At 69.0% G+C, this 56,711-nt stretch carries 47 protein-coding genes; 28 read left to right on the plus strand and 19 right to left on the minus strand.

Translation table 11 applies throughout. The annotated features are described in order from the left end of the window. Positions 1-159: 159 nt before the first annotated feature. A complete protein-coding gene (locus ACLJQ7_RS35235) occupies positions 160-1,029 on the minus strand; it encodes an alpha/beta fold hydrolase (protein WP_410652492.1) in 870 nt (289 codons plus the stop codon). Positions 1,030-1,150: 121 nt separating this feature from the next. Between ACLJQ7_RS35235 and ACLJQ7_RS35240 the strand changes: the two genes are divergently transcribed. Next, positions 1,151-4,234, plus strand: coding sequence for a BTAD domain-containing putative transcriptional regulator (locus ACLJQ7_RS35240; protein ID WP_410652493.1), 3,084 nt, complete (start codon positions 1,151-1,153; stop codon positions 4,232-4,234). A gap of 1 nt (position 4,235) precedes the next feature. Here the strand turns inward: ACLJQ7_RS35240 and ACLJQ7_RS35245 are convergent, their stop codons facing one another. From ACLJQ7_RS35245 to ACLJQ7_RS35255, 3 genes are read right to left on the minus strand one after another with little or no spacing between them, the layout of a single operon-like run. After that, positions 4,236-4,526: a hypothetical protein gene (locus tag ACLJQ7_RS35245; protein WP_410652494.1), complete on the minus strand. Its 291-nt coding sequence runs from the start codon at positions 4,524-4,526 to the stop codon at positions 4,236-4,238. Continuing rightward, positions 4,523-7,918 carry a TM0106 family RecB-like putative nuclease gene (locus ACLJQ7_RS35250; protein WP_410652495.1) on the minus strand — a complete coding sequence of 1,132 codons (3,396 nt, stop codon included), beginning with the start codon at positions 7,916-7,918 and terminating at the stop codon, positions 4,523-4,525. Before ACLJQ7_RS35250 ends, ACLJQ7_RS35245 begins: the two co-directional genes overlap by 4 nt. Positions 7,919-7,970: 52 nt before the next feature. Then, positions 7,971-8,681 carry a GntR family transcriptional regulator gene (locus ACLJQ7_RS35255; protein ID WP_410652496.1) on the minus strand — a complete coding sequence of 237 codons (711 nt, stop codon included), beginning with the start codon at positions 8,679-8,681 and terminating at the stop codon, positions 7,971-7,973. Between the two features lie 121 nt (positions 8,682-8,802). On the opposite strand from ACLJQ7_RS35255, the gene ACLJQ7_RS35260 reads away from it, so the two are divergent. The 3 genes from ACLJQ7_RS35260 (at position 8,803) to ACLJQ7_RS35270 (ending at position 12,065) form a co-directional block, all read left to right on the plus strand. After that, positions 8,803-9,717, plus strand: a complete 915-nt coding sequence (locus ACLJQ7_RS35260) for a glycoside hydrolase family 16 protein (RefSeq protein WP_410652497.1) — start codon at positions 8,803-8,805, stop codon at positions 9,715-9,717. A 9-nt stretch (positions 9,718-9,726) separates the two neighbouring features. Next, positions 9,727-10,602, plus strand: coding sequence for a sigma-70 family RNA polymerase sigma factor (locus ACLJQ7_RS35265; protein WP_410652498.1), 876 nt, complete (start codon positions 9,727-9,729; stop codon positions 10,600-10,602). 125 nt (positions 10,603-10,727) lie between these two features. Next, the gene (locus tag ACLJQ7_RS35270; RefSeq protein ID WP_410652499.1) at positions 10,728-12,065 is read left to right on the plus strand and encodes a deoxyguanosinetriphosphate triphosphohydrolase family protein; all 1,338 of its coding nucleotides are present in this window, start codon (positions 10,728-10,730) and stop codon (positions 12,063-12,065) included. Positions 12,066-12,121: 56 nt separating this feature from the next. On the opposite strand, the gene ACLJQ7_RS35275 is transcribed toward ACLJQ7_RS35270, so the two are convergent. Continuing rightward, on the minus strand, positions 12,122-13,366 hold the full coding sequence (locus ACLJQ7_RS35275; RefSeq protein ID WP_410652500.1) for a DUF222 domain-containing protein: 1,245 nt from the start codon (positions 13,364-13,366) through the stop codon (positions 12,122-12,124). A gap of 208 nt (positions 13,367-13,574) precedes the next feature. Next, positions 13,575-14,051 (minus strand): GNAT family N-acetyltransferase, encoded by a 477-nt coding sequence (locus ACLJQ7_RS35280; RefSeq protein WP_410652501.1) that lies wholly within the window; start codon positions 14,049-14,051, stop codon positions 13,575-13,577. A 127-nt stretch (positions 14,052-14,178) separates the two neighbouring features. On the opposite strand from ACLJQ7_RS35280, the gene ACLJQ7_RS35285 reads away from it, so the two are divergent. Together ACLJQ7_RS35285 and ACLJQ7_RS35290 are read left to right on the plus strand one after the other, a co-directional pair. Beyond that, positions 14,179-14,955, plus strand: a complete 777-nt coding sequence (locus ACLJQ7_RS35285; protein ID WP_410652502.1) for a cyclase family protein — start codon at positions 14,179-14,181, stop codon at positions 14,953-14,955. Continuing rightward, positions 14,952-16,562, plus strand: a complete 1,611-nt coding sequence (locus ACLJQ7_RS35290; protein WP_410652503.1) for a thiamine pyrophosphate-binding protein — start codon at positions 14,952-14,954, stop codon at positions 16,560-16,562. The genes ACLJQ7_RS35285 and ACLJQ7_RS35290 overlap by 4 nt, the downstream gene beginning before the upstream one ends. A gap of 5 nt (positions 16,563-16,567) precedes the next feature. Here the strand turns inward: ACLJQ7_RS35290 and ACLJQ7_RS35295 are convergent, their stop codons facing one another. From ACLJQ7_RS35295 to ACLJQ7_RS35305, 3 genes are read right to left on the minus strand one after another with little or no spacing between them, the layout of a single operon-like run. Beyond that, positions 16,568-17,830, minus strand: coding sequence for a class I SAM-dependent methyltransferase (locus tag ACLJQ7_RS35295; protein WP_410652504.1), 1,263 nt, complete (start codon positions 17,828-17,830; stop codon positions 16,568-16,570). 26 nt (positions 17,831-17,856) lie between these two features. Then, complete coding sequence (locus ACLJQ7_RS35300; protein WP_410652505.1) at positions 17,857-19,242, minus strand: FAD-binding oxidoreductase; 1,386 nt, start codon at positions 19,240-19,242, stop codon at positions 17,857-17,859. Positions 19,243-19,293: 51 nt separating this feature from the next. Next, positions 19,294-20,502 carry an SGNH/GDSL hydrolase family protein gene (locus tag ACLJQ7_RS35305; protein ID WP_410652506.1) on the minus strand — a complete coding sequence of 403 codons (1,209 nt, stop codon included), beginning with the start codon at positions 20,500-20,502 and terminating at the stop codon, positions 19,294-19,296. A gap of 272 nt (positions 20,503-20,774) precedes the next feature. On the opposite strand from ACLJQ7_RS35305, the gene ACLJQ7_RS35310 reads away from it, so the two are divergent. From ACLJQ7_RS35310 to ACLJQ7_RS35325, 4 genes are all read left to right on the plus strand, one after another. After that, complete coding sequence (locus ACLJQ7_RS35310; RefSeq protein WP_410652507.1) at positions 20,775-21,146, plus strand: MmcQ/YjbR family DNA-binding protein; 372 nt, start codon at positions 20,775-20,777, stop codon at positions 21,144-21,146. A 120-nt stretch (positions 21,147-21,266) separates the two neighbouring features. Then, positions 21,267-22,433: a sensor histidine kinase gene (locus ACLJQ7_RS35315; protein ID WP_410652508.1), complete on the plus strand. Its 1,167-nt coding sequence runs from the start codon at positions 21,267-21,269 to the stop codon at positions 22,431-22,433. Continuing rightward, the gene (locus tag ACLJQ7_RS35320; protein WP_410652509.1) at positions 22,430-23,092 is read left to right on the plus strand and encodes a response regulator; all 663 of its coding nucleotides are present in this window, start codon (positions 22,430-22,432) and stop codon (positions 23,090-23,092) included. Before ACLJQ7_RS35315 ends, ACLJQ7_RS35320 begins: the two co-directional genes overlap by 4 nt. A 20-nt stretch (positions 23,093-23,112) precedes the next feature. Then, complete coding sequence (locus ACLJQ7_RS35325; RefSeq protein WP_410652510.1) at positions 23,113-25,995, plus strand: BTAD domain-containing putative transcriptional regulator; 2,883 nt, start codon at positions 23,113-23,115, stop codon at positions 25,993-25,995. Here the strand turns inward: ACLJQ7_RS35325 and ACLJQ7_RS35330 are convergent. Together ACLJQ7_RS35330 and ACLJQ7_RS35335 are read right to left on the minus strand one after the other, a co-directional pair. After that, a complete protein-coding gene (locus ACLJQ7_RS35330) occupies positions 25,967-26,407 on the minus strand; it encodes a hypothetical protein (RefSeq protein ID WP_410652511.1) in 441 nt (146 codons plus the stop codon). The genes ACLJQ7_RS35325 and ACLJQ7_RS35330 overlap by 29 nt on opposite strands. Before the next feature lie 200 nt (positions 26,408-26,607). Then, positions 26,608-27,261: a TetR/AcrR family transcriptional regulator gene (locus ACLJQ7_RS35335; protein ID WP_410652512.1), complete on the minus strand. Its 654-nt coding sequence runs from the start codon at positions 27,259-27,261 to the stop codon at positions 26,608-26,610. A 116-nt stretch (positions 27,262-27,377) separates the two neighbouring features. Here ACLJQ7_RS35335 and ACLJQ7_RS35340 point away from each other — a divergent pair, with 116 nt between their 5' ends. The 8 genes from ACLJQ7_RS35340 to ACLJQ7_RS35375 all read left to right on the plus strand — a co-directional run bounded on the left by ACLJQ7_RS35340 (position 27,378) and on the right by ACLJQ7_RS35375 (position 37,905). Beyond that, positions 27,378-30,071 carry an MMPL family transporter gene (locus tag ACLJQ7_RS35340; RefSeq protein WP_410652513.1) on the plus strand — a complete coding sequence of 898 codons (2,694 nt, stop codon included), beginning with the start codon at positions 27,378-27,380 and terminating at the stop codon, positions 30,069-30,071. Then, positions 30,071-32,131 carry a YhgE/Pip family protein gene (locus tag ACLJQ7_RS35345; protein WP_410652514.1) on the plus strand — a complete coding sequence of 687 codons (2,061 nt, stop codon included), beginning with the start codon at positions 30,071-30,073 and terminating at the stop codon, positions 32,129-32,131. Before ACLJQ7_RS35340 ends, ACLJQ7_RS35345 begins: the two co-directional genes overlap by 1 nt. 295 nt (positions 32,132-32,426) lie before the next feature. After that, positions 32,427-32,633 (plus strand): heavy-metal-associated domain-containing protein, encoded by a 207-nt coding sequence (locus ACLJQ7_RS35350; protein ID WP_410652515.1) that lies wholly within the window; start codon positions 32,427-32,429, stop codon positions 32,631-32,633. 45 nt (positions 32,634-32,678) lie between these two features. After that, positions 32,679-33,587: a hypothetical protein gene (locus tag ACLJQ7_RS35355; RefSeq protein WP_410652516.1), complete on the plus strand. Its 909-nt coding sequence runs from the start codon at positions 32,679-32,681 to the stop codon at positions 33,585-33,587. After that, the gene (locus tag ACLJQ7_RS35360; RefSeq protein ID WP_410652517.1) at positions 33,587-35,842 is read left to right on the plus strand and encodes a heavy metal translocating P-type ATPase; all 2,256 of its coding nucleotides are present in this window, start codon (positions 33,587-33,589) and stop codon (positions 35,840-35,842) included. Before ACLJQ7_RS35355 ends, ACLJQ7_RS35360 begins: the two co-directional genes overlap by 1 nt. Positions 35,843-35,914: 72 nt before the next feature. Further along, on the plus strand, positions 35,915-36,748 hold the full coding sequence (locus ACLJQ7_RS35365; protein ID WP_410652518.1) for a class I SAM-dependent methyltransferase: 834 nt from the start codon (positions 35,915-35,917) through the stop codon (positions 36,746-36,748). After that, the gene (locus ACLJQ7_RS35370; RefSeq protein WP_410652519.1) at positions 36,748-37,359 is read left to right on the plus strand and encodes a TetR/AcrR family transcriptional regulator; all 612 of its coding nucleotides are present in this window, start codon (positions 36,748-36,750) and stop codon (positions 37,357-37,359) included. Before ACLJQ7_RS35365 ends, ACLJQ7_RS35370 begins: the two co-directional genes overlap by 1 nt. A 90-nt stretch (positions 37,360-37,449) precedes the next feature. Continuing rightward, a complete protein-coding gene (locus ACLJQ7_RS35375; RefSeq protein WP_410652520.1) occupies positions 37,450-37,905 on the plus strand; it encodes an ATP-binding protein in 456 nt (151 codons plus the stop codon). A gap of 6 nt (positions 37,906-37,911) precedes the next feature. Here the strand turns inward: ACLJQ7_RS35375 and ACLJQ7_RS35380 are convergent, their stop codons facing one another. Continuing rightward, positions 37,912-39,264: an MFS transporter gene (locus ACLJQ7_RS35380; protein WP_410652521.1), complete on the minus strand. Its 1,353-nt coding sequence runs from the start codon at positions 39,262-39,264 to the stop codon at positions 37,912-37,914. Between the two features lie 88 nt (positions 39,265-39,352). Then, on the minus strand, positions 39,353-39,955 hold the full coding sequence (locus ACLJQ7_RS35385) for a TetR/AcrR family transcriptional regulator (protein WP_410652522.1): 603 nt from the start codon (positions 39,953-39,955) through the stop codon (positions 39,353-39,355). An 88-nt stretch (positions 39,956-40,043) separates the two neighbouring features. Between ACLJQ7_RS35385 and ACLJQ7_RS35390 the strand changes: the two genes are divergently transcribed. Continuing rightward, complete coding sequence (locus ACLJQ7_RS35390; RefSeq protein WP_410652523.1) at positions 40,044-41,093, plus strand: NAD(P)-dependent alcohol dehydrogenase; 1,050 nt, start codon at positions 40,044-40,046, stop codon at positions 41,091-41,093. Between the two features lie 135 nt (positions 41,094-41,228). On the opposite strand, the gene ACLJQ7_RS35395 is transcribed toward ACLJQ7_RS35390, so the two are convergent. Together ACLJQ7_RS35395 and ACLJQ7_RS35400 are read right to left on the minus strand one after the other, a co-directional pair. Further along, on the minus strand, positions 41,229-42,098 hold the full coding sequence (locus ACLJQ7_RS35395) for a CPBP family intramembrane glutamic endopeptidase (RefSeq protein WP_410652524.1): 870 nt from the start codon (positions 42,096-42,098) through the stop codon (positions 41,229-41,231). 52 nt (positions 42,099-42,150) lie between these two features. Then, the gene (locus tag ACLJQ7_RS35400; protein WP_410652525.1) at positions 42,151-42,720 is read right to left on the minus strand and encodes a TetR/AcrR family transcriptional regulator; all 570 of its coding nucleotides are present in this window, start codon (positions 42,718-42,720) and stop codon (positions 42,151-42,153) included. 75 nt (positions 42,721-42,795) lie between these two features. Here ACLJQ7_RS35400 and ACLJQ7_RS35405 point away from each other — a divergent pair, with 75 nt between their 5' ends. Further along, positions 42,796-44,535, plus strand: coding sequence for an ABC transporter ATP-binding protein (locus ACLJQ7_RS35405; protein WP_410652526.1), 1,740 nt, complete (start codon positions 42,796-42,798; stop codon positions 44,533-44,535). A gap of 6 nt (positions 44,536-44,541) precedes the next feature. Here ACLJQ7_RS35405 and ACLJQ7_RS35410 read toward each other — a convergent pair whose 3' ends face one another. Continuing rightward, positions 44,542-45,297 (minus strand): sigma-70 family RNA polymerase sigma factor, encoded by a 756-nt coding sequence (locus ACLJQ7_RS35410; protein WP_410652527.1) that lies wholly within the window; start codon positions 45,295-45,297, stop codon positions 44,542-44,544. Positions 45,298-45,385: 88 nt separating this feature from the next. Here ACLJQ7_RS35410 and ACLJQ7_RS35415 point away from each other — a divergent pair, with 88 nt between their 5' ends. From ACLJQ7_RS35415 to ACLJQ7_RS35440, 6 genes are all read left to right on the plus strand, one after another. After that, a complete protein-coding gene (locus ACLJQ7_RS35415; RefSeq protein WP_410652528.1) occupies positions 45,386-46,069 on the plus strand; it encodes a TetR/AcrR family transcriptional regulator in 684 nt (227 codons plus the stop codon). Positions 46,070-46,124: 55 nt separating this feature from the next. Then, positions 46,125-46,805, plus strand: coding sequence for a GNAT family N-acetyltransferase (locus ACLJQ7_RS35420; RefSeq protein ID WP_410652529.1), 681 nt, complete (start codon positions 46,125-46,127; stop codon positions 46,803-46,805). A gap of 70 nt (positions 46,806-46,875) precedes the next feature. Further along, positions 46,876-47,907: an L-threonine 3-dehydrogenase gene (gene tdh, locus ACLJQ7_RS35425; protein ID WP_125682566.1), complete on the plus strand. Its 1,032-nt coding sequence runs from the start codon at positions 46,876-46,878 to the stop codon at positions 47,905-47,907. After that, positions 47,907-49,088 carry a glycine C-acetyltransferase gene (locus ACLJQ7_RS35430; RefSeq protein ID WP_410652530.1) on the plus strand — a complete coding sequence of 394 codons (1,182 nt, stop codon included), beginning with the start codon at positions 47,907-47,909 and terminating at the stop codon, positions 49,086-49,088. Before tdh ends, ACLJQ7_RS35430 begins: the two co-directional genes overlap by 1 nt. Then, positions 49,085-49,999: a LysR family transcriptional regulator gene (locus ACLJQ7_RS35435; protein ID WP_410652531.1), complete on the plus strand. Its 915-nt coding sequence runs from the start codon at positions 49,085-49,087 to the stop codon at positions 49,997-49,999. Before ACLJQ7_RS35430 ends, ACLJQ7_RS35435 begins: the two co-directional genes overlap by 4 nt. Before the next feature lie 39 nt (positions 50,000-50,038). Next, entirely contained in the window at positions 50,039-51,034 is a 996-nt protein-coding gene (locus ACLJQ7_RS35440; RefSeq protein ID WP_410652532.1) for a TerC/Alx family metal homeostasis membrane protein, read from the plus strand. On the opposite strand, the gene ACLJQ7_RS35445 is transcribed toward ACLJQ7_RS35440, so the two are convergent. Then, positions 51,031-51,594 carry a TetR/AcrR family transcriptional regulator gene (locus tag ACLJQ7_RS35445; protein WP_410652533.1) on the minus strand — a complete coding sequence of 188 codons (564 nt, stop codon included), beginning with the start codon at positions 51,592-51,594 and terminating at the stop codon, positions 51,031-51,033. The genes ACLJQ7_RS35440 and ACLJQ7_RS35445 overlap by 4 nt on opposite strands. Positions 51,595-51,675: 81 nt before the next feature. Here ACLJQ7_RS35445 and ACLJQ7_RS35450 point away from each other — a divergent pair, with 81 nt between their 5' ends. Both ACLJQ7_RS35450 and ACLJQ7_RS35455 read left to right on the plus strand, forming a co-directional pair. Continuing rightward, positions 51,676-52,728 carry an FAD-dependent oxidoreductase gene (locus tag ACLJQ7_RS35450; RefSeq protein ID WP_410652534.1) on the plus strand — a complete coding sequence of 351 codons (1,053 nt, stop codon included), beginning with the start codon at positions 51,676-51,678 and terminating at the stop codon, positions 52,726-52,728. 160 nt (positions 52,729-52,888) lie between these two features. Then, positions 52,889-54,070, plus strand: a complete 1,182-nt coding sequence (locus ACLJQ7_RS35455) for a DUF222 domain-containing protein (RefSeq protein WP_410652685.1) — start codon at positions 52,889-52,891, stop codon at positions 54,068-54,070. A 2,131-nt stretch (positions 54,071-56,201) separates the two neighbouring features. Here the strand turns inward: ACLJQ7_RS35455 and ACLJQ7_RS35460 are convergent. Continuing rightward, complete coding sequence (locus tag ACLJQ7_RS35460; protein ID WP_410652535.1) at positions 56,202-56,378, minus strand: hypothetical protein; 177 nt, start codon at positions 56,376-56,378, stop codon at positions 56,202-56,204. An 81-nt stretch (positions 56,379-56,459) separates the two neighbouring features. Then, entirely contained in the window at positions 56,460-56,621 is a 162-nt protein-coding gene (locus ACLJQ7_RS35465) for a hypothetical protein (RefSeq protein WP_410652536.1), read from the minus strand. Positions 56,622-56,711: the final 90 nt, after the last annotated feature.

The raw sequence follows: 56,711 nt of genomic DNA on the forward strand, positions 1-56,711 counted from the left end.
CGGTCACCCACCAGCTCACACTCGACCGCTCAGTACGCTACCAACGTCTCACCAACCAGAAACCGTTCACGAAGTCCTGAAACACATCTGTTCACGAAGTCCTGAAACAGGACAGGTCGTTCTAACCCTCTTTACCACTCACGACCCGGCGGGGCCGTTCTAGCGCGTGAGCAGGTCCCGCAGTGCCTTCACCACCTCCGCCGGTGACTCCTCGGCCATGAAGTGCCCCGACGTGACCGTCCGGTGGTCCAGGTCCGTCGCCCACGCCTGCCAGAGCGCGACGGCGTCGTAGCCCAGCGCGGCGCCCCAGTCCTGCTGGAGCACGGTGAGCGGCATCGTGAGCCGGTTGCCCGCCGCGCGGTCCGCCTGGTCGTGCTCGACGTCGATACCCGCCGACGCGCGGTAGTCGGCGACGATCGAGGTCACCGCGTTCCGCGACGCCTCCAGGTACGCGGCCCGGACGTCGTCGGGGATCGCGTCGCCGCGCCGCGTCCACGCGTCGAGGAAGTGACCGAAGAACGCGTCGGGCGCGGCGCCGATCAGTTGTTCGGGCAGTCCGGGCGGCTGGGCCATCAGGTAGAGGTGGAAGCCGACCGCGGCGGTGGTGCCGTGCAGGACGTCCCACATGTCCAGCGTCGGCAGCACGTCGAGGATCGCGAGATGACTCACCTTGTCCGGGTGGTCGAGGCCGGCGCGCAGCGCCACCAGTGCGCCCCGGTCGTGCCCGGCGAGGGCGAACCGGTCGTGACCGAAGGCCTTCGCGACGGCGACGACGTCGGCCGCCATCGACCGCTTCGAGTAGGTCTCGCCGGTGTCGGCGGGCTTGTCGCTCTCGCCGTATCCTCGCAGGTCAGGGCAGAGGACGGTGTGATCGGCCGCCAGATCCGCCGCGACGTGCCGCCACATGAGATGGGTCTCGGGGAAACCGTGCAGCAGCACGATCGGGCTGCCCGTCCCGGCGACGGCGACGTTGAGGGCCACGTCCTCCGCGACGGGCACACGCTGGTAGTCGAATCCGGTGATGCGCATGGGTACCTTCCTGGTCGTTCCGTGATGACCGCCAGCGTCCCCGGCCCGAATCAGCACCCGGTCAGCGGCGACCGAGCGGCCGGGGCACGATGATCACCGTCCGTGAAGCGAGGAGGTGACGATGCGGTTCGGGGTGCTCGGCCCGCTCGTGGCCGAGGACGCGCGGGGCGAAGTCGGGCTCAAGGGCCCGCGGCACCGCGCGGTGCTGGCCAGGCTGCTGATCGCCCGCGGCCGGGTCGTGCCGGTGGAACGCCTGGTCGACGACCTGTGGGAACGCCCGCCCGAGGGTGCGGTCGGCGCCGTCCAGACGTTCGTCGGTGCCTTGCGCCGGGCGCTGGAGCCGGATCGCGCGCCCCGTGAGCCCGCGCGGCTGCTCGTCACGGTCGCCCGCGGCTATGCCCTGCGCGCCGATTCCGTCGACGCGTGGGACTTCGAGGCCGCCGTCGCCGCGGCTCGTGAACTGCTCGACGCCCGGCGGCCGGACGCGGCACTGTCGCAAGTGGACACCGCGCTCGGGCTCTGGCGTGGTCCCGCGTACGCCGAATTCGCCGACGAGGGCTGGGCCGTCGGCGAAGTCTCGCGGTTGATCGAACTCCGTTCGCTGGCGGGTGAACTCCGTGCCGAAGCGCTTCTCGCGCTCGGGCGTGCCGCCGAGGTGATCCCGGAGCTTGAACCGCTGGTCCGCGAACATCCGTTGCGGGAGAACGGTTCCCGGCTGCTGGCGCTCGCGCTTTATCGCTCCGGGAGGCAGGGGGACGCGCTGGCGGTGTTGCGCACGACGCGCGAACACCTCGCCGACGAGCTAGGCATCGATCCGAGCGCCGGCCTGCGGGACCTGGAGGCCGACATCCTGGCGCAAGCGCCCCGCTTGGCGCCGTCCGAGCCCAAGATCGCCGAAAGGCCACTGATCGGGCGCGACGCGGAGTTGGCCGAGCTCGAAGAAGCCGTGACGCGGTCGCGGCTGGTGCTCGTCTCCGGCGACGCCGGGGTAGGGAAGACCGCGCTCGCCGAAGCGTTCTCCGCTCGTCTCGCCGCGCGTGGCTGGACGACGGCGTGGGGAAGCGATCCCGACGACGAGGGCGCGCCGCCCGCCTACGCCTGGACCCGGATCCTGGCCGCGCTCGCCGACGCCGGCTACGGCCCGGCGCCGACGGCGGAGCCGGGGACCGAAGATCCGCTGGCCGCGCGCTGGCGGTGGCATCGCGCCGTCGCGGCTCAGCTGGCCGGTGCCGCGCCGCTGCTGCTCGTCCTCGACGACCTGCACTGGGCGGGCGAAGAGACCTTGGCGTTGCTGAACTCGGTGCTGGCCGAGCCGGTCTCGATCATCGCGACCTATCGCGGCACCGACCCGCCCGCCCGGCTGACGGACTTCCTCGCCAGGGTCGCTCGCCACGAGCCGTCGCGGATCTATCTCGGCGGCCTGGCCCAGACCGAAGTCGCCGGCCTGGTCCAGGCCACGACCGGAGAACAGATCGATCCGGAAACCGCCGCGGTGATCCATCGGCGCAGCGGCGGGAACGCGTTCTTCGTCCGTGAACTCGCCCGCCTCCTGGCGGCCGAAGGCGTGGCCGCCTTGGACGCGGTGCCGCCGGGCGTCCGCGACGTCGTCCGGCACCGGGTGGACGCGCTGCCGGACGACGTCCACGGTGTGGTGCGGCGTGCGGCGGTGATCGGGACGGACGTCGATCTGGACCTTCTCGGAGCCCTGGCGGGGAAGACCGCGCTCGACGCCGCCGAAGTCGCGGTCCGGCGCGGGTTCCTGACCGAGCGGGCGCCGCGCCGGTTCCGGTTCGCGCATGCGCTCGTGCGGGACACGCTCTACCACGATCTTTCCCGTTCACGGCGGGCACGCGAGCACGGCGAGATCGCCGAGGCTCTGGAACAACTCCGCCCGGACGACGTCGACGCCCTGGCGCACCATTTCCTGCTGTCGGAGGAGCACGACGACCGTGCCGCGCGGTACGCGCAGGCCGCCGCCGAACGGGCCGAAAGTCGTTTCGCCTCAACGGAAGCGGCGCGCCTCTGGGACGCCGCGCTCGCCGCGTACGACCGATCCGGCGCCTCCGACACGGCGAAGCGGCTGGAGCTGATCATGGGCAAGGCTCGCGCTTCGGCGGTCGCCGGTGGGCTCGGCCAGTCGCGGCGGCATCGGGCCGAAGCGTTGGAACTGGCGGAAAAGCTGGGCGACCCGCTGCTGACCGCACGGGTGATCGGTGCCTTCGACGTCCCCGCCAGCTGGACCGAAAGCGACGACCGGGTGCTCGCTTCCCGGATCGCGGAAGCCGTCGAGCGCACCCTCGCCACCTTGCCCGCCGGACGCCTGGCCGAGCGGTGCCGCCTGCTGGCCACCCTTGCCGTCGAAACGCGGAACGCGGGCGGGCAGCGGGCACGCGACGCGGCCAGGGAAGCCGAGGCGCTCGCTCGTCGGCTGGACGATCCGGCTCTGCTGGCGTTCGCGCTCAACGCGCGGTTCCTGCAGTCCTTCGACCGCGCCGGGCTGGCACCCGAGCGGGCCGCGATCGGTGCCGAACTGGTCGGCCTCGCCGCGCGGCACGGGCTCGTGACGTTCGAGGTGCTCGGGCACCTCGTGCTCTTGCAGGCGAAGAGCGCGCTCGCGGATTTCGCCGCCGCGGACCGGCATGCCGCGTCGGCGGACGAACTCGGCGAGCGCTACGGCCTTCCGCTCGTCGGCGTGTTCACCCGGTGGTATCGCGCGATGCGGGCCGCGATGACCGGTTCTGGTGGGGAAGCCGCCTATCGCGCCGCGGCGGCGGGGCTCGCGGGAACGGCCATGTCCGGAGTGGACAACGGGATCCTCGCGCTCGCCCTGTACTGCGACCGGATCCAGCGTGGTTTGCCGCCGGAGGCGCTGGAGGACGACTACGGCGCTTACGAAAGCTGGTGCCGCCCGGTGCTCCCGATCCCGGATTCGCCACGGGATCTGCTGTTCGAGGCGCGCACCTGTCTGCACGCCGTCGTCGCGATCGAACTCGGTGACCGGACCACGATGGAACGCCTCTACGCCGAACTCCTGCCCGCCGAAGAAGAGATCGCCGGTGCGGGGAGCGGGATGCTCACCCTCCGCCCGGTCGCGTACCACCTCGGCGAGCTGGCCACCGCCCTCGGCCGGCGAGAAGCGGCCGCCGAGCACCATCGGAAGGCGCGGGCCATCGCGGTGAAGGCCGGTTCACCGCATTGGGGTTAGCTCACTGCTCCCGCATCGCGCGGCGGATCTCGGCGAGCTTGTCCTTGGCGGCCTTGTCCCGGTCGGCGATCTTCTTGTCGAGCGAAGCGACGTCTTCCTTGCCGCCGAGGCCGGCGAGCTCTGTCGAGCCCAGCGACGTCGTGTAGCGCTGCTCGATCCGGTCCCGCACGTGGTCGAACGAGGGCACGCCGCCCTCGCTGTAATCCGGCTCCGGGACCTCGACCGGCGCGGCCGAGGTCTCCTCGACGATCTCGGCGTCGAGGATTTCCTTGTCCGGTTTGTTCTCGGTCATCGTCCACTCCGTCCTGCGTGCCACGGCACGGCTTCGGTCATCAACCCGAGCATGCCCGAAACCAGCCGCATCTGGTCGACCGTGCGGATGTCGGCTTCGACCAGCCGCGGCGAGCAGACCACGATCGCGAGCGCCTGCGCCCGCGAGAGCGCCACGTTGAGCCGGTTACGGGAGAGCAGGAAGTCCAGGCCACGGGGCAGATCGACCGCCGAGGACGAGGTCATCGTGGTGATCACCACCGGCGCCTCCTGCCCCTGGAACCGGTCCACCGTGCCCACCCGGACACCGGGGTGCCCGGCCTCGTCCAGCGCGCGGGCCACGACCCTGGCCTGCAGGTTGTACGGCGCCACGACCAGGATGTCCTCGTCGCCGAGCGGCCGGGGTTCGCCGTGATCGGTCCAGGCGCGGCCGTGGAGTTCGGCGACCAGGGCGGTGACCGCCTCGGCCTCCTCGACCGACCGCGTCGTGTTGCCGTGGTGGTCGACCTCGGCGAGGTACAGGCCCGATTCGACGCCGTCGATCGCCCGCTCGGCCGCCGAGGGATGCGAGTGCAGGCGGCCCGCGTAGGACAGCCGCGACACCGGCGCGCAGACCGCCGGATGCATCCGGCGGGTCTCGTCGAGGAAGTACCCGAGCTCGGCCGGGATGATGTCCGCCTCGCCGATCAGGTGCCCGAGCGCTGACGCTTCGGCGCCCGCGGGATGCGTCCCCTGCACGACCTGCGGCAACTGCTGCGGATCGCCCAGCAGCAGGAGATTCTTGGCGCACATCGACACCGCGAGCGCGTCGGCGAGGGCGAACTGGCCCGCCTCGTCGATGATCAGCAGGTCGAACGGCTCTTCCCGGATCGCGGCGTTCGCGAACGTCCAGGCCGTCCCGCCGACCAGATGGCCGGTGTCGTGCTCCTCGCGCCATTTCACCAGCGCGGGATTGGTCTTCGGCTGCTCCCACGGCGCGGCCGGATCCGGGGTCCGTTTGGCGCGTTTCGCGCACGGCAGATCCGGTGCGTTCTTGAGCGCGGCGGACAGTACGTTCTCCACGGCCTTGTGGCTGGTCGAGGTGACGGCGATGGTCTTGCCCGCGCGCACGAGTTTCGCGATGAGCCTGCCCGCGAGGTACGTCTTGCCCGCGCCGGGCGGGCCCTGGACGGCGAGCGTGGAGCCGTCGAGCGCCTCGACGGTCTCGATCACCGTGCTCACCAGGTCCGTCCCGGCTTCGGGCAGGCTCCGGTCGTCGCGCAGCCGCGGCGACGTACGCCGGAGGAGATCGACGCCGGGATGCGCGGGCAGCACCGGCAGCGTGTCGACGACGAGTCGGGCGAGATCCGCGACCGCGTCGTCCTTGGGGGAGGGACGCACCGGGCTTCCGGGCAGCACCGCGACCGGCCGGTCGGCGGTGGTCTCGTCGGGCGGGCAGCTCTCTTCCAGGATCAGCTCGACGGCGGTGGCCGAGACGACCTTCGCGTCCCGCGCGGCCGCTCCGTACCGCAGGCGGACGTCGTCGCCGGGGGCGAAGGGATGCGGCCGGTCCGGGTCGCAGCGGAGCATCAGCGAGCGTTTCGCCTTGCGGACCCGGCCGGACGGCGGCACCCATTCCCCGGCTTCCAGCGAGACCGGGACGGTGCAGGCGTTGTCGGTCTCCAGATCGCCGAGCGGGGCGGCCAGCTGGCGGAAGTACTCCCACCACGCCGGATTCGTCTCGCGGCGGTGGTAGCCGACGGACGCGGCCAGCAACGCGCGGGCGCGATCCTCGCCGGTGAACTCCGCCGGATCATCGGGGAGCCCGTCCAGCAGCGGATCGACCAGCGCGGCCAGCTGCGCGGCGCGTTCGGCGCGCTTCTGAGCGGCGACGTCCTCCTCGGTCTGCCGGAGCAGAGCGTCCACATCGGACTCTTCCGGCGGCTCGGCGAGTTCGATCCCTTCCTCCGCGCGGACTTTGTGGAGGAACTCGAAGAGCCGCAGCGTGGAGACACAGTCGTATTCGTTGTAGTCGCTGATCCCGCGCAGCACTTCGTCCGCGTGTTCGGTCTCGCCGGAGGCGGTGAGCGTCAAGTACTCCTCATACGCCTCGATGCTCGAGACCGCCGTCTTGACATCGCCGTCGCGGGCTTCGGGCATGTAGAGCGGTTCGAGGTACTTGATGGAGTACGACCGCTGCGAGACCCGGAGCGCCTTGCGCACCACGGAATACAGGTCCACCAGACCACCGCTGCGCAGCAGATGGTCGACGGCGTCCTCGCGGGTCCCGTGCACGGCGGCGAGCCGTTTGATCGCGGTGACCTCGTACGGGGCGTAGTGATAGACGTGCGAGCCGGGATGCTCGGTGAGCCTCGCGATGGCGAAGTCGACGAACTCTTCGAAGGCCCGCTTCTCTTGAGACCGGTTGTGCGCCCAGAACGGCGTGAACTTCGTCCCGTCTTCGGCGGTCACGGCGCCGAAGAGGTATTCGAGCCCTTCGCCCGCCAAGGCGTACGGGTCGCCTTCCATGTCGAAGAAGACGTCGCCGGGCGCGGGCGGCGGGAGTTCGGCCAGCGCGTCCGGATCGATGACCTCGTAGGCGATCTGCCCGGTGTCGTCCTGCCGGACCTGGATCGCGGCCTGGGCACGCAGCGTGGTGAACGACGTCGTCGAGATGTCGCGCGGCCTGTCCTCCGGTGCGGCGGCCGCGAGCGCGTCGATGGTGCCGAGGCCCGCGGCGACGAGTTTGCGCCGCTGGTCACCACGCATCCCCGCGACCAGCGAAAGATCGCGATCGGCCTCGCGGGCGCTCGCGCAGTGCGCCGCGTAGGAACAGGCGCCGCACGCGGGTCGCTCGTCGGCCCACAGCGGGGCAGGCAGTGTGGGCGGCCGGTTCTCCAACCGGGCGCGGAGCCGGTCCACCAGCGGGAGGAAGTCGTCGACGCGGAACGACCGCGTGCTGTGATCGCCCAGCAGCAGATGCATCCGCGGCCCGGACGGCCAGCCCGCCCGGCGCAGCGCGTCGGCGTACGCGGTCAGCTGAACGACCGCCGCGGGCTTCGCGTGCCTGGCCAGCTTCGTGTCGTAGACCTCATAACGGCCTTCGTCGTCCCGCATCAGGAAGTCGGCGCGGCCGGAGAACTCGCCGTCGTGGAAGACCGCCTGGTAGATCACCGGCGCGCCGGCCCGTAGCGCCTCTTCGGTGGCCTTCGCGGCGACGACCGGATCGCGTTCGTCGATCTCGACGACGGCGCTCCGTTCTCCGCGCAGCTTGTCCAGCGTCGCGGCCTCGTGCGCGCGCCCGTGCGTGACCGCCAGCTGATCCGGCCCGGAGCCCGGCCGCGGCGCTCCCGGGAGGCCGGTCGCCAGCGCCTGGTTCAGGAGGCTGCGGTGCTCGCATTCGAGCAGGTCGGCGAGATCGGACGGGGTGTACATCGCCCGGGAGTCTCGCACGGACTCCCGGATGGACGGTCCCGGCGCGCCGGAGTCAGCCGGAGGTGTGGTCGAACTTCAGATGCGAGGTGATCCGGTAGCGGTCGCCCCGGTAGATGGAGCGGGTGTACTCGATCACGCGGCCGCCCGCGTCGCGGGTCGTGCGCTCGAACAGCAGCGCGGGCGAGTGCTGCGGGACGCCGAGCAGGCCGGATTCGTCGGCGTCGGTGACGGTCGGCTCGATGATCTGCACGGCCGTCGCGGGAACGACCTCGTACCGGGTGCGGAGCAGTTCGTAGAACGAACCGGACTCGAAGCCCGCGGCCGTGATATCTGGTACGAGGTCCCGGGGGACCATTATCCGTTCGATCGCCATCGGCGCGTCTTCGACCACGCGGACGCGGGTGACGGCCACCAGCGTGTGGCCGGGGGAGACCTCGAGCCGTTTGCCGAGCCGCGCGCCCGCCGGCGTGGTGGCGAAGTCGATCACCCGGCTGGTCCAGTGGCCCTCGGCGGGCGGGGCGAACTGCTCGCCGCCGGTGGCTGGGACGAGGTCCTGGGAGATCTTGCGCGGCGCGGTGAAGGTGCCGCGGCCGTGCTCGCGGACCACGAGACCGTCTCGCTCCAGCTCGTCGATCGCGGCCCGCAAGGTGGGACGCGAGACTCCGATTTCACTGCTCAGCGCGCGTTCCGAAGGCAGGACCTCGCCCGGCTGCCGCCGCTCGATGAGCTGGCGTAGCCGGTCCTTGACCTCTGTTCGCCGCATGACCACAGCCTACCCAGTGGTCAGGACGAATTGGCTGGTGGACAAGTTGTCTAGACCTGTTGACTTTACCAGTGCCGGGGGCGACGGTGAAAGAAACTGACCAGTGGTAAAGGAGACGACGATGTCGACCTCAGGGAAGTTTCGCGTCGCCGCCGTCGCGGCGCTGTCGGTCGCCGCACTGACGGTGGCGCCGGGTGCCGTGGCCGGAGTGGCCGCTTGCGGGGCACTGTTCGACGATTTCCACTACGGCTCGCACACCGACGGACTCCTCGCCCGGCACGGTTGGCAGGTGCGTTCCGGCGCCGGCGGCCCCGGCGTCGGAGGTGCGCGCTGGGCTCCGGAGGGCATCACATTCCCGACGTCCGACGGCGACAAGGTGCTGCAACTCGCCTCCACCACCGACGGCACGCCCGCGGGTACGACGCAGACCGAGATCATGCAACCCGACCGGCGGTTCTTCGAAGGGACCTACGCGGCCCGGATCCGCTTCTCCGACGCGCCGGTGTCGGGCCCGGACGGTGACCGGATCAACCAGACCTTCTTCACCATCAGCCCGCTCCGCCACGACAACGACCCGACCTACAGCGAACTGGACTTCTCGGAGTACCTGCCCAACGGCGGATGGGGCGAGGCGGGGCCGGTGAACTTCCAGACCAGCTGGCATACGTACACGCCGGATCCTTGGTACGCCGAGAACAAGAGCGCCAGCCAGCGCCGCAGCATCGACGGCTGGCATTCCGTCGCCGCGACCGTGTCCGGCGGCCATGTGCGGTACTACATCGACGGCACCCTGGTGGCCGACCACGATCGCAGTGGGCCGTTCGATGTGTACCCGCGGCAGAACATGTCCCTGAACTTCAACCAGTGGTTCATCGACCTCACGCGGCACAGCGGCGGCACGAGCACCTACCTCGAACAGGTCGACTGGGTCTACTACGCGAAGAACGAGGTCCTGACGCCGCAGGCCGCCGCCGAACGGGCCGCGTCGTACCGGTCCTCGGGCGTGCGGTACACCGACGATCTCGGTGGCTGTTAGATATGAGCCGTGGACGGGCTGACTGAGCGTTTCGAGGAACATCGGACCAGGCTGCGGGCGGTGGCGTACCGGATGCTGGGTTCGGTCAGCGAGGCCGAAGACGCCGTGCAGGACACGTGGCTGCGGCTCGACCGCACCGAGGCGGCGGAGATCGAGAACCTCGGCGGCTGGCTGACCACGGTGGTGGCGCGGGTGTGCCTGAACGTGCTGCGCTCGCGCGACCACCGTCGGGAAGAACCACTCGACGACCACCTCGCCGAACCGGCCGATTCCACCGCCGATTCCACCGCCGATCCCGCCGCCGACGCGGTACTCGCCGACTCGGTCGGGCTGGCGATGCTGGTCGTCCTGGACACGCTCGCACCCGCCGAACGGCTCGCGTTCGTCCTGCACGACATGTTCGCGGTGCCGTTCGACGAGATCGCCCCGTTCATCGACCGCACCCCGGCCGCCGCCCGCCAACTCGCGAGCCGCGCCCGGCGCCGTGTCCAGGGCCGATCCGTCGCCACGGAACCGGACGTCGCGCGACGACGCCAGGTCGTCGACGCCTACCTGGCCGCGGCCCGCGGCGGCGACTTCGACGCACTCCTCCACCTTCTGCACCCCGACGTCGTCCTCCGCGCCGACAAGGCGGCGGGCCCTTCGCGCGCGCCGATCTTCCTGCGGGGCGCGGACACGGTCGCTCGTGGTGCGGCCGCCGCTTCGGTGCGGGCGGCGGTCACTCAGCTCGCGCTGGTGAACGGAAGCATCGGCCTCGTGATGGCCGACGAAGGACGGCCTTCGGTGGTCCTCGCGTTCGCCTTCGTGGACGGGAAGATCAGCGAAATCGACGTCATCGCGGACCGGGAACGGTTGCGGGGGCTGGACCTGGTGATGGTGGACTGACCCGGGTTGCGGTTCGGTCGCGAACGAGTACCGATGGACCTGTCTCTTGTCCGGAGAGGTTAACGGTCTCCTGTCGGGTGCCGCCTTCTGTTCAAGGTTCGTTGAGACAGGACGAGGAGGCGACCATGTCGGAGGGAACTGCCCGGCGCCACGAAGTGCGGGAGAACGAGTCCTATCGGGACGCGTATCAACGCGATCGCGATCGAGTGCTCTATTCATCCGCGTTCCGACGACTGGCCGGGGTGGCGCAGGTCGCCGCGGTCAATGAGCAACTGGTGCTGCACAACCGGCTCACGCACAGTTTGAAGGTCGCGCAAATGGGCCGAAGACTCGTGCAGCATCTCCGCGCTCAATCGGGCGTGTTCCCAGCGGGATCGGACTTGAACGAGGACGTCGTCGAGACGGCGGGACTCGTGCACGACATCGGGCATCCGCCGTTCGGGCACATCGCCGAGGAGGTCCTTGACCAGCGGCTCGCGCAGGTCGCCGGGCTGGAGGGCTTCGAAGGGAACGCGCAGTCTCTCCGGGTGGTGACGAAACTGGCCCGGCGGAAGGAGGAGCACATGGGGCTCAACCTGACCCGGGCGACGCTGAACGCGATCCTCAAGTACCCGCGTCTCAAAGCCTGTGACTCGTGCAAGACCACCGCGCTGTGGACCGATCGTGGATACGGCGACAAGTGGGGTGCCTATCAGACCGAACGGGAAGACTTCGAATGGGTGCGGGAGAGCGACCATGATGAGCTCAGAACCGCGAACGCCGTCCTGATGGACTGGGCCGACGACATCAGCTATGCGACCCATGATCTCGAGGACTACTTCCGGGCGGGGTTGATCCCTTTGCACGGCCTGTCGGTGGACAAGGAGCGCATTGTCAAGCACGGACTCCGTCGCTTGAAGGACTACGAAGGATTCGACGAGGCCCGCTTCCGGGATGAGCTGGACACGATCATCGACGAGTTCGGCGGCCATCTTCACTCGCAGTTCTGGGAGACTCGCCGGAACCGAGTACAGATGAACAAGATCACCAGCGGTCATCTCTCCCGTTTTGTGGAAGCGGTCCGGCTCCTCGATGAGCCTCCTTACGTAGCGGTCGATCAAGCCAGCCAATATCGGGTAGTCGCACTGAAGGAACTCACGTGGTTCTACGTGATCGACAGGCCGCCGCTGGCCATCCAGCAGGAAGGTCAGAAGAGGATCATCGGTTCGCTGTTCGATCGGTTGATCACGTGCTTGGAGAAGTCACCGAGCAGCCCGAAGATTCCTATCCAGCTCCGCGTGATCTACCGCGACATCAAGCGCGACGATGAGGCGAAGGGAACCTTCGGCGAGAACAAGGAAGCCCGATGCGCTCGGGCCGTCACCGACTATATCTGTCTGCTGACCGAGGCGCAGGCCGTCGACCTCGGGAAGCGGCTGGAGGGTCGGTCGCAGAGTTCGATGTTCGGTACCTGGTTCAACTGAGTGAGGGCATGCCGAAGGGCCCGTCGCCGGTGTGGTGGTCGGCGGGCTTTTCGGGTTCAGCGGTGGTTGCGGCGGGGTTTCTGTAGCGGGTCGAGGTATTGGGGTGGGATGAATTCGGGTCGGCCGTCGGTGATTTGGGCTTTCCAGCCGGATTGGCCGTGGATGAGCATGTGGTGGTAGCGGCAGAGTAGGCAGAGGTTGTCGAGGTCGGTGTCGCCGTGGTGGCCCCAGGGCAAGATGTGGTGGGCTTCGCAGTGTTTGGGTTTGCGGTGGCAGCCCGGAAAGGCGCAGCCGCGATCCCGCAGGTTCAGTGCTCGGCGTTGGGCGGGGGTGACGCTGCGCGTGGCGCGGCCGATGTCGAGGGGTTCGCTTTCGGTCCCGAGGACGGCGGGAATGATTTTCGCGTCGCAGGCGAGCATCCGCGCGTGGCGTGCGGTGATCCGGGTGACCCCGTCCACGCAGGCCGCCCCGAGCCCGGAGGTCAGCGTTTCCAGGGGGATGGTGACGACGATGGTGGTGCGGTCTCCGGAGAGGGTGGGGGCTTTGTCGTTGGTCATGGCGTAGTGGATGGCGTCGAACAAGGCGTCGCCATTGCGCTCGCCGGGGGTGCGGGGGTCGCGGTTGCCGTCCTTATCGACGGGTCTTCGTTGTCCCCAGGTTTCGAACAACGCGTTCGCGCGCGCCCCGAATTCGGGGTCGAGGAGGCCGTTGAGTCGCCACCAGCCGTCGTCGCGTTTGCGGAGATGGACCTCGCGTGAGGGTAATTTCAGGTCTTCGTCTTGGGGTTCGTCGCCGTCGGGGTCCAGGTGCGCCACGAGGTCGGCGCCGGCGTTGATGATCTGCTGTGGCCCGGCGTGGCGGGCGAGGTCGACCAGGATCTGTTCGGCGCCGGAGCGGTCTTCGGCGGAGACGTCGGCGGGGATTTTCTTCAGTGCGGCGAGGATGGGGTCGAGTTGCTGATGCCCGAGGTCGCCTTCCGCGGCGGCGGCCCCGGCGAGCGGCGCGAACGCTGGCGCGGGGGTGCCGTCGAGGTTGCGGCTTGCGTTCACCGCCAGCGCCCGGGCCACGGTGTCGCGGGCTTCTTTCGGGGTGATACGAGCGGTCTCGGCGAACCAGCCCGCCGTCGATCCGTGCCCGAACAGTTCCATCGGGCCACGGGACTCGATCTCGGTCAGGTACTGCCCGACCTCCGCCATGGCCTGTCGTGCCACCGACAACCGCTCCACCACGCCGTGCGCGAGCTCGCGCGCACCGGCACGCCACAGCTCCTGTGGCGGTTCGAGGATTCGTTGGCTGGACACCCCACGATAATACCAGCACTCGAACAGGTGTGCGAATGTGAAAGGTGTTCCAGAAATTGGTTTCGTATTCTGGGGGTGAGAGGTGTTCCAGGATCTACCGAAAGGTAAGGAAATTCTTGATGACCGCCATCAGAAGTTCAGTCTCGTGAGCGGCAGTTCGTGTGCACGGCCTTGCTGCAAGTACCTGGATTCGCAGACTGATAACCCCTCAAAAGTCAAGGCGCAGGATGGTCTCTTCGATTTCGGCGTTCCGAGCGGACGCGTAGGCATTCTCGGTGCCGATGACAGTGAAGCCCGCCTTCTGCAGGACCCGAAGCGATCCGTGGTTGTCGCTGGCGGCGCGGGCATACAAGGGCCGGACTTCGACTGTGTCGAGGAACAGTGCGAGTGCTCGGCTGGCGACTCCTCGCCCCCAAACCGAACGGTCGATCCAGTAAGTGATTTCAGCGTCGCCCTCCACGAAGAAACTGCCGATGGTGCCGAGGAAACGTCCGTCGCCGGTCACCGCACGCAGGATGATGTCCTGAGATGACCTCAACCTCGCGATGTGGAGGTCGAACGCTTCGCGATCGTCGGGGTCCCTGGCGATGAACGCGGCCATCCGGACCGGCTCGGGGTCACGCGTCTGTTCGAACAAGGCGTCGAGGTCGGAATCCTCGACCGACCGCAGTGCCACCTCGACCATGGGGCTTACTCTCATCGCCAGAGCGCACGCGCACTGTATCGACGACGTCCGACGAACAAGCCATCCCGTCGCCCCCGAAACCCGCCTAAGGTGACCGAGGACGCCGCAGTCACCCCGGGAGGCACGCATGTCGTTGTTGGCCCAGCTGAACACCGCGATCACCGCGGGCACGATCGAGGTCGTCGACCTCACCGCCCCGTTGAGCGCGAGCACCCCGATCCTCCAGCTGCCGGAGCCGTTCGCGAACACGATCCCGTTCGGCCTGGAGGAGATCAGCCGATACGACGAACGCGGGCCGCGCTGGTATTGGAACAACATCCACACCGGCGAGCACACCGGGACCCACCTCGACGTTCCCGTGCACTGGGTGTCGGGAAAGGACGGCCACGACGTCTCCGAGGTGCCGCTGCGCACGCTGGTCGCCCCGGCCGTGGTGCTCGACGCGACGGCCCGTGCGGCCGAGGATCCGGATTTCCTGCTTTTCACGGAAGACATCCGCGAGTGGGAACGGGAGAACGGACCGTTGCCCGAAGGTGGCTGGCTGCTCTACCGCACGGGCTGGGACGCCCGTTCGCATGATCAGGAGGCCTTCCTCAACAACGACGAGAACGGTCCGCATTCGCCGGGCGTCTCGGCGGAGTGTGCCCGCTGGCTCGCGGAGGAGGCGCCGATCGCCGGATTCGGGGTGGAGACCGTGGGCACGGACGCGGGGCAGGCGCTAGCCCTCGAACCGGCCTTCCCCTGCCACGAACTCCTGCTGGGCGCGGGTAAGCACGGTTTGACCCAGTTGCGGAATCTGGCGAGCCTGCCGCCCACCGGATCGCTGCTGGTCGTCAGCCCGCTTCCGATCGTCGGCGGTTCCGGCAGCCCCGCCAGGGTGTACGCGCTGGTCGAGCGGCCATGAACGTCGCGGAGCTGGTCGGCCGCACGCTGGCGGAACTCGGGGTGGGTACCGCGTTCGGGGTGGTGGGCAGCGGCAATTTCGAGGCCACCAACGGATTACGTTCCGGAGGGGTGCGGTTCGTCGCCGCGCGGCACGAGGGCGGCGCGGCGAGCATGGCCGACGCGTACGCGCGGATGAGCGGCCGGGTGCCGGTGCTGAGCCTCCATCAGGGCTGCGGGCTGACCAACGCGCTCACCGGGATCACCGAGGCCGCCAAGAGCCGGACCCCGATGATCGTCCTGGCCGGGGACACCGCGGCGTCGGCGGTGCTGTCGAACTTCCGGGTGGACCAGGACGCGCTCGCGGCCGCCGTCGGCGCCGTGCCGGAGCGCGTGCACGGCGCGGCCACCGCGGTCGCCGACACCGTCCGTGCCTACCGGACGGCGGTGCAGCGGCGCCGCACCGTCCTGCTCAACCTCCCGCTCGACGTCCAAGCCCAGGAAGCGCCCGAAGCGGTCCGAATCCCGACGATCCCTGGTCCTGCACCGATCCGGCCGGACACCGAGGCGGTCGCGAAACTGGCCGGCCTTCTCGCCGAAGCGCGGCGGCCGGTGTTCATCGCAGGTCGCGGTGCACGGGCGAGCGCGACACCGCTCAGAGAACTCGCGGAGCTTTCCGGGGCGCTGCTGGCGACTTCGGCGGTGGCGCACGGACTGTTCCACGACGATCCCTTCTCGCTCGGGATCGCGGGCGGCTTTTCGTCACCGCGAACGGCGGATCTCATCAAGGAAGCCGATCTCGTGATCGGCTGGGGCTGCGCGCTGAACATGTGGACCACCCGCCACGGCAAGCTGCTCGGCCCGGAGGCCCGGCTCGTCCAGGTCGACGTCGAACAGGCCGCGCTCGGCGCGCACCGGCCGATCGACCTCGGCGTCGTCGGCGACGTCGCAGGCACGGCTGTGGACGTTCACGCCGAACTCGAAAAACGTGGCCACAAGAAGAGCCGCGAAGCCCCTGAAAGCACACGGTGGAACGACGTGCCGTATAACGACCTATCCGGCGACGGGAGGATCGATCCGCGCACGCTCAGCCGCCGTCTCGACGAGATCCTGCCCGCCGAACGCGTGGTCTCGATCGACTCCGGCAACTTCATGGGCTACCCGAGCGCGTACCTGTCCGTCCCCGACGAGAACGGCTTCTGCTTCACCCAGGCGTTCCAAAGTATCGGGCTCGGTCTCGGCACGGCGATCGGCGCGGCGCTGGCCCGGCCGGACCGGCTGCCGGTGCTCGGGGTCGGCGACGGAGGGTTCCACATGGCCGTCTCCGAGCTGGAAACCGCCGTACGGCTACGGATCCCGCTCGTGGTCATCGTCTACAACGACGCGGCGTACGGCGCCGAGATCCACCATTTCGGCGAAGCGGACATGACCACGGTCCGGTTCCCCGACACCGATATCGCGGCGATCGGCCGCGGTTTCGGATGCGCCGGGATCACCGTGCGGTCGGTCGAGGATCTGGCCGCGGTCACGGAATGGCTCGGCGGGCCACGGGACGCGCCGCTCGTCGTCGACGCCAAGATCGCCGACGACGGCGGCTCGTGGTGGCTTGCCGAGGCCTTCCGGCATTGAGTCCTCTAAACACCCCAATCCGGCCTGAGCGGCATGCCCGAGTCACCGTCCGGGCCGACCTTCACCCCGAGCACCTGGTGCAGTTCGATCTCCCGCCGTTCGAACGCGAGGCGGCACGCGGCCATGTACAGCGCCCAGACGCGGCTCCGCCCGGCACCCGCTTCGGCGACGGCCGCGTCCCAGTTCGCGTCGAGGTTGGCGCACCACGCGCCGAGGGTGGTGGCGTAGTGCTCGCGGAGGTTCTCCGAATGCCGCACCTCCAGCCCGCTGTCGTGCATCGCGGTGGCGATCTCTCCGACGGACTCCAGCTCACCGTCAGGGAAGACGTACCGGTCGATGAACCCGCGTGACCGGTGCGCGACGGAGGTGTCCGGATTGGTGATGCAGTGGTTCAGCAAACGCCCGTGCGGCTTCAGTTTCCCGGCGAGGAAACGGAAGTACGACGGCAGGTTGCGGGCGCCGATATGTTCGGTGAGCCCGATCGACGACACCGCGTCGAAGCCCGTTTCGGTGACGTCGCGGTAGTCGAGATGCCGTACTTCTGCCTTGTCCGCGAGCCCCTTGGTCACGATGTCCTTCTGCGCCCATTGCGCCTGCTCACGCGAAAGGGTCACGCCCAGCGCCTCGACGCCGTAGTTCGCGACGGCGTGCTCCACCATCCCGCCCCAGCCGCAGCCGACGTCCAGCAGCCGCATTCCCGGCCGGAGGCCGAGTTTCCGGCACACCAGGTCGAATTTGTGCGCCTGTGCCTCCTCCAGCGAGGCGTCGGCGGACGGATACGCGGCGCAGGTGTAGGCCATCGACGGCCCGAGCACCAGTTCGTAGAACCGGTTCGAGACGTCGTAGTGGTTGGAGATCGCGTTGCTGTCACGCGCTTTCGAGTGCCTCAGCCCGTCGACGACGCGCTTGAACCGGCTCGGCAGTTCTTCGGCGGGTGGGGCGACGCGGCGCAGATGCCTGGGGCCGAGTTCGCGCAGCAGCCACAACCGGTCGGCGGCGCTGAGCTGATCGACCTGGGAAACGAGCGCGCGCAACGCCGTGTAGAGGTCGCCGCCTACGTCGAGTGCGCCGGCGACGTAGGCCCGCGCGAGACCGAGGTCGCCCGGGGACGACATCAGGTAGGTCAACGCCAGCGGCGATCGCACCTCGATCGACACGGGTGCGTCCGCGGGCCCGCTCGTGCTGCCGTCATAGGCGGTGATGGACACTTCGGTGCTCGGGCCGAGCAACCGCTCGAAGATCTTGCCGACGGTCGTCGTCTCAGCCATGGTCGTCTCTCTTCTTCCGGCCCGGGTCACCGCCGCCGCACGCATTTCGCGTACAGGTCGAGCAGGCGGCCGTCGGGGTCGTAGGCCGTCTTCAATTTCCGGTAGGCGTCACCGTTATACAGCCGCCAGAACTCGTCTTCGGTATAGAAACTGTCGGAATACAGCGACTTCCGCCCGCCGAGTCGCGTCACTTCGGCCTCGATCAGCCGATTGTGCGTATCCGGCTCCTCGCCGGGGTCCAGCGGGACCGCCGACCAGAACCCGAAGTTGACGTACAGCGTTTCGGGGTCCAGTTCGTACAGCGGCGAGTTCACGCCACCCGGCCGCTGCTTCAGCGGGCAGATCCACACCGGGCTGATGGGGATCTCGCGGCGGAAGAAGTCCAGGAACTCCGCCGCCCGCGAGAGCGGCACCTCGATGTCCTGCACGACGGTCTCTTCCGGCGGAAGCCCGCGCAGCTTGAGCAGTTTCGCGGCGACCCCGAACCGGCGGTCGAGCGCCACCGCCTTCCAATAGACCGAAGACCGCAGCAGCCGCCTGCCCAGCAGCAGCCGGGGGAGCCGGTGCTGCACACCGAACGCCCGCGAGCACCAGAACCAGTCCGTGTCCCAGCGCCACAGGTAGTCCCGGACGCTCAGATGGTCCGTCTCGCGCGAGCGGATCGACTTGTAGTAGATGTCGAGCCAGGTGTAGTCGCTGGTCGCGGGCGCCGAGGTGGTGAACGTGCCCAGCGTCAGGTATTGCTCGCCCGGCCCGAAGACGGTTCCGTCCACGAAGTCGGCCGACCCGCTACGGCAGGCTTCGCCGAGCGCCGCGAAGTACTCCTCGGTGTCGTCGTACCGGACGTGGTCGAGCCGCACGTATGGTTTGACCGGCTCGAGTTCGATCTTGAGCCGCAGCGCGTAGCCGAGCGTCCCGTACGAGTTCGGGAAGCCGTGGAACAGGTCACTGTGCTCGTTGTCCGGCCGGGCGACGACGATCCTGCCGTCACCGGTGAGCAGCTCCATCTCCAGCACCGACTCGTGCACGAGCCCGTTGCGGAACGAGGACGACTCGATGCCGAGACCGGTGACCGCGCCGCCGAGCGTGATCGTCTTGAGCTGCGGCACGACCAGCGGCATCAACCCGTGGGGCAGGGTCGCGTCCACCAGCTGCTCGTAGGTGACCATGCCTTCGACGTCGGCCGTGCGCGCCAGGGGATCGACGTCGAGGACCTGCGTGAATCCCGAGACGTCCAGACCGGGTGTGGTGGTCGCCGTCCGTGCCCGGAACAGGTTCGACGTCCGTTTCGCCAGCCGGATCGTTCCGTGGAGATCCGCGAGCTGCGCGCGGAGGGTTTCGGCGCGGGCGTCGTGTTCGGCGAACCGGACCAGCCGCGCCGTCGCTCGGGTACCGCTGTCTCCGCTAGTCATTCCTGATCGCCATCAGTTCATCGTGCCCCACGAAACCGCCTGGCGCAGCCCTTATTCGTGCCGGAGTCCGGGCAGCGGGACGGCGTTCGCCATGGCGGTGAAGCCCTTGTCGCCGGGATGGAGGTGATCGCCGGAGTCGTATTCGGGTTTCATTCGCTGTGGATCGGCGGGATCGCGGATCGCCGCGTCGAAGTCGACGTATCCGTCGAAGAGCCTGCTGGTCCGGATGAACCGGTTCACCGCCTGCCGGGTCTCCTCCAGCTGCGGCGTGTACGAACCCCAGCCCTTCCACGGGGTGATCGTCGCGCCCAGCACCCGCAGCCCGCGGTCGTGCGCCCTCGTCGCGATCTGCTTCAGCGCCGAGATGATCTTGTTCGGATCGGCCTGGTGCGGGGTCTGCTGGATGTCGTTGATGCCCTCGAACACGATCGCCGTCCGCACGCCGGACTGGTTCAGGACGTCCCGGTCGAGCCTGGCCAGCGCGTTGACGCCGTAGTTGCCGCCGTCGAGCAGCAGGCGGTTCCCGCTGATCCCCGCGTTGAGCACGCCGAGACGCGCGCTGATCTTGTCGGCGAGCTGATCGGGCCAGCGCAGGTTCGCGCCCCAGGTCGAATGCGCCCCGTCGGTGATCGAGTCGCCGATCGCCACGACGCTGCCCCGCAACCCGGCGCCGCGGACGTCCACTCCGGACACGTAGTGCCAGACCGCGGTCTTCTCCGGGAACGCGGCCGCCGACTCGTCGGCCGCCTTGTCGCCGTTCCGGGTGAAGTACGAGTTCTGCATGGCGAGCGGGTGGTAGGTGACCGGACCCGACGGCGCCGGGGTGTACGTGGTGACCAGCAGGTCGCCGTCCCTCGGCACGGTCAGCGCCGTGCCGTCGCTGACGATGTCGGCGCCCGGCGGCACGGTGACCTCACGGTCCCCGCCGAAGGTCAGCGCGCGCATCGTGCCCGGCACGGCCTGCGGGGTGTCCGGGCCCGCGGCGACCGCGACGGTCACCCGGCCGAACAGCACCGGAGTCCGGCCGAAGGCGTTGGACAGCCGTACGCGGACCTCGTGCCCGCCGGCGCTGGTGTGCACGATGTTGCGGATCGAGAAGTTCGGGTAGCCGTTGTCGGTCCCGGCCACCCCGGCCGCGGGCGCCGCCGCCCAGGTGCCCACCCAGCCGCTGGTGGCGAGGCTCTCCACCGGGGTCGCCGCGGCACTCGGCACCAAGCCCAGCACCAGGATTCCCGCTACGGCGAGATACTTCACGCGCATGTCGGTTCGCCTCCACCAGTTGGCTCCACTCATCGTCAAGGAATCACCGACAGCCGGTCAACGACCTGGACAGGACAGGTTTCTGTCGGTGGACGCCAGGTCGTGTCCTGTGAGCCTGTTCGCGGTCTTCGCGCCCAGGTGGTCCCTGACGGCACGGGCGGATGCGGCCGAGTACGACCCGGTACGAGGCCGATCCGCCCGCACCGCCAGAGACCACCTGGATCACGAAGCCCATCGAACCGGCTCACAGGACACGACCTAGCCTGAACGCCATGAAGCCTGCTGCTCTCGCGAAGCTCTGCCTCGCCCTCCCAGGCGCGCGGGAGGAGTTCCCGTTCGGCGAGGACATCAACGTGTACAAGGTCGCGGGCAAGGTCTTCGCGCTCGGCCCGTTCAAGGCGAAGCCGCTGCGGATCAGTCTCAAATGCGAGCCCGATCTGGCGGTCCGGCTGCGCGCCGAGCATCCGGCGATCATCCCCGGCTACCACCTGAACAAACGACATTGGAACACCGTCGAGCTGGACGGTTCGCTGACCAGCGACTTCGTGCGGGAGATGATCGAGGACTCCTACGACCTCGTCGTCGCGGGCCTGCCGAAACGAGAACAGGAGAAACTGAACTGGGTCGCGCTCAGCCGGGAATGACCGACCCGGGTTTCATCCGGATTTCATCCCACCGTGCTCGCCCGGCCTCCTACCGTGGGCGGAGACGGGTGCCGCCCGCCGCACGATGACTCGCTCATCGGGACTTCCTAGGCTGATGCCGTGCTGGAGATCTTGCGGGACCGGTTCCGGGCACGGGTGCAGGCGAGTCTCACCCGGGCCGGGCTGACCCTGCCGTGGTGGGGGGCGCTGTGCGCGAGCGCCGTGAGCTTCGTGTTCACGGCGGTCGCGCTGGTGCAGCGGGACGCGCTGCTGCCGCCCGAGCCGATCGCGCTGGCCGGCTTGATCGTGATCGCGCCGTCGGTGATCTGGACGATCACGAACTGGATCATGCCGTGGGTGCGGATGACGGCGCTGATCATCGCCTCCTCGGTGCTGCTCCTCGAGCCCGTGCTCCCGGATTTCGCGCCGTTGCTGCTGCTGGTCGCGGTCACCGAAGCGGGCAGTGTCCTGCGGACGACGTGGGCGATCGCCATCGTCACCGTCGCGAGCGAGGCGGTACTGGTCGTGGCGGGGATCTGGGGCGGGCTTATCGGCGGGCCGGTGTACATGGTCGCGATCCTGCTCGGTCTCAGTGGCGGGCTCATGGTCCGCTGGTACACCAGGGTGCTGGACGCCGAACGCGGCAACCGGGACGCCTCCCGCGACAAGGCCCTGCTCGCCGAACGCCAGCGGATCGCGCGTGAGGTGCACGACGTCGTCGGCCATTCGCTCAGCATCACGCTGTTGCATCTGACCGGCGCCCGGCACGCGTTGCAGCAGGATCGCGACGTCGACGAGGCGATCGAAGCGCTCACCGAAGCCGAGCAGGTGGGACGGGCCGCGATGGCCGACATCCGCCGCACGGTCGGCCTGCTCGCCGACTCCCCGTCGGGCAGCGCCCCGCTACCAGGGGTGGAGGACATCGCGACGCTGGTGGAACGCACTAGCAGCGCCGGGCTGGCGGTGCGCTATACACAGGAAGGCGACCTCGGTCGGGTAGGCGCCTCGGAAGGATTGGGCCTCTACCGGATCGTGCAGGAATCATTGGTCAACGTCGTCAAGCATGCCCCAGGAGCGGCCGCCGAGGTCCGGCTGAACGCCGGCCGTTCGGGGGTGAAACTCATCGTCAGCAACACCCTCCCCGGGACCGTCCGGCGCGCGGCGGAGGACGGTTCGGGACTGGCGGGGATGGCCGTCCGCGCGGCCCAGCTCGGCGCCGATCTCAGCGCCGGGCCCAGCGGCAGGCAGTGGATCGTGCAGGTCACCGTGCCGGGGGTCAAGCCGTGACCGCCGCCGAGATCCAGGTGCTGCTGGTCGACGACCAGGAGCTGGTCCGGTCCGGGCTGCGGCGCATCCTGCGGCGTCGCGACGGGTTCGTCATCGCGGGGGAATGCGGCGACGGCTCGGGAGTGCCTGCGGCGCTGGCCGCGCACGAGGTCGACGTGATCGTGATGGACCTGCGGATGAAGGACGTCGGAGGGGTCGAGGCGACCAGGCGGCTGCGGCGGACCGGCGGGCATCCGCCAGTGCTCGCGCTGACCACCTTCGACGACGACAACCTCCTGGCCGACGCGCTGCGCGCGGGCGCGGCCGGGTACGTCCTCAAGGATTCGCCTGCCGAAGACCTGATCCGGGCCGTGCGGGCGGTCGCCGCGGGTGACGCGTGGCTCGACCCCGGCGTCACCGGGCGGGTGCTCGCCGCGTACCGGCAGGCCGCCGGGAACGGCAGCGGCGGACGCTCACCGGAACTGCTGACCCCGAGGGAACAGGACGTGCTCAGGGCGATCGGCCGCGGGCTGACCAACGCGGAGATCGCCGCGGCCCTCGTCATCTCGGAGGTGACCGTGAAAAGCCATATCGGCCGGATCTTCACGAAACTCCAGTTGCGGGACCGGGCGGCGGCGATCGTGTACGCGTTCGACCACGGGATCGTGGTGCCGGGCTGATGCGCAACGATGGGGGGACAATGCCGGACTCGCGACTCCGCTTCGAACTACTCGGCCCGTTGCGGGCCTGGCACGGGGAGACCCGGCTGGACCTGGGGCCGGTCCGGCAGCAGGCCGTGCTGGCCGCGCTGCTGCTGCGCCCGGACGTGACCGTCAGCCACTACGAACTCACCGACGGGCTCTGGGAAAAGCCGCCGGAGTCCAACGTGCTGCCGGTGTACGTCCGGCGGCTGCGGCAATGCCTGGACACCTCGGGCCAGAAGCCGCGGGACTCGGTGATCGTGTCCGATCGCGGCGGCTACCGGTTCGCCAGCGGCGGGGTCCGGCTGGACGTGGTCCGGCTGGAGGAGATCGCCGCCGTCGCGGCCGCCGCCGAGGAGTCCGGCGACCTCGTCGCCGCGGTGGACACCTTCGCCGACGCGCTCCGGCTGTTCCACGGCGAGCCGCTGACGGGGCTGCCCGGCGCATTCGTCCAGGGGGAGCGGCGACGGCTCGAGGAACGCAGGCTTCTGCTGCTGCGCCGGAAACTGCGGGCCCAGCTGAAACTCGGGCGGTTCGACGAGGTGATCGGCGAGCTGTCGGCGCTGGTGTCCGCCGATCCGCCGAGCGAGCCGCTGGCCGCGTTGCTGATGCGGGCGCTCTACGGCGGCGGGCGGCAGGCGGAGGCGCTGGAGGTGTTCACCGACGTCCGCGAGCGGCTGATCGAGCAGCTCGGCGTCGAGCCGGGTGAGGAACTGCGGCAGGTGCAGGAAGCGGTGCTGCGCGGCGACGAGTCGCTGCTCGGGGTGGCACCGCGCCGCGAGCCGTCCCGCCGGATCCGCAACGAACTGCCCGCCACCAACGGCGAACTCGTCGGCAGGGACCGGGAACTCGCGCTGCTCGTCGAAGACGGCGATCCGGAGTCGGTCTCGGTCGACGCCGTCGACGGTGTTCCCGGCGCGGGGAAGACCACGCTCGCGGTGCGCGCGGCCCACCGGCTCCACGAGTCCTATCCGGACGGTGCCTTGTTCGTGGATCTCCACGGTTACACGGAAGGCCGCGAGCCGGTGACGCCGGAACGCGCGCTGCGGCGGTTGCTGCGCGCGGTCGGTGTCGAGGACGGGGCGATGCCGGACGATCTCGACGAACTGGCCGCCTCCTGGCGGGCGGCGACCGCGCAGCTGCGGTTGCTGCTGGTGCTCGACAACGCCGAGTCCGCCGGGCAGGTGCGGCCGCTGCTGCCGTCCGGGCCGGGCAGCCGCGTGCTGGTGACCAGCCGCCGTCGGCTGTCCGGTTTGGACGCCGACCGCCGCGTTTCCCTTGGCGCGCTGGGCCTCGAAGCGGCCGAACGGCTGCTCAGCCGCATCGTGGGGGCGCCGAGGGCGGAGGGGGAGCGGTTCGCCGTGCGTGCGCTCGCCGGGCTGTGCGGGCGGCTGCCGCTCGCGCTGCGGATCGCGGGTGCCCGATTGCAGAATCGTCCGATGTGGACGTTCAAGGACCTGGTCGACCGGATGTCGGACGACGAGCGCAGACTCGGCGAACTGACGGCGGAGGATCGCAGTGTCGAGGTGGCGCTGCGCCTGTCGTACGACCAGCTGCGGCCCGCCGAGCAGAGCGCGTTCAGCGTGCTCGGCCTGTCGCCGACGACCGAATTCGACCGGTTGTCGGTCGCCGCTCTGCTGGACTGCTCGCCCGCCGAAGCCGAGCGGCGGCTGGAAAGCCTCGTCGACGCCAGCCTCGTGCAGGAGCCCGCGAGTGGCCGCTACCGGCTGCACGACCTGGTGGCCGTCTATGCCCGCCGGCTCGCCGGGGAGATGCCCGAAGACGCCGCCGAAGCGGCCCGGAAACGGGTGTACGGGCTCTACCTCGGTGCTGCTCGCCGGGCGAGCGAATGGGGGGTCGCGCGATTTCCGTTGGAGACCGGGGGACCGTTCACCGGGCAGCGTGACGCTTCCGCCTGGCTCGACGCGGCCGGCGACCTGCCGGAGGTGGTGTCGCAAGCGGCCGAAGCCGGGCTGGCCGAACTCGCGTGCTCGGTCGCCGAGGGTCTGGTCGACTATCTCGCGCGTCAGCAGCGGTACCACGAATGCCGGACGGCGTTGCAGGTCGCGCTGCCACTCGCGGAACAGGCCGAAGACGAACGCCTCGTCTCTTCGCTGCGGTTCTGCCTCGGCTACGCCTATGCCATGCAAGGGCAACTCGACCGGGCGCGCGGCTGGTTCGACGACGCGCTGCGGGCGGGCCAGGCCTCGGGCGACCTCGGGGTGGAGGCGCGGGCGCTGGGCGGGCTCGCCATGTCGGATCTGATCGACGGCAGACACGATCTCGCCATCCCCGGTGCGCGGCGGGTGATGGCCTTGGCCGACGAGGTCGGGGACGGCTGGCTCGCGGAGAGATCGCTGTCCGCACTGGGGTATCTCGCCTACCTGCAGGGTGAGCACGAAGAGGCGCTCGTCCACCTCGGCCGAGCTCGCGAGCTGAGCGAGGAGATCGGCAGTCCGGGAATGCTGGCCAGGGTGCTGTGCCACTGTGGCACCGTCCGGCTGGAGATCGGCAGGTTCGCCGAAGCCGCGCTGGATTTCCGGCGGTCCGTCGAACTCGCCGAGGAGACCACGGACGGCCTGCTGATCGCCACCAGTCTCGCCCGGCTGGGTGCCGCGGAACTGGAACTGGGGAACCTCGACGCGGCTTTCGAGCTTCAGCGGCGGGCGCTGACGGCGGTCACCGAGGAGACGATCGCCGGGATGGAGTCAGAGATCCGCAACCGGCTCGGCCGCACCCATCTCGCCGCGGGCGATCCGGTGGCGGCCAGGGAACATTTCGAGTGGGTGCTCACCACCATCGGGCCCGACGGTGATCCCCTCCAGCGCACGCTCGCGCTGGAAGGTCTGGACCTCACCAGACAGTCGGCGCGCCGGCGTTGATGATCGTGAAGCGGTGCCCCGCCATGCTCGTCCGCCAGCGCGCGAAGTAGGTGTCGGCCGCGTCGGCCAGATGCACCCCGGCGCGGACCTCGTGGACGACGTAAGCCCATTCCGCGCCGTCGCACAGCACCAGTTCCCGCGGTGCCCCGCGCTTGCGGAGCACGGACGAACAGAGTGCGCCGCGCCTGCCGACGGTGCTGCTGTCGAGGCAGCGACGGAGGTCTTCGACGGCATGGGTGGCGCTCTCGAACAACGTCCACCGGTACTTCGGCGACGGGCGGCCGTCGGCCCACGGCGTGAAGAACGCGGCCCAGCTCCAGCCCGGTCCGACGAGCCCGTCCCGTTCCCCGGGACTCGGCGCGTCGTCCCTGGGCGCCACCATGTTGTACGGGGTCCGGTTCGCCGGGCTCATGCACGTCTCCTCGTGGACCACTGGTCCGCGGCCGCGGATCCGTGCCCGGAACCGTAAAGCGGAGCCATGAAATCCCGATGAAACGACGCCTCAAGACTCTTGAGGGGTAAGGCGAACGTGTCGCGTCGCGTGATAAGTCCGTGAAGGCCTCCTTGAGGGACTCTGGGTCCCTCAAGGAGGCCTTCACGGACTTCAGGGCGTCAGTTCGCCGGGACGATCAACGAGGCCATCACCTTCGGGATCAGCTCGCTGACGAACCGGCCGTCGGCGGGGAGTTCGCTGCCGTCCAGCAGGTAGTTCTGCAGTCCCTGCTCGTAAAGGGCGACCAGGACGAGCACCGCGTCGTCCGCGGAGATCGTCAGCCGCCTGCCGATCCGGTCGAGCGTGCCGACCAGGATCGCGCCCAGTTCGGTGTGGAAATGCCGGAACGCGGCACCGATCCGGTCGCGGATCTCCGGCTGCCGCAGGCCCTGCGTGCGGAATTCCGCGCACAGCAGGTACCAGTCCTTGTCGGCGTTGAGCGCGACCATGAACAGTTCGGCGATCCGCCCGAGGGTGGGGGAGAGGTCTTCGTGCGCGCCGACGACGGTCTCGCCGAGCACGCTCTCGGTGGCCTCGCGGAACCGTTCGAGCCGGAGGGTGTTCTCCTCCTGGAACAGGGCGAGGAAGAGGTCTTCCTTCGAGCTGAAGTTCGAGTAGAAGGCGCCGCGGGTGAAGCCGGCGCGTTCGCAGATCAGCTCGACCGGAGTGTCCCGGATGCCGCGTTCGGAGAAGGCCTCGTACGCCGCGTCGATCAGCCGTCGGCGGGTGTCCGCCCGGCGCCTGGTCATGGTGGCGCCCCGCTCGTCGGTCATCTCGTCATTCTTCCGTATCGGCCCGGTTCACCCGGCTGTGGGACAGGATACAGCGTGAATCGGATACAGCGTGCATTACGATACGCCATGTATCCAACGAGTGCCGGGAGCCGATCGTGTCGTCATTCCTCTACCGCCTCGGCAGGCTGGCCGCTCGCGGACGTGTGCTGGTCACCGCGTTGTGGCTGGTCATGCTGTGTGTCGCGGGCGGCGCGGCGCTGCTGTTCGGCCAGGGCACCGACGACACGTTCGCGATCCCCGGCTCGGAGTCCCAAGAGGCACTCGACCACCTCGGGCGGGTCTTCCCGCAGGTGAGCGGGACTTCGGCGCAGCTGGTCGTGCTCGTTCCCGAAGGTCAGCGGGCGGATTCCGCCGTCGTGCGCGACTCCGTCTCCGCCGTCGTGCCGGAGCTGACCAGGGCCCCGCAGGTCGCGACGGTGGTGAACCCCTTCGACGCGAACGTGCACGACGCGGTGTCCAAGGACGGCCGCGCCGCGCTGGTCACCGTGCAGCTCGACGTCGGGCTCGCCGACATCGAGCCGTCGACGAGGACCGCGCTCGCCGGGATCGCGCAGGATCTGGAGAGCCGGATCGGTCACGGCACCGAGGTGCTCACCGGTGGCGACGCGTTCTCGGACAAGGTGCCGAAGCTCAGCCCCACCGAGGGGATCGGTCTCGTCATCGCGCTCGTGGTGCTGCTCATGGTGTTCGGTTCGTTCATCGCGGCCGGAATGCCTTTGCTGACGGCGATCCTCGGCGTCGGGGTCTCGGTGGCGCTGGTCTACGCGGCGACCTCGGTGGCGACCGTGTCCTCCACGGCGCCGATGCTCGCGGTCATGCTCGGCCTCGCCGTCGGCATCGACTACGCGCTCTTTTTGCTTTCCCGGCACCGGGATCAGCTCGCCGAGGGACTCGACGTCGAGGAGTCCATCGCGAGGGCGACCGCCACCGCGGGATCCGCGGTCATCTTCGCCGGGCTCACCGTGGTGATCGCCCTGCTGGGCCTGTTCGTCGCGGGGATCCCGTTCCTGACCACGATGGGTATCGCGGCGGCGGGCGGCGTCGCGGTCGCGGTGATCGTGGCCATCACGCTGATCCCCGCGCTGCTGGCGTTCGCCGGCGAACGGCTGCGGCCCAAGAAGTCGAAGAAGAGCAAGCGCAAGAAGAAGTCGCGCTTCAGCCTCCGCTGGGTCCGGCTCGCCACGAAATCGCCGTGGGTGACGATCGCGCTGATCGTCGGGGTGCTCGCGGTGGCGTCGGCGCCCGCACTGGATCTCCGGCTCGCCTTGCCGGACAACGGAACCGACGAAGACGGCACGCCCGCCCGCGTCGCCTACGACACCGTCGCGGAGCATTTCGGTCCCGGCTTCAACGGCCCGCTGGTCGTCACCGCGGACATCCTCTCGACCACCGACCCGATCGGGATCACCAACGGCATCGCCGACGACATCCGCGGGGTGCCCGGCGTCGCCGTCGTCCCGCTCGCCACGCCGAACCCCAAGGGCGACACCGCCATCATCCAGGTCGTGCCGACGACCGGCGCCTACGACGAGGCGACCGACGACCTCGTCGAACGGCTGCGCGCGATGGAGGGGCAGTTCAAGGAACGGTACGGCGTGCAGACCGCGGTCACCGGGTTCACCGCCGTCGGCATCGACGTGTCCACGCAGCTCGGCGACGCGCTGCTACCGTTCGGCATCCTGGTCGTCGGGCTTTCGCTGGTGCTGCTGGCGATGGTGTTCCGCTCGATCCTCGTCCCGCTCAAAGCCACGTTCGGCTATCTGCTGTCGATCGGTGCCGCGTTCGGCGCCACGTCGTTCGTGTTCGGGCAAGGGCATCTGGCCGAGGCGCTGGGCGTGACCCGCACCGGCAGTGTGATCAGCTTCCTGCCGATCATCCTGATGGGTGTCCTGTTCGGACTTGCCATGGACTACGAAGTGTTCCTGGTGTCCCGGATCCGCGAGGACTACGTCCACCACGGCGACGCGCACAAGGCGATCGAAACGGGGTTCGTGTCCGCGTCGAGGGTCGTGACCGCGGCGGCGGTGATCATGCTGGGCGTGTTCGCCGCGTTCGTGCCCGACGGCAGCGCCACGATCAAAACGATCGCGTTCAGTCTCGCCGTCGGCGTGTTCGTGGACGCCTTCCTCGTGCGGATGACCCTCGTCCCGGCGATCCTCGCGCTGCTGGGCCCGCGGGCCTGGGGGCTGCCGCCGTGGCTGGACCGCAAGCTCCCGGTGTTCGACGCCGAGGGCGACGGTCTCGTCCACGAACTCCGGCTCGCCGACTGGCCCGCGCCCGGCTCGGCGGAAGTGATCAGCGCCGCCGGTCTCGGCGTCGACGACGATCGCGGGCGCACCGTCTTCCGTGACGTCGAGCTGCACCTCGGGCCGGGGGAGATCCTCGCCGTGCACGGTTCCGGCCCGGCGGGCAAGAGCGCCCTGCTCTACGCGCTGGCCGGCCGTGTCCCGAACGTTCGCGGCGATCTGAAGGTCCTCGGGCGGGTGCTGCCACAGCACGCGCACGCGGTCCGGCGGAACGTCGCCTTCATCGCCTGCAAGGAGACCGACGACCCGGCAGGGGAGGTCCGCCGCGCGCTCGACGACGGCGTCGGGCTCGTCTTCCTCGACGATCTGGACACCGTCGTCGCCACCTCGCAGCGCGCCGGTCTGAGAGCGGCGTTCGCGAGCAGGGCCGCGACGTTCGCCGTGTCCTGCCAGAGTCTCGCGATCGTGCGGGATCTGCTGCCCACCACCGCCGTCGCGGGCCTCGCCCTTTCGCCCGCCCCCGTCCCCGCCGAGGTCCGCTGATGTCCCGCTTCTTCACCGGCTCCGCCCGTGCGACCGCCTTCGGCCCGCTGACCTGGAAGACCTGGCTCGGGATCGTGCTCGTCCCGGTGATCGTCGCGCTCGGTCTGGCGTGGGCGTTCTGGTCGCCCGGCGGCGACCACGGCGCGGCCAAGGCCGCCGTGGTCAACAACGACGAGCCGGTGACGGTGAACGGCCAGGTGCTCCCGCTCGGCCGGGAACTGGCCGGAAACCTCGTGCACGGCGAGGATTCCGCGTACACCTGGGTGCTCACCGACGCCGACGACGCGAAGGAAGGCATCTCCGACGGCACGTATTCGGCGGTCGTCACCATCCCGCCGGAGTTCTCCGCGCAGGCCACGTCGACGACCGGGAAACCGCTCGACGCGAAGCAGGCGATCATGCGTGTCGAGACATCGCAGCGCACCGGCCTCGTCGACCCGGTGGCGAGCCGGGAAGTCGCGAACGCGACGCTCACCGCGCTGAACCGCCAGATCGTCGAGACCTATGTGGACAATCTGTACGTCGGGTTCTCTTCGATCCACCAGCAACTCGTGACCGCGGCCGACGGCGGCGACCAGCTCGTCGTCGGGCTGCGTCAGTTGTCCGACGGAACCGGGAAACTGGCCGCGGGAGCGGGAGAACTCGCCGGTGGGGCGGGAAAGCTCAGCGGGGCCGCGGGTCAGCTGGCGGACGGCGCGCGCAAGCTCGCGAACGGCACCGGGCAGCTCGCCACCGGTTCCGGCCGGTTGTCGTCGGGCCTGACCCAGGCCGAGAAGGACACCGCGCAACTGCCCCGGTTGACCAGGGAACTGGCCGACGGGGCGCAGCAGGTCGCGAACGGCAACAAGCAGCTGGCCGACAAGATCTCGCCGCTGGCGGACAAGGTCGTGCGGATCATCGACGCGTTGCCGTCGGCGGGCGATTCGGCGCGGAAGTTCGCCGAGCTGGCGCGGAAATGCGATCAGGACACCAAGTTCTGCACCGATCTGAAGGCAGCTTCGGAAAAGCTCACGGCCGATGCCGCGATCCTCGACGGCAAACGCGCCGAAATCCGCGACGCCGTCGTGCGGACGAAGAAGGCGGTGCAAGACCTCTCGGCGGGCTCACAGAAGGTCGCCGACGGGAACCGGCAGCTCGCGGACAGGTCGAAGGAACTCGCGGGGGGTATCGGCACGGCGGCCGACGGCGCGCGGAAACTCGACGCCGGCGTCAAGGCCGCGGACTCCGGTGCGCGGCAACTCGCCGACGGCTCCGGTCAGCTCGCCGGTGGCGCGACCACCCTGTCGACCGGCGCGGGTGAACTCGCCACCGGCGCCCGCACCGCCGCCGACGGCGCCGAGCGCGCCGAATCCGGCGCTTCGGAGCTGGCGAAGGGCCTCAACGACGGCCGGGGCAAGGTGCCCGACTACACCCAGGCCGAACGCGAGCACCTCAAACAGGTCGCCGCCACCCCCGCGATCGCCGACACGGCGGGTTCGGGAACGTTCGGCGAAGGCGCGGTGGCGTTGATCCTCGTGCTGGCGCTGTGGGTGTGCGCGCTGGCGACGTACCAGGTGATCCAGGCGGTGCCGCCGAGCGTGCGCACCACCCGTGAACCGAGCTGGCGGATCATCCTCGCCGCGGCCGTCCCCGGTGCGACGCTGGCGGTGCTGACCGCCTTGATCCTGACCGGGGTGTTCTGGGTGTTCCTCGGCCTGAGCTTCGGAAAGGCCGTGACCCTGCTGGTGCTCCTCGTCCTCGCGGCGGGGACGTTCACCGTGGTGAACCAAGCGCTGGTGGCGATCTTCAAACGTCCTGGCCGCTTCGCCGCCCTCGCGATTCTCGTGCTCACTGTCGGCGCTTCGCTGGTTTCGACCGTGCCCGGCTTTTTCGGGACCGCGCTGGGGATCCTGCCGACCAACGGCGCGCTGGTCGCGCTGCGCTCGCTGCTGACGGGGTCGGACGGCCTGACGTCGGGGATCGTGCAGCTGGTGGTGTGGCTGGCGATCGGGACGCTGGCGATGATCCTGGTGACGGACCGGCGGCGCTCCTTGCCTGGCAGGGAGCTTCGGCTGGCTTAGGCCGTTCCCGCTGACTGTCCAGACTGGTTTCGTGGCGCGAAGCCGATCACGGTCGTGAGTGGTAATGGTCGTTCTAACGCTCTTTATCACTCACGACCCCCTGGTGGAACCCGAGTCGCCACTCGCGACCCCGGCACCGAGACCACGCTCACCCGTACCCCCACCCCGTATGTGACGCACGTCGCTGCCCCCATACCCCCTCTGGGTACCTTAAGGCGCTTGCGGTACCCCCCTGGGGTATGTACGTTAAGTCATGAGCGGCGCACGGGCCGCCTGAACCACGAGGAGAGTCACGATGAGCGAGACGACCTACACCGTCACCGGGATGACCTGCGGCCACTGCGCGACTTCGGTCACCGAAGAGGTCTCCAAGATCGACGGCGTCACCGACGTCCGGGTCGATCTGCCCACCGGCGCCGTGACCGTCACCGGTTCCCGTGAACCCGCGGTGGCCGACGTTCGCGCCGCCGTCGAAGAAGCCGGATATCACCTGAGCGCCTGAGCGGCTCCACGATCGCGGGCGGCACCCGCACTAAGGACTCCCACGATGAACACAGCAGCGAAGCTTTCCGCCTACGGTGTGGTACTCGCCCTGGTCGCCGGTGGCGGTTGGGTGGCGGGCAGGGCTGTCGGTCCGTTCGCCGGCGCGGCCGGCGTGCCCGGTGGCGAGGACGCCGGGCACTCGGACACCCACGGCGGCACCGTCGCGGAAGCGGCGCACGGCAAGCAGGAGCACGAACCCGCCGGGCTCGCGTCGGCCAAGGGCGGCTACACCCTCACGCCCACCACCACGACGCTCACCCCCGGGAAGACCGCTCCCTTCACCTTCCGGATCCTCGGCGCCGACGGCGCGCCGGTGACCGCCTACGACGTCGAACACGAGAAGCGGATGCACCTCATCGTCGTCCGCCGCGACACCGCGGGTTTCCAGCACATCCACCCCGAACTCGGTGCGGACGGAATTTGGTCCGTGCCACTGGCCGTCGGGGACGCAGGGGTCTACCGCGTCTTCGCCGACTTCAAGCCCAGCGGCGGCGAGGCGATCACCTTGGGGGCGGACCTCTTCGCCGGCGGAGACTTCCGGCCCGCCGAGTACCGGAACGCGCACGTCGCGGAGGTCGACGGCTACCAGGTCCACCTCGACGGCGACCTCACTCCGGGAACGTCGTCGAAGGTGACTCTCACCGTCACCAAGAACGGCCGTGAAGTCAACGATCTCCAGCCGTACCTGGGTGCCTACGGGCATCTGGTCGCGCTGCGCGGCGGCGACCTCGCGTACCTGCACGTCCACCCGGACGGTGAACCCGGTGACGGCCGGACCCTGGCGGGTCCCGCGGTCACGTTCTTCGCCGAGGTCCCGACGGCGGGCACCTACCGGCTGTTCCTGGACTTCCAGCACGAGGGCAAGGTCCGCACCGCGGAATTCACCGTCACGACAGGGGAAGGGAGCCACTGATGAGCACGGACACCGCCACTTCGGTGGCCTTGTCAGAAGTCGAACTCGCGATCACCGGGATGACCTGCGCCTCCTGCGCCATGCGCATCGAGCGGAAGCTGAACAAGCTCGACGGCGTCACGGCCACGGTCAACTACGCCACGGAGAAGGCGAAGGTCAGCTACCCGGCCGACATCGAGCCGCGGCAGCTGGTCGAGCAGGTCGAGGCGGCCGGGTACTCGGCCGCGTTGCCCGCGGTGGAGAAGGAAGAAGCCGCCGGACAAGACACCGCGGTCGATCCGATCGCGCCGTTGCGGCAGCGGCTCATCGGTTCCGCCGTGCTGTCGGTGCCGGTAATCGTGCTCGCGATGGTGCCCGCGCTCCAGTTCACCTACTGGCAGTGGATCTCGTTGACGCTGGCCGCGCCGGTGCTGGTGTGGGCGGCGTGGCCGTTCCACAAGGCGGCGTGGGCGAATCTGCGCCACGGTGCGGCCACCATGGACACGCTGATCTCCATGGGTACGCTCGCCGCGTTCCTGTGGTCGTTGTACGCCTTGTTGTTCGGCACCGCGGGAACGCCGGGGATGACACATCCCTTCGAACTCACCGTCCAGCGGATGGCGGGCGACGGCAACATCTATCTCGAGGTGGCCGCCGGCGTCACGACGTTCATCCTCGCCGGGCGCTATTTCGAAGCGCGGTCCAAGCGGCGGGCCGGTGCCGCGCTGCGGGCGTTGCTGGAGCTGGGCGCGAAGGACGTCGCGGTGCTCCGCGACGGCAAGGAAGTGCGCGTCCCGATCGGCGAACTCGCGGTGGGCGAGGAATTCGTGGTGCGGCCGGGGGAGAGGATCGCGACTGACGGCGTGATCACCGAAGGCGCGTCCGCGGTCGACGCGAGCATTCTGACCGGTGAGAGCGTTCCGGTGGAGGTCGTCCCCGGTGACACGGTGGCGGGCGCGACGGTCAACGCGGGCGGCAGGCTCGTCGTCCGGGCCACCCGGGTCGGCGCCGACACGCAGCTGGCGCAGATGGCGAAACTCGTCGAAGCGGCGCAGACCGGGAAGGCGCAGGTTCAACGGCTGGCGGACCGGGTTTCGGCGGTCTTCGTGCCGATCGTGATCGCGCTCGCCGTCGGCACGCTGATGTTCTGGCTCGGCACCGGCGGTTCGGTGGCGGCGGCGTTCACCGCGGCGGTCGCCGTGCTGATCATCGCCTGCCCGTGCGCGCTGGGTCTGGCGACGCCGACCGCGCTGCTCGTCGGCACCGGGCGCGGCGCGCAGCTCGGAATCCTGATCAAGGGCCCGGAGGTGCTGGAATCGACCCGCGCGGTCGACACCGTCGTCCTCGACAAGACCGGCACGGTGACCACCGGGCAGATGTCGCTGGTGGCGGTCCACGTCGCCGACGGTGTCGACGAGGAGACGACCCTGCGGCTGGCCGGTGCGCTGGAGAACGCGTCGGAACACCCGATCGCGCAGGCCATCGCCCGCGCGGCTCGGGAACGCGCCGGGGAGCTCCCGGCCGTCGAGGAGTTCGCCAATGTCGAAGGCCTTGGTGTGCAAGGTATCGTCGACGGTTCGGCGGTTCTGGTCGGCCGGAACGCGTTGCTGGAGCAGTGGAGTCACCACCTGACGCCCGAGCTGGCGGAGGCCAAGGCGGCGGAGGAGAAGCTCGGTCGCACGGCGGTCGTGGTCGGCTGGGACGGCGAGGCCAGGGCGGTCCTGGTCGTCGCGGACACCGTGAAGCCGTCGTCCGCCGACGCGATCTCCCGGCTGCGCGAACTGGGGCTCACCCCGGTCCTGCTGACCGGCGACAACGAGGCCGTCGCCCAGGCGGTGGCCGCTGAGGTCGGGATCGGCACGGTGATCGCCGAGGTGCTGCCGAAGGACAAGGTCGACGTCGTCAAGCGGCTCCAGGGTGAGGGCAAGGTCGTGGCGATGGTGGGCGACGGTGTCAACGACGCGGCCGCGCTGGCACAGGCTGACCTCGGCCTGGCGATGGGCACCGGTACCGACGTCGCCATCGAGGCCGGTGACCTGACCCTCGTCCGGGGCGACCTGCGGGCCGCGGTGGACGCGATCCGGCTTTCCCGGCGGACGCTGCGCACCATCAAGGGCAATCTGTTCTGGGCCTTCGCCTACAACGTCGGCGCGCTGCCGCTGGCCGCGGCGGGTCTGCTCAACCCCATGATCGCCGGTGCCGCGATGGCCTTCAGCTCGGTCTTCGTGGTGTTCAACAGCCTGCGCCTGCGCGGGTTCCGGAGCATCACCGCTTGACGAGCGGACCGGACCTCCTTCAATATGAACACGTGTTCATGAACGCACGTTCATAACGGAGGAGGTTCTGGTATGTCCGGCATCGTCAACACCGCGCAGGCGGAGGCGTGGAACGGGTACGAGGGACGGCACTGGGCCGAGCACGACGAGCGCTACGACGCGGTGAACGGCGGGTTCAACGAATTCCTGTTCGACGCCGCCGGAATCGGCGAGCGGGATCGGGTGCTCGACATCGGCTGCGGCAACGGGCAGGTCACCCGGCTCGCCGCCACCCGCGCCCCGCTCGGCGGCGCGACCGGGATCGACCTGTCCGCACCGATGCTCGCGACGGCGCGGGCGCGCGCGGACGCGGAAGGTGTCGCGAACGTGGTGTTCGAACAGGGTGACGTCCAGGTCTTTCCCTTCGGGGACGGGGTTTTCGACGTCGTGCTCAGCCGGTTCGCGGTGACGTTCTTCGCCGATCCGGTCGCCGCTTTCGCCAACGTGCACCGCGCGCTGCGACCCGGTGGGAAGCTCGCGTTCCTGTGCATGACCGCACTCGCCGGAACCGATCTCGGTGCCGTTTTCGGTGCACTGGCACCGTTTCTGCCGACCCCGACCGGCGAGGACGGCACGGGGCCGACGGCGTTCGCCGACCCGGCGCGGGTTCGCTCGGTGCTGTCCGGCGCCGGATTCGCCGACGTCGCCTGCGAACGTGTCGAGGCGGACCAGGTCTGGGGAAGCGATGTTCCCGACGCGGCCGGATTCATCGCGGACTGGGGACCGGTCAAGTACCACCTCGGCCAGGTGGGCACGGAAGCGGCGAACAGCGCGCGAGAAGCGCTTTCCGTGGCGTTAAAGTCTTTTGAGGGGCCCGGCGGTGTCCGGTTGCGCGGCGCCGCGTGGCTGGTCACGGCGGAATCCTGATGTCACCGAGGAAAGCGGCCGCCCTGCGGCACACGGAAGACGGCCGGAGCCTGCGCGAGCATTTGATCGATACCGCCGCGGACCTGATTTCCGCGCACGGCACCGCGGAACTCACGGTGCGGGCGATCGCGCGCGCGGCGGGAGTCGCCGATGGCGTGCTGTACAACCATTTCACCGACAAGGAAGAGTTGCTGGCCGACGCCTTGGCAGAGCACGTACGGAGAGTGGAAGCCGGACTTGGCGAGCTTCCCGAGCCCGGTTCGGCTACGGTCGAGGCGAATCTTCGCGCCCAGCTGGCGTATGGGTTGGCTCTGCACAAGGAGATCCTGCCCGCCTTCGCCGGGCTCCTCGCCCGACCCGTCGTGCTCGCGAGGTTCGGGGAACGGGCCGGGGACGGCGAGAGCTGGCGCGATCGTCTCGCCGGATACCTGCGGGCGGAAAAGGAACTCGGCAGGCTGGACGGCGATGTCGGCGTGGCGGCGGCGATACTGGCCGGCGTCTGCCACGAAACGGTGCTCTCCCGTCTGCTCCCGCACGGCCCGGCGGTGACACGTTCGCCGGAGGTGGAAGCCGTGGTCAAGACGGTGCTGGAGGGTATCGCGGCCAGATGAACTTCGACACGGGTTGATCGGCGGGTGTTCTGGGTAACCCGGATGTGCGACTTCAGCAGCGAGGCCGCGCGTGACGGGAAGGGTGGCTCCATGATCAGTATCGCGGAGCATCCGGTGCCGGGGACCTGGGTGCTCGACCTGCGAGCCACGACGCCACGGGCGTTGCCGGACATGCGTGCCTGGGTGGTCAGATGCCTTCCCGATCTCGGCGAGAAACACCTCGACGACGTCCTGCTCGGGGCGACGGAACTCGTCGCCAACGCCTACGTGCACGGAGGTGGCGCACGCCACATCCAGTTGTGGCGTGGCGTGACACCCTGCGCGGTGCGGATCGAGGTCGCGGACGTCAGTGTCGAGCAACCCCGGGCGCGGTGCTCGCAGATCGAGGATCCCCGCGGGCGGGGGCTGCTCGTCGTCGACGGGGTGGCGGTCCAGTGGGGCGTCCGGCGCGAGCCGGTGCGGGGCGGAAAGATCGTCTGGGCGCATATCCGGTGCGGCGGCGGTTGTCCGGAAGCGCTCCCGCGCACGAAGCGCTCCCGGAACTGACCGGATTCAGATCGCGCGGCGCGCGGTGAGCACGCCAAGCGCGGAGATGGCCGCGAAACCGAACAACAGCCACCTCGCCGACGTGACCACCGAAGCGCCGCCGAAGTTGACCAGCAGACCGGCGATCGCCGCGCCGAACGCGGTCGACATCGTCAGGATCGTCGCGATCGCGGCCGCCGCCTGCCCGCCTTCGCCGTCCGGGGCGGAGGTCATCGCCGCGACGGACAGATGCGGCATCGCGATGCCGATTCCGGTGCCACCGAAGAAGAGCACCGGCAGCCAGGCGAGCACGACGGGCAGTGGCGGCTGCTCGGTCTGCGACAGCCCCAGCAGCGCGAACCCGGCGGCGAGACAGGCGGGCCCGGCCAGTACGAGCCGTCGTGGCTTACGCGACGACGCGCTGACGAGCTGGCTCACCGACCAGCCCAAGGACAGCGCGGCGGCGAAGAACCCCGCCGCTGCGGGCGGAAGCCCACCCAGGCGCTGCCCGAACAGCGGCAAGAACGTCTCCACCGCGACGCCGGACGCCAGCACCATGATGGTCAGATAGATCCACCGCAGCCGTGAGCCCTTCCGGTACACCGAACCGGGCAGCACACTCGCCGCCGCACGGTTTTCCGTCACCAGGAACGCGCACACGAGCACAAGACCCAGCGCGAGGAAACCCGTCGTCGCGAGGACGTCGGACAGGATCCCGGCCACGCTCACCGCCCCGGCGGCGCCGACGATCAGGGCCAGCGACCTGACCGGGACCGGCGGCTGTTCCGGGCGTTCGCCGTCCGGGAGGGCCCGGGGCACGAAGATCGCCAGCACCCCCGCGGCCACGGCGAGGATCGCGAACGCCGACCGCCACGAACCGAACTGTGCCGAGAAACCGCCGAGCGCGGGGCCCGTGAAGTTCCCGATCCCGAACATCGCGGAGATCAAGGCGCTGCCCCGGCTCCACAGTCGCGGCGGCAACGCCGAATGGATCAGGGCGAAACCCAGCCCGGTCAGCAGGCCTGCGCCGAGCCCCTGTGTGCCGCGGCCGATCAGGAGGACCGGCATCGACGGGCTTGCCGCGCACAGGACCGAGCCCGCGGCGAACACACCGAAGCCGAGCAGATAGGAAAACTTGCCGCCGAAACGGGACAGGGACCGGCCCACCAGCATGGTCGCGACGACCTGGGCGACCAGGAACGCCGTCATGGTCCAGGCGTACAACCGCCGCCCGCCGATCTCCTGGACGGCGGTCGGCAGGAGGCTCGCCGCCACGTAGATGGTGATCGCGCCGACGAGCACGCCACCCGCCAATACCGCCGCCGTGCTCGTATGGCGGCCCAATTCCCGCCACGATCCGGCTTCTTGCCCGATGCTCACGCGTTCTCCTCGTTGTCGAAAGGATTGCGCTTCGCATCCTGTCGGCGCGGGGAGCCCCGGTAAACGGACAAATCAGACGTGAATCACGTCACATTTTCGCGCGGCCTTCGATGGCGGCGCGGGCGGCCTCGACCGACTTCCGGACGACGACTTCCGTGGAATAGCCCTGTTTCGTGAAAACCCCGTCGAGGTAGAACGTGCCGTAGCCGTGCGCCTGGGTGAACAACTGCTCCATCAGTTCGAGCCCGTCCTGCGGGCGGTCCGCGACGGTCAGGCAGAGCATGACGAACTGGTCGGTCAGGCGCCGGGTCTGCTCGTGGAGGGTGGCGTGCTCGGGACCCTGGAGGCCGTCCGAGTAGATGATGTTCATCCCGGCCCGGCGTTCGATGAGGTACTCCGTGTACGCGCCGGCGGCCGCGGCGAGCGCGGCGACGGGTTCACTCTCGGCCTCGATGGCATCCTGCACCCGGTCGGCCAGCTGGCAGGCGACGGTGGCCGCGAGCGCGGCCAGCAAGCTCTCCTTGTCAGGGAAGTGCCGATAGGGCGCGCCCGGGCTGACTTTCGCGCGCCTGGCGACTTCGGCGACCGAGAACGCGCCGAGTCCCTGTTCGGCGATCAGGTCCAGCGAGACCCGCACGAGTTCGGCGCGCAAATCGCCGTGATGGTACTTACCGCCCATGTCGTGGATCACACCGTCCCGGTCGCGGAATATGTAAGAGCCCTCTTACGCTAGTTGTAAGTGACCTCTTACATGGTCTCACTGTTTCTCGGAGGGTTTCATGACGACGACCACGCACGCCATCGCCGCGCCGTCCCCGGGCGCCGCTCTGTCGCCGACGACGATCGAGCGTCGCGACCTGCGTCCGGACGACGTGCTGATCGACATCGCGTACGCGGGGATCTGCCACAGCGACATCCACCAGGTGAAGGAGGACTGGGGCAGCGCGATCTTCCCGATGGTCCCCGGGCACGAGATCGCCGGCGTCGTCGCCGCGGTCGGGTCCGGCGTGACGAAGTACCGGGTCGGCGACCGCGTCGGGGTCGGCTGCATGGTCGATTCCTGTGGTGAGTGCGAATACTGCCTCGCGGGCACCGAGCAGTTCTGCGTCAAGGGCAACATCCAGACGTACAACGGTGTCGGTTTCGACGGCGAGAACACCTACGGCGGCTACAGCCGGCAGATCGTCGTGAAGGACGGTTTCGTCTGCCGTATCCCGGAAGGGATCGGCCTCGACGTCGCCGCTCCGCTGCTGTGCGCGGGCATCACCACCTACTCCCCGCTGAACCGCTGGGGTGCCGGGCCGGGCAAGAAGGTCGCCGTCGTCGGCCTCGGCGGACTCGGCCACTTGGCGGTCAAGATCGCGGTCGCCATGGGCGCCGAGGTCACCGTGCTCAGCCAGAGCCTGAAGAAGCAGGAGGACGGCCTGAAGCTGGGTGCGAAGGACTACTTCGCGACCGGTGACGCGTCGACGTTCAAGACGCTGCGCGGCCGTTTCGACCTGATCCTCAACACCGTTTCCGCGACGCTGCCCATTGACTCCTACCTCGGCATGCTGCGCGTCGGCGGGGCGATGGTGAACGTCGGCGCGCCCGGCGAACCGTTGTCCTACAACGCCTTCTCGCTGCTCGGCGGGAACAGGGTGCTCGCCGGTTCGATGATCGGCGGGATCGCCGAGACCCAGGAGATGCTCGACTTCTGCGCCGAGCACGGGATCGGCGCGGAGATCGAGACGATCTCGGCCGACCAGGTGAACGTGGCCTACGACCGGGTCGAGAACAGCGACGTCCGGTACCGGTTCGTCATCGACGCGGCGACCATCGGCGCGTGACTTTCCGCCTGGCTTCAGGTACGCCGGGGTCCTGCTGGGTGCTGGGCCGGGCCGGAGGGTTGCGAAAGCCACTTTCGCAACGTTGAAGGTTGCGAAAGTGGCTTTCGCAACACCACCCCCGGAACGGCCGCGGGCTCACATCAGCAGCAGGGGCAAGGTGTTCATCGCGGTGTGCGCTGCGATCGGCGCCCACAGGTTGCGGTAGCGCGACCACAGGTAACCGGTGAACAGGCCGAAGAACCCTTGGAAGGCCACGATCGCGCCGAGCGTGAGCGGGAGTGATCCCTGCCCGTGGGTCGGCAGATGCAGCCACGCGAACAGCAGGGCCGCCAGCAGGATTCCCGGCCACCGCCCGAAAAGCGCCTCCAGCCGGGTCTGCAGCATGCCGCGGAAGAAGACCTCTTCGAGGACGTTCGCGGTGAAGAAGGTCAAGGTGGCGCCGACGGCCAGGTACACCGGATCGGGATAGTCCTCCGCGGTGGGGAGCGGTGGCGCGAGCGGGCCGAGAACGGAGAGCCAGCCGAACACGAGCACCGCCGGGATCGGCGCGAGCCATCGCCAGGTCTGCCGAGGCAGCCACTCGAGCCGGAACGGATCGGCTTCCCCTCGCCTGCGCAGGAGAAGCCACGGCAGCACCAAGAACACGAGCGGCTTGGCGAGCGCCCAGATGTCCCGGACCAGCGCCTGCTGACCCGCCGCCGAAACCAGGAACAACGCCAGCGGCCACAGGAAGGCGATGAGCACCAGGGCCGTCGCCTGCTTGCGGAGCCGGGCTCGGTCGGTCGCGTCGGGGAGCAGTTTCGGCGCGTGGAGCGGGATCCCGCGGACCAGCAGCATCCCGGCCAGCGCCGGAACCAGGGCTCCGGCCAGGGAAAGCGCCTTGTCCGAATCCGCGGACGGCTTGATCGTGTCGTGCCCGGTCGCCAGCAGCAGCGCGGGTGCGGCCACGAAGACCGCCAGCCCGCCGAAGAGGATTCCCCAGGCACGTACCGGTTTTTCTGTCACGGGGAAAGGATCTTCGAACCCGCGCGAATCCGCGTCATCACTTCGGAGGACTTCAGCTGACCGCGATGACCTTTTCCAGGCTGCGCAGGCACAACGTGAGTGCCTCGTGTTTCGGTGTCTTGCCGCGCCCCAGCTCCCACGCCGTGTAGAGCATGCTCCAGAGCAGTTGCAGCAACCACTCCTTCGTCATCGCCGGATCGATCGAGCCCTCGGCGTGCCCGCGTTCGATGAGCCGCATCAGGAGCCGGTCGTCTTCGCTCTCCTCCTCCCATTCGGGCCTGGTCACCAGATCCGGCATGGTGAACAGCAACTGGAAGATGTCGGCGTGCTCGAAGTATTCCTGGCACAGCCGGGCGAGCGCGGCCGGGACCGGACCGTCCTCGAGCCTGGCCCGCTGGGTGCTCTGGGAGATCTTGTCCAGCGCGTCGTGGCTGATGGCGTCGATCAGGTCCGAACGCTCCGCGAAGTACCGGTGCACCGTGGTGCGCCCGACGTTCGCCGCCGCCGCGATGTCGGCCAGCGTGGCGCTCGGTTGCTTGGTCAACGTCTCGATGGCCGCGTCCAGGATCGCGCGCCGGGTCCTCGCCCGGACACCCGTCTCGGTGACCACACCCTCACTCATGGCCGGTACCGTACCTCCCTCGCCGATATGGAACCCGTTTGACGATTTTAGAACACTCGTGTTCCATTGAGAACCATGAACACTCCACGTTTGAAGGTGCTGTGGTCGTTCGCGCGACCGCACAAGGGGGCACTCGCGATCGGCCTGGTACTCGCGCTGCTCGGTTCGGCGGCCGGTCTCGCCACGCCCATGGTCACGAAGTGGGTGCTCGATTCGCTCGGTTCGTCGACGTCGCTGTCGGGCCCCGTGCTGGCGTTGGCCGGTCTGATGGTGATCGGCGCGGTGATCTGGCTGGGGCAGTGGATCCTGCTCGGCACCGTCGGCGAGCGAGTGGTGCTGAAGGCACGGGAATCGATGGTGCGGCGGTTCTTCCGCGCGACGATCCCGGCGATCACGAAGCGGCCGACGGGGGAGCTGGTCACCCGCGTCACCTCGGACACGGTGCTGCTGCGCGAGGCGGCGTCGTCCAGCGTGATCGGCCTGATCAACGGCGTGGTGATGCTCGTCGGCACCCTGGTATTGATGAGCGTGCTCGACCCGGTGCTGCTGGGGACGACGGTGGCGGCCGTGCTGGTGGTGATCGCGCTGTTCACGTGGCTCATGCCGGCCATCGCGAAGGAACAGGAGAAGGCGCAGGACCGTGTCGGCCGTCTCGGCGGCGTCCTCGAAGGCGCGCTGCGCGCGATCCGCACGGTGAAGGCCAGCCGCGCCGAAGCCCGGCAGTCCGAGCGGATCCTGGTCAACGCGGAAGCGGCCGCGGCGCACGGTGTTCGCGCGGTGCGGCGGGAGGCCGTCGCCTGGGTGGTCGCCTGGACGGGGATCCAGGCCGCGACCCTGGTGATCCTCGGCCTCGGCGCCTGGCGGGTCGACGCGGGCCTGCTCGAGGTGTCGAGCCTCATCGCGTTCCTGCTGTACGCGTTCGCGCTGATGGAGCCGATCACCGAACTGAGCCAGAACATGACCGCGTTGCAGGCGGGGATCGCCGCGGCCGGGCGGATCCGGGAGATGGACGCGCTCGAGGTGGAAGAGGACCGGGAGCCCGTCCGGACCACGTCGTCCGGCGAGCAGAGTGGACCGGTACTGGAATTGCGAGGGGTGACCGCGGGCTACGGCGGCGATCCGGCACTGAGGGACGTGTCGCTGAAGATCCCGAGACGCGGGCACACCGCGATCGTCGGGCCGTCCGGCGCGGGCAAGACCACGATGCTGTCGCTGATCATGCGGTTCGTGCGGCCGGAGTCCGGTTCACTGCTGCTGGACGGACGCGAGTACGTGGACCTGCCGTACGCGGACGTGCGGTCCCGGCTGGCCTACGTCGAGCAGGAGACGCCCATCGTGCCGGGGACGATCCGGGAGAACCTGCTCTTCACCCATCCGGACGCGACCGAGGAAGAGGTGCGGAGGGCTCTCGGAGAGGTCCGGCTGAGCGACAAGATCGCCGCGCTCGACGACGGGCTGGACACGCCGCTTTCGTCGACGTCGGTGTCCGGCGGGGAACGGCAGCGGATCGCGCTGGCCAGGGCGATCCTGCGCACGCCGGACGTGGTGCTGCTGGACGAGGCGACCGCGCAGGTCGACGGCCGGACCGAGAGCGCGATCCACGACTGCATCCGGCGGCTGGCCCGCGAGGGTGCCGTGGTCACCGTGGCGCACCGGCTGTCCACGGTGATCGACGCGGACACCATCGTGGTGATGGAGGATGGCCGCGTCCGGGCGAGCGGCAGCCATGAGCATCTGCTCGCCACCGACACGCTGTACCGGGAACTGGTGGAGGCGTTGCGGATCGCGGGGGAGGGAGCCCCCGTTCCCGGCTGATCCGCTTCAGGCGGAGACGGCGCGGACACCCGGCGGCATCTCGCGGTTGACCTCGTCGAGCCGGGTGGCGACGGTGCGGCAGGGTTCGCAGTCCGCCAGATGCGCGGTGATCAGGTCCGCCCGGCGGCCCGGCACGCCGCCGCGGAGCCACGCGCCCATCCGGCGCCGCGCCTCCTGGCAGCACGGCGTTCCCGTTTCCGGGACCTGCGCCTGCAAAAACGCCTGGCGGAGTCCTTCGCGGGCCCTCAGGGCAAGGACGGAGGCGCCGTTGGGCGAGACGCCCAGCAGCGGGGCGACCACCTTCGGCGAGTCGCCTTCGGCCTCGGTCCGCCAAAGCACCGTCCGCCAGCGGCCGGGGAGCGCGCAGTAGGCGGTCCAGGCCAGCCGGGCGTTCGAGCGGAGGATGAGGAGTTCGTCCGCGGCGATCGCCCCGGCGGCCTCTTCGACCGCCGGGGTCGTGCCGTACAGCTCGACCCGCTTGTGGTGGTGGCTCCACTTGGCCGCGAGATTCCGGATGGTGACCGCGAGATAGGGGCGGAGGTTCTCCCGCGGGCCGCCGCCGTCGCGGATGACCCTCAGGACACGCACGAAGGCTTCGGCCACGAGGTCGTCCCGTTCGGCGGGCTCGGAGACCCAGCCCGCCGCGATCCGGCGGAGAGGCTCGGCGTGCCGCCGGAAAAGTGTCTCGCCGGCGGCGATGTCACCGGCGCGGAAGGCGTCGAGCAGGGGCGCGTCCGCCGTGGTGTCGACGTCTTCCCTCATCGCGGCCTCCCGGACGGGCCGATTTGCCTACCCAAAGTAACGGGTACGGCAGTGTACCTCTTAATCGGCCGCCGATAAACTCTGGGGGATGACGCCTGAAGCCGACGCGCCGCGGCCGGACGGCCGCGCGGCGCGCTGGGCGGGACAGCGTGAGCGCCGTCGACGGGAGTTCGTCGACGCGGCGCTGCGCGCGATCGCCGCATCCGGTCCGGAGGTCTCCACCGAACAGATCGCCGACGAGGCGGGGGTCGCGAGAACGCGGGTGTACAAGCATTTCGACGACGCCGCCGACCTGCAGCGCGCGATCGCCGACCGCGCCGTCCGGCTCATCACCGCCGAACTGGCCCCGCTGTGGGATCCGAGCGGAACGCCGATGCAGCTGATCACCATGGCGGTCGGCGCCCATACCGGCTGGCTCGCCGAACACGGGAACCTCTACCGCTACCTCGCCCGGCACTCCCAGGCCGGACGGCGCGGCGGTGACGCCATCGCCGACGTCAAAACGGCGATCGCCGGGCAGCTCTCCATCCTGTTCGAGCACTACCTGGACACCTTCGACCTGGACGGCCGGATCGCCGAACCGCTCGCCTTCGGGCTGGTCGGCCTCGTCGACACGAGTGCCGCGCGCTGGCTGGAGAACCCGGCCGGCATCGAGCTGCCGGAGCTCGCGGCCCTGCTGGTGCGGTGGATCTGGCGGGTCATCGACGACACGCTCCGTGAACGCGGGATCGAACTCGATCCGTACTCGCCGCTACTGGTACCGGGCACCTGAGCGCTCAGGATGCGGGAGCGGGAATGAAAGCCGGTCCGCCGGCGTCGGACCGATCATGGTCACCCCTTTCGACGACCCGGCCTGGGCTTCGCTGACCGGCCCGCACGCCCACTTCGCGGAGCGCTTCGGACAGGTGCTGCGCTATCAAGTCGACGTCGCGCCCTTCTTCGCCCTGCCGCCGGAGCCGGACGACGGCGTGTGGGCCGACGTCGCCGCGCTGGCGGGCCCCGGCCAGACGGTCATCGTCCACAACGCGCTGCCCGTCCCGGCGGACTGGGAAGTCCTCGACAGGATCGCCGGAGTCCGGCTGGTCGACGTCGCGCTCGAAGCGGCCGAAGATCCCGACACCGTCGTACTGGGGCCGGACGACGTCCCCGAGATGCTCGACCTCGTCGAGCGGACCAAACCCGGGCCGTTCCGGAAACGGACCATCGAATTGGGGACGTATCTGGGTATCCGGCGGGATGGCGACCTCATCGCGATGGCGGGGGAGCGGATGCACCCACCTGGCTGGACCGAGATCAGCGCCGTCTGCACCGACCCGGCGTATCGCGGCCAAGGACTGGCGACCCGGCTCGTCCGCGCGGTGGCGGTGGGGATCCGGGCTCGCGGCGAACGCCCGATGATGCACGCGTCGGCGACCAACACCTCGGCGATCCGGCTGTACCGGTCGATCGGCTTCGAGGTGGAGCCGCGACCGGACTTCGTGTCGGTCCGGGTGCCGGGCTCCTTGTGAAGTTGCTCTAACGAGGGATTTCAGAAACTCGCGATGGACTGAACAACACGGGCGGACCAGACTTCGCGCCATGAAGGCATTGGTCAAAGCCGACCGAGCACCCGGGCTGGAACTCACCGACGTGCCGGACCCCGTCGTCGGCCCCGGCGACGTCGCCGTCCGCGTGCTGCGCGCCGGGATCTGCGGCACTGATCTGCACATCGACTCCTGGGACGACTGGGCGGCGCGCACCATCGCCGCGCCGCTGGTCATCGGGCACGAGTTCGTCGGCGAGGTGGTCGAGATCGGCCGGTCGGTGACCACGGTCAAGGTCGGCGACCTGGTCAGCGGCGAGGGGCATCTGGTCTGCGGAAGCTGCCGCAACTGCAAGGCCGGGCGGCGCCACCTGTGCGCCAGGACCAAGGGCCTCGGCGTGCACACCGACGGCGCCTTCGCGCAGTACGCCGTGCTGCCCGAGATGAACGCCTGGGTGCACCGCACCAAGGTCGACCTCGACATCGCCGCGATCTTCGACCCGCTCGGCAACGCCGTGCACACCGCGCTGTCCTTTCCCGTCATCGGTGAGGACGTGCTGGTCACCGGCGCCGGCCCGATCGGCATCATGGCCGCCGCCATCGCGCGCCACGCGGGCGCGCGCAACGTCGTCGTCACCGACGTCAGCGAGCACCGGCTGGAACTGGCCCGCAAGGTCGGCGTCGACCTCGCGCTCGACGTCTCCTCCTCGACCATCGCCGACGCGCAGGAGCGGCTCGGCATGGCCGAAGGCTTCGACGTCGGCATGGAGATGAGCGGGCGGCCCGAGGCACTGCGCGACATGATCGCGAACATGTCGCACGGTGGCCGCGTCGCGCTGCTCGGTCTCCCCGCTTCCGACGTGTCGGTCGACATCGCGTCCGTGGTGCTGAAGATGATCCAGATCAAGGGGATCTACGGGCGCGAGATGTTCGAGACGTGGTACTCGATGTCCGTGCTGCTGCAGGCCGGGCTCGACATCTCGCCGGTGGTCACCCACCGGTTCGGCTACACCGAATACGAGAAGGCGTTCGCGACGGCCAGGGAAGGCCGCTGCGGCAAGGTCATTCTGGACTGGACGGAGAACTGATGTACGGCGCGATGCGCGACGACCTCAAGGCCGGGCTCGCCGAGATCCGGGAAGCCGGGCTGTACAAGGGCGAGCGGGTGATCCAGGGGCCGCAACGGGCTTCGGTCAGTGTCGGCGACGGCGACGTCCTCAACTTCTGCGCCAACAACTACCTCGGCCTCGCCGACCACCCCAAGCTGATCAAGGCCGCCCAGGAGGCGCTGGACCGCTGGGGCTTCGGCATGGCGTCGGTGCGGTTCATCTGCGGGACCCAGCAGCCGCACAAGGAGCTCGAGGCGAAGCTGTCGGAGTTCCTCGGCACCGAGGACACGATCCTCTACAGCTCCTGTTTCGACGCCAACGCCGGGCTGTTCGAGACGCTGCTGACCGATCAGGACGTCATCATCTCCGACGAGCTCAACCACGCGTCGATCATCGACGGCGTCCGGCTGTGCAAGGCGAAGCGGATGCGCTACCGCAACCGGGAAGTCGCGGATCTGGAAGCCCGGCTCAAGGAGGCGTCCGGCGCGCGGTACCGGATGATCGCCACCGACGGCGTGTTTTCGATGGACGGTTACCTCGCGCCGCTCGACGAGATCTGCGAGCTGGCCGAGCGCTACGACGCCCTGGTGATGGTCGACGACTCGCACGCCGTCGGTTTCACCGGGCCGACCGGGCGTGGCACGTCCGAGCTGTTCGGCGTCCAGGACAAGGTCGACGTGCTGACCGGCACGCTCGGCAAGGCGCTGGGCGGCGCGAGCGGCGGCTACACCTCCGGCCGTGCGGAGATCGTCGAGATGCTGCGGCAGCGCTCGCGGCCGTACCTGTTCTCGAACTCGCTGGCGCCGTCGATCACCGCGGCCGCGCTCACCACGCTGGAGCTGCTGGACTCCTCGAGTGACCTGCTGGGCAAGCTGCGCGCCAACACCGAGCTGTTCCGGCGCCGGATGACCGAGGCGGGTTTCGATCTGCTCCCGGGCGAGCACCCCATCATCCCGGTGATGATCGGTGACGCGGCCAAGGCGGGCAAGATGGCGGATCTGCTGCTCGACCAGGGCATCTACGTGATCGGTTTCTCGTACCCGGTGGTGCCGCACGGCAAGGCCCGGATCCGGACGCAGATGTCGGCCGCGCACTCGACCGAAGACGTCAACCGGGCCGTCGACGCGTTCGTGACGGCAAGGTCCATGATGGACGAATGATCGATCCGCGACGGCTGCGCGTGTTGCGTGCCCTCGCCGACCACGGAACCGTGACGGCGGCGGGCCAGGCGCTGCACCTGACGCCGTCCGCGGTCTCCCAGCAGCTGGCCGCGCTCGAAGCCGAGTGCGGCCAGCAGTTGCTTCGCCGCCGGGGCAGGCGGGTTTCGCTGACCCCCGCCGGTGAACTGATGGTGGTGCACGCCAACGCCGTCGCCGCCGAATTGGAACGGGCGCGAGCCACGCTGGCCGCGCTCGATTCCGGTGTACAGGGCATGGTGCGGCTGGCGAGTTTCGCCTCCGCGATCACGATGGTCGTCGCGCCGGCGATCGCCGCCCTGCGCGCCGGTTCGCCCGGGGTCACCATGCAGGTGCAGGACGTCGAGGGGCATGCGAGCATCCCGCTGCTGCTCGACGGCGAGGTCGATCTGGCGATCACCGAGGAGTACCGGCTCTCGCCACGGACGGATGAGAGCAGGCTCACCCGGTTCCCCTTGTACGTGGAACCCTTCGACGTCGTGCTGCCCACCGCGCACCGGCTCGCGGAAGCGTCCGAAGTGGACATCGACGCGCTCGCCGACGACGAGTGGATCGCGCCCAAACCCGGGAATCCGTGCCGCGACGTACTGATGATCGTGTGCGCCAACCCGGCGATCCGGCACGTCTCCGACGATTTCCACGCGATAACCACCCTGGTCGCCGCAGGCGAGGGCGTGGCACTGGTGCCTCGCAACGCTTTCGCCACCGTTCACGGAGCTGTCGCCGTCCCGTTGCGCGGCGAGCCGCCGCTGCGCCGCGTGTTCGCCGCCGTCCGGCGGGGGAGCGCGGACCACCCGCTGCTCAAGACCGTGCTCGCGGCGTTGCTGGACGCGGCGCCGGGTCATGCGAATGCGGACCGGCGGAGTCCCACCTAGGATCTTGGCACCTGCCGCCGAAGGAAAGACAGGGTCCGGATGCTTCAGATCGATGCCCTCACCTGGACCGTCACGATCGGGCTGGTGCTCGGGCTCCTGGCCCTCGACCTCATCCTCGCGGCCGTGCGGCCGCACAAGGTCGGCTTCGGCGAGGCGGTGGCCTGGTCGATCGGCTACATCCTGGTCGCGGTGGCGTTCGGTGTCTGGCTGACGCTCGCGCACGGTGGCGACTTCGGGCAGCAGTACTTCGCGGGTTACATCGTCGAGAAGAGCTTGTCCGTCGACAATCTCTTCGTCTTCGTGATCATCATGAGCACCTTCGCGGTACCCGAGGAACACCAGCACAAGGTGCTCACGTTCGGCATCGTCGTCGCGCTGATCATGCGCGCGATCTTCATCGCGCTCGGTGCCACACTGCTTTCCTTGTTCTCCTTCATGTTCCTGTTGTTCGGGCTGCTGCTGATCTACACCGGTGTTCAGCTGTTCCGGCATCGCGACGAGGATCCGGACGTCGAGAACAACGTGGTGGTGCGGTCCGCGCGCCGTCTGCTGCCGTTGTCGACCGAATACGACGGCGGCAAACTCCTCACCCGCGTGGACGGGAAGCGGGTGGGCACGCCGCTGGTCGTGGTGCTGCTCGCGATCGGCGGGATCGACCTGCTGTTCGCGCTGGACTCGATCCCCGCGGTCTTCGGCGTCACCGACGAGCCGTACCTGGTCTTCGCGGCCAACGCCTTCGCCCTGCTGGGCCTGCGAGCGCTGTACTTCCTGGTGAAGGGCCTGCTCGATCGCCTGGTGTACCTGTCCGCCGGGCTCGCGGTGATCCTCGGGTTCATCGGGATCAAGCTGATCCTGCACTGGGCGCACGTCGACATCGACGAGAGCGTTCCGGAGATCTCGACGCCGGTCAGTCTCGCGGTGATCATCGGCATCCTCATCGTGGTGACGGTGGCAAGCCTGCTCAAGACCCGCAATGATCCCTCCGCCAAGGCGCATCCGGGCTCGCTGTGTGGCTCCCGCCCGGAAGAGGATTAACGCCAGCCTGCTTCGAGAAGATCGAAGATCCTCTCGACGTCCTCTCGCGGATCCTTTCGGCCTCGAGTGAGTGCCGGGATGTCCAGCACGAAGCGCGCGAGGGCGCGGCAGGTGATGTCTTCGGAGTCCACGCCGGTCTCTTCGGCGATCGCGGTGCCGAGGACCGCGGCGTGCCGGGTCCACATGCGCTCGCCGTACTCCTGGAGTGCGGGGGTGCCGTTCACCAGTGCGGTGAACTCGGCGTATTGGGGGTGCGTCGTGATCGGAAGCCACGTGGCGAGCACGTACTCACGAAGCGCCTCGACGATGCTCTGGCCCTCTTCGCGCTCCCGGACGGCGGCGACCAAGCGTTCTTCGCGGTCCTGCGACTCGTCGAAGACCAGCGCCTCCTTGCCGGGGAAGTGCTTGAACAGCGTCGTCGTCGAGACGTCGGCCGCCTCGGCGATATCTCGGATGCTCACCTGGTCGTAGCCCCGCTCCAGGAACAACTTCAGCGCGGCTTCCGCCAGTGCCTGGCGGGTGGCCGCCTTCTTGCGTTCACGCCGTCCCGGTGTCTCCATGGGCGCACTCTACCTCATGGGTTGTCACAGTAACTAAGTTGACTCGTTGCACTTTTTAACTCGTTCTGCTTTTCTGGGGTCATGACGATCAGCATCATCGGCGCGGGGCCCGGCGGCCTGACCTGCGCCCGCATCTTGCAGCAGCACGGCGTCCCCGTGACGGTCTACGAGCGCGACCCGCATCCTCAGGCCCGTAACCAGGGCGGCACGCTCGACCTCCACGCGGACGACGGGCAGCTGGCCCTGCGCGAAGCCGGCCTTCTCGACGAGTTCCTCGCCCTCGCCCGTCCGGAAGGGCAGGAGATGCGCAAACTGGATCCTCTTGGGCGTCTCCTGGAGCACCATGTCCCCGCCGAAGGAAAGATCTTCAAACCGGAGATCGACCGCGGTCAGCTGCGCGGTATCCTGCTCGACTCGCTGGAGCCGGGCACCGTCCATTGGGGACGGACGCTGGATCGGGTCGAGGCTCCCGGGCGCCTTCGGTTCACGGACGGAACGACGGTCGAGACGGATCTGGTCATCGGTGCCGACGGCGCGTGGTCGCGGGTCCGCCCGGCGGTTTCGGCGGCCGTGCCCGAATACGCCGGGATCACCTTCCTGGAGGCGTGGTTCGACGACGTCGAGAACGCCCACCCCGAACTCGCCGAACTCGTCGGCCAAGGCAGCGCGATGGCGGCCGATGGCGAGCGGTGCCTTTTCGCCCAGCGCAACAGTGGGGACCACATCCGGGTCTACATCATCCAGCGGCTGCCCGCGGACTGGATCGGGTCGAACGCGGAGGTTCGCAGCCGGCTGCTCGCCGAGTTCTCCGGCTGGTCGCCGTCGATGTTACGGATGATCACCGACAACGACGGGCCATACGTCGACCGTCCGTTGTACGTCCTGCCCGTCCCGCACACGTGGGAGCACACGCCATGGGTGACCCTGCTCGGCGATGCCGCCCACCTGATGCCGCCGCTCGGTGTCGGTGTCAATCTGGCCATGGTCGACGCCCGTGAACTCGCCCTCGCGCTGGCCGGTTCCGCTTCTGTTGGTGAGGGTGTAGCTCTGTATGAGAAGAGCATGTTGCCACGGTCGGAGGAAGTGGCGCGGCGGTTGGAGAATGGTGCTCAGGGGTTGCTTGATGTCGATTAGCTTTGCCATGCGCCGTCTCCGTATCGATCGGAGATTTGTGTTGCTGTGTAAGGGAATTATCATGGGTCCGGAAACTGTCGGTGGTGGGTTGTAGCTTGCGGGTGTGGACACACGCAACGCCACTGTGGCGCTACTCAAGGAAATCACTTCGTCCGATGTGTTGAAGGAGGTCAATGCCGCACTGGATTCGTTGGAGGACAAGGATGCTGTGGACGCCGCCGTTGCGGCGTCGGAGGGCATCGCACGACTGGAAGCGGTCCGGTTCCGCGCGCTGGCGCAGCTGAACCGGCATCGCGACGGTGCGTCGAGTGTGGTGCAGGAGGTCGCGTTCGCGTTGTCTGTTGTGGACAGTCATGCGGCGGGTCTGGTCTCCACAGCCGCAGCGCTGACCACTCGGCTGCCGCGCACGCTGGAGTTGCTGGATCGCGGGCAGGTGGGCGGCTACGGAGCGATGAAGGTCGCCACGGCGACTGCGTGGTTGTCGGGTGAGGACGCGCGTGCGGTGGACGCGGTGCTGGAGGATCTTCTGCCGGACAGGAATTCGGAGCAGATCCGGAAGGCGGCGAATCACGCGGCGATGATGGCCGGCCGTGACGGTGCCGCGCGTCGTGTGGAGCGGCACCGTGGCGGGCGCCGGTTGTCGATCCGGCACGGGGAGACCGGGGTCGCCTCGATCGAGGTCGAGGACGGGCCGGTGGAGAAGGTGGCCGCTGCCTACACGCGGATCGATCGTGAGGCGCGGGCGCTCAGGACCGGTGGGGAGACCCGCACTCTGGATCAGCTGCGTGCCGACATTGCCCTCGACCTGTTGCTGGGCGGCCAAGGCGGGAAGAGTGAACGGTCCGAGGTGTTCCTTTACATGGACCTCGACACCTACCTGGGGGTGAACGAGGATCCGGCGGAGGTGGCCGGGCATGGGCATATTCCGGCGTCGCTGGCCCGGCAGATCGCGTCCGGGCCGGACACGGTGCTGCGGCGGATCATCACCGATCCGCTCTCCGGGCAGGTCCTGGATTTGGGCCGGGATCGGTATCGGCCGACGGCGGGGTTGGGTGAGTTCGTGCGGGTCCGGGACCGGGAATGCCGAAGACCCGGTTGCCACCGTCCCGCCCAGGCCTGCGATCTCGATCATTCGGTGCCGTGGCAGCACGGCGGCCACACCGCCGACACCGACCTGGTCGACTTGTGCCGCCGCGACCATCGTTTGAAGGACGAACCCGGGTGGGTGTACCGGCTCGGGCCGGACGGCACCCTCACCATCACCACACCCACGGGGCGGAGTTATGACAGCTCGCCGCCGCCGCTGCACGATCCCCGCACCGAGGAACCACCACCGTTCTGACTCCGTCGCCGAAAAACGGCGACTGAGTCAGTCCTGGGACTGTGCGACGGCCATTTCGTTCGCTGACTTCTGAGATATCGCTGCCACGTTGCCGAGATTCGGCGACGGTTGAGCGTGAGCAGGGCTAGGTGTGGGTCGGTGCGATTGACCGGTGTCACGTTGCATGTGGTCCTGGGTGAACCACGTTTGTCCTCACACCGCTAGTAGTGGAACCGGGAGTTGCCGAAATTCGGCCACGGAGTCATTTCGCAAGACGGTGTGCCACGTAGCCGTGCGCGATGGCCGCCTCGTTCGCCGATCTCTGGGATATCGCTGCCACGTTGCCGAAGTTCGGCGACGGTTGGGCGCGCGGGCAGGGCGGTCCTGCGCACACCACGCTTGTTCCACGCGGGCACCGCTAGCGTTCTGAGTCTGTCGCCGGAAACGGCCACGTAACCATTCCGTAAGGCGGTGCCCCCACGATGGCCACCTCGTTCGCCGATCTTTGGGGGATTTCGCCACCACGTTGCCGAGATTCGGCGACGGCTGAGCGCACGGGTACGGCTCCGTGTGGATCGGTGCGATGCTGGCTGCCGTCACGCTGCACCTGGTCTTGGACAACGACGCTTGTCCCCACACCGCTTGTAGTGGAACTACCGGATCAGGTGTTGTCGAAATTCGGCCACGGAAGTCATTCCGTAAGGCGGTGTGCCATGCAGCCCCGCATGATGGCCACCTCGTTCGCTGACTTCTGAGGACATCGCTACCACGTTGCCGAGATTCGGCGACGGTTGGACGCGCGGGCAGGGCGGTCCTGCGCACACCACGCTTGTTCCACGCGGGCACCGCTAGCGTTCTGAGTCTGTCGCCGGAAACGGCCACGTAACCATTCCGTAAGGCGGTGCCCCCACGATGGTCACCTCGTTCGCCGATCTTTGGGGGATTTCGCCACCACGTTGCCGAGATTCGGCGACGGCTGAGCGCACGGGTACGGTTCCGTGTGGATCGGTGTGATGCTGGCTGCCGTCACGCTGCACCTGGTCTTGGGCAGCGACGCTTGTCCCCACACCGCTTGTAGTGGAACTACAGATCAGGTGTTGTCGAAATTCGGCCACGGAAGTCATTCCGTAAGGCGGTGTGCCACGCAGCCCCGCATGATGGCCACCTCGTTCGCCGACTTCTGAGTACATCGCTACCACGTTGCCGAGATTCGGCGACGGTTGGGCGCGCTGGCAGGGCGGTCCTGCGCACACCACTCTTGTCCCACGCGGGCACCGTCAGCGTTCTGAGTCTGTCGCCGAACAACGGCAACGGAGTCATTCCGTAAGACGGTGCGCCCACGATGGCCGTCTCGTTCGCCGACTTCTGCGGATATCCCACCACATTGCCGAATTTCGGCGACGGCTGAGCGTGGGCAGTACTCCGTGTGGGTCGGTGAGACGCCGACTGTCGTCCGCTGCACGTGGACCCGGGCACACCACGCTCGCAGCTGCCCAGTTCAGGCTGCGCCTACGTTCGGCCACGCCCGATCGCCGGAGTGGATCCGCGACAATACAACGCTGACCGCACCGCGATACCCATAACGCCGAAACCACCCTCCGAGGAAACGCTGCCGAAATTCGGCCACGGCCTGTTCGGACGGCGGGGCTCCACGCGGGGATTGCGGAACGGTGCGGCCGTCCATGCGGGTCAGGGGTTCGTCGCCGGAATTCGGCGACGAACCACGCCCCATAACGGCGACCCGTCGCTGCGGTACCGACCATCCGGCGCCGTGACCACGGAGACCAACGGCTCGTCGCCGAAATTCGGCGACGCCTGGAACGCAAGCACAACGCCCACAAGCAACCAACCAAACCGCTTACCGTGCAACGGAATCCCGGGCAGGAACCACCCCGACCTCCAGAGCCGAGTCACGCGAAGGTTCCCGCACCACCAGAGTCGCCACGAAGGTAGCGCGATGCAGCTGGTGACCCACCAGAAGAACAAGGCCTGCCTCAAGGCCAACGCGATCGGTTCCGAGAGTCCGCCGAAGATCGCGGTAGCCAGGACGTGCGGCGGGCCGACTTCCAGTGCATGGACGTTGGTGGGAACGTTTCCGCCTTGATGATGGCCGACAAAGCGGTGTAGCCGCGGAGGAAGGCCATGGCGGTGATCATGAGCAGGAAGGCGATCCACGGATTACCCGTCCTGCCGACGAGCGCATGATCGGCACGGTCAGCAGCATGCCGCCGCCGGCGAAGCCGGACATGACCGGGCGGCGGCCCCAGTGGTCGGAAAGGGCGCCGGCGACGGGTTGCGTGAAGATGAAGGATCCCGCCGTGTTCATCATGTACTTCTGCAGGTGAAGGTGTAGAACGCCACCGTGCCGCCGATGACGAGCCCGAGAACGGCGAGAACCTGACGGCGCTGTTCACGCAGCAGGACCCCGCGAACCGGCGGCCGAAGAGCGCTGGAAGTGCTCCGAGCCCACCATGGTGCGGCGGAGGTACATTACGACGAGTCCGGCGAGCGCGAACGGCACTCGCCAGCCCCACGCGTACATCTGCGCTTCGGTGAGCAGCGGCTGCATCACGATCATCACCAGCAGGGCCGACGGTGATCGAGACGCGGAGTGGCGATCTCGGACAGGCAGGTTGCGCTCGAACCGAACTCGCCGCCCACC

Source organism: Amycolatopsis sp. cmx-4-54 (assembly GCF_046548895.1).
Taxonomy (GTDB): domain Bacteria; phylum Actinomycetota; class Actinomycetes; order Mycobacteriales; family Pseudonocardiaceae; genus Amycolatopsis.

Excerpts from the sequence above, each read along its gene's own strand:
- ACLJQ7_RS35235 (WP_410652492.1), bottom strand. The coding sequence starts at position 1,029 with ATGCGCATCACCGGATTCGACTACCAGCGTGTGCCCGTCGCGGAGGAC.
- ACLJQ7_RS35240 (WP_410652493.1), top strand. The coding sequence starts at position 1,151 with ATGCGGTTCGGGGTGCTCGGCCCGCTCGTGGCCGAGGACGCGCGGGGC.
- ACLJQ7_RS35245 (WP_410652494.1), bottom strand. The coding sequence starts at position 4,526 with ATGACCGAGAACAAACCGGACAAGGAAATCCTCGACGCCGAGATCGTC.
- ACLJQ7_RS35250 (WP_410652495.1), bottom strand. The coding sequence starts at position 7,918 with ATGTACACCCCGTCCGATCTCGCCGACCTGCTCGAATGCGAGCACCGC.
- ACLJQ7_RS35255 (WP_410652496.1), bottom strand. The coding sequence starts at position 8,681 with ATGCGGCGAACAGAGGTCAAGGACCGGCTACGCCAGCTCATCGAGCGG.
- ACLJQ7_RS35260 (WP_410652497.1), top strand. The coding sequence starts at position 8,803 with ATGTCGACCTCAGGGAAGTTTCGCGTCGCCGCCGTCGCGGCGCTGTCG.
- ACLJQ7_RS35270 (WP_410652499.1), top strand. The coding sequence starts at position 10,728 with ATGTCGGAGGGAACTGCCCGGCGCCACGAAGTGCGGGAGAACGAGTCC.
- ACLJQ7_RS35280 (WP_410652501.1), bottom strand. The coding sequence starts at position 14,051 with ATGGTCGAGGTGGCACTGCGGTCGGTCGAGGATTCCGACCTCGACGCC.
- ACLJQ7_RS35285 (WP_410652502.1), top strand. The coding sequence starts at position 14,179 with ATGTCGTTGTTGGCCCAGCTGAACACCGCGATCACCGCGGGCACGATC.
- ACLJQ7_RS35290 (WP_410652503.1), top strand. The coding sequence starts at position 14,952 with ATGAACGTCGCGGAGCTGGTCGGCCGCACGCTGGCGGAACTCGGGGTG.
- ACLJQ7_RS35295 (WP_410652504.1), bottom strand. The coding sequence starts at position 17,830 with ATGGCTGAGACGACGACCGTCGGCAAGATCTTCGAGCGGTTGCTCGGC.
- ACLJQ7_RS35300 (WP_410652505.1), bottom strand. The coding sequence starts at position 19,242 with ATGACTAGCGGAGACAGCGGTACCCGAGCGACGGCGCGGCTGGTCCGG.
- ACLJQ7_RS35305 (WP_410652506.1), bottom strand. The coding sequence starts at position 20,502 with ATGCGCGTGAAGTATCTCGCCGTAGCGGGAATCCTGGTGCTGGGCTTG.
- ACLJQ7_RS35310 (WP_410652507.1), top strand. The coding sequence starts at position 20,775 with ATGAAGCCTGCTGCTCTCGCGAAGCTCTGCCTCGCCCTCCCAGGCGCG.
- ACLJQ7_RS35325 (WP_410652510.1), top strand. The coding sequence starts at position 23,113 with ATGCCGGACTCGCGACTCCGCTTCGAACTACTCGGCCCGTTGCGGGCC.
- ACLJQ7_RS35330 (WP_410652511.1), bottom strand. The coding sequence starts at position 26,407 with ATGAGCCCGGCGAACCGGACCCCGTACAACATGGTGGCGCCCAGGGAC.
- ACLJQ7_RS35335 (WP_410652512.1), bottom strand. The coding sequence starts at position 27,261 with ATGACCGACGAGCGGGGCGCCACCATGACCAGGCGCCGGGCGGACACC.
- ACLJQ7_RS35345 (WP_410652514.1), top strand. The coding sequence starts at position 30,071 with ATGTCCCGCTTCTTCACCGGCTCCGCCCGTGCGACCGCCTTCGGCCCG.
- ACLJQ7_RS35350 (WP_410652515.1), top strand. The coding sequence starts at position 32,427 with ATGAGCGAGACGACCTACACCGTCACCGGGATGACCTGCGGCCACTGC.
- ACLJQ7_RS35355 (WP_410652516.1), top strand. The coding sequence starts at position 32,679 with ATGAACACAGCAGCGAAGCTTTCCGCCTACGGTGTGGTACTCGCCCTG.
- ACLJQ7_RS35360 (WP_410652517.1), top strand. The coding sequence starts at position 33,587 with ATGAGCACGGACACCGCCACTTCGGTGGCCTTGTCAGAAGTCGAACTC.
- ACLJQ7_RS35365 (WP_410652518.1), top strand. The coding sequence starts at position 35,915 with ATGTCCGGCATCGTCAACACCGCGCAGGCGGAGGCGTGGAACGGGTAC.
- ACLJQ7_RS35370 (WP_410652519.1), top strand. The coding sequence starts at position 36,748 with ATGTCACCGAGGAAAGCGGCCGCCCTGCGGCACACGGAAGACGGCCGG.
- ACLJQ7_RS35375 (WP_410652520.1), top strand. The coding sequence starts at position 37,450 with ATGATCAGTATCGCGGAGCATCCGGTGCCGGGGACCTGGGTGCTCGAC.
- ACLJQ7_RS35390 (WP_410652523.1), top strand. The coding sequence starts at position 40,044 with ATGACGACGACCACGCACGCCATCGCCGCGCCGTCCCCGGGCGCCGCT.
- ACLJQ7_RS35400 (WP_410652525.1), bottom strand. The coding sequence starts at position 42,720 with ATGAGTGAGGGTGTGGTCACCGAGACGGGTGTCCGGGCGAGGACCCGG.
- ACLJQ7_RS35405 (WP_410652526.1), top strand. The coding sequence starts at position 42,796 with ATGAACACTCCACGTTTGAAGGTGCTGTGGTCGTTCGCGCGACCGCAC.
- ACLJQ7_RS35410 (WP_410652527.1), bottom strand. The coding sequence starts at position 45,297 with ATGAGGGAAGACGTCGACACCACGGCGGACGCGCCCCTGCTCGACGCC.
- ACLJQ7_RS35415 (WP_410652528.1), top strand. The coding sequence starts at position 45,386 with ATGACGCCTGAAGCCGACGCGCCGCGGCCGGACGGCCGCGCGGCGCGC.
- ACLJQ7_RS35420 (WP_410652529.1), top strand. The coding sequence starts at position 46,125 with ATGGTCACCCCTTTCGACGACCCGGCCTGGGCTTCGCTGACCGGCCCG.
- tdh (WP_125682566.1), top strand. The coding sequence starts at position 46,876 with ATGAAGGCATTGGTCAAAGCCGACCGAGCACCCGGGCTGGAACTCACC.
- ACLJQ7_RS35430 (WP_410652530.1), top strand. The coding sequence starts at position 47,907 with ATGTACGGCGCGATGCGCGACGACCTCAAGGCCGGGCTCGCCGAGATC.
- ACLJQ7_RS35435 (WP_410652531.1), top strand. The coding sequence starts at position 49,085 with ATGATCGATCCGCGACGGCTGCGCGTGTTGCGTGCCCTCGCCGACCAC.
- ACLJQ7_RS35440 (WP_410652532.1), top strand. The coding sequence starts at position 50,039 with ATGCTTCAGATCGATGCCCTCACCTGGACCGTCACGATCGGGCTGGTG.
- ACLJQ7_RS35445 (WP_410652533.1), bottom strand. The coding sequence starts at position 51,594 with ATGGAGACACCGGGACGGCGTGAACGCAAGAAGGCGGCCACCCGCCAG.
- ACLJQ7_RS35450 (WP_410652534.1), top strand. The coding sequence starts at position 51,676 with ATGACGATCAGCATCATCGGCGCGGGGCCCGGCGGCCTGACCTGCGCC.
- ACLJQ7_RS35460 (WP_410652535.1), bottom strand. The coding sequence starts at position 56,378 with ATGATGAACACGGCGGGATCCTTCATCTTCACGCAACCCGTCGCCGGC.